Source organism: Collinsella aerofaciens (genome assembly GCF_040915545.1).
GTDB lineage: Bacteria > Actinomycetota > Coriobacteriia > Coriobacteriales > Coriobacteriaceae > Collinsella > Collinsella aerofaciens_BE.
Genome location: NZ_JBCPDH010000012.1, coordinates 1 through 57,671 on the forward strand (window position 1 = coordinate 1; position 57,671 = coordinate 57,671).

The 57,671-nt window shown below is 61.0% G+C and carries 56 protein-coding genes (1 of these 56 running past the window's edge); 52 read left to right on the top strand and 4 right to left on the bottom strand.

The window, feature by feature from the left end; genetic code table 11:
- Positions 1-130: 130 nt before the first annotated feature.
- Positions 131-1,384, bottom strand: a complete 1,254-nt coding sequence (gene dinB / locus AB5202_RS05310) for a DNA polymerase IV (protein ID WP_368149859.1) — start codon at positions 1,382-1,384, stop codon at positions 131-133.
- Positions 1,385-1,585: 201 nt separating this feature from the next.
- Between dinB and rpsP the strand changes: the two genes are divergently transcribed.
- The 26 genes from rpsP to AB5202_RS05440 all read left to right on the top strand — a co-directional run bounded on the left by rpsP (position 1,586) and on the right by AB5202_RS05440 (position 28,314).
- The gene (gene rpsP / locus AB5202_RS05315) at positions 1,586-1,927 is read left to right on the top strand and encodes a 30S ribosomal protein S16 (RefSeq protein WP_022094749.1); all 342 of its coding nucleotides are present in this window, start codon (positions 1,586-1,588) and stop codon (positions 1,925-1,927) included.
- 42 nt (positions 1,928-1,969) lie between these two features.
- Positions 1,970-2,215 carry a KH domain-containing protein gene (locus AB5202_RS05320; RefSeq protein ID WP_438265663.1) on the top strand — a complete coding sequence of 82 codons (246 nt, stop codon included), beginning with the start codon at positions 1,970-1,972 and terminating at the stop codon, positions 2,213-2,215.
- A gap of 4 nt (positions 2,216-2,219) precedes the next feature.
- Positions 2,220-2,741: a ribosome maturation factor RimM gene (gene rimM / locus AB5202_RS05325; RefSeq protein ID WP_055309865.1), complete on the top strand. Its 522-nt coding sequence runs from the start codon at positions 2,220-2,222 to the stop codon at positions 2,739-2,741.
- Positions 2,742-2,751: 10 nt separating this feature from the next.
- A complete protein-coding gene (trmD, locus tag AB5202_RS05330; RefSeq protein ID WP_271738779.1) occupies positions 2,752-3,510 on the top strand; it encodes a tRNA (guanosine(37)-N1)-methyltransferase TrmD in 759 nt (252 codons plus the stop codon).
- A 2-nt stretch (positions 3,511-3,512) separates the two neighbouring features.
- Positions 3,513-4,076: a signal peptidase I gene (gene lepB / locus AB5202_RS05335; protein WP_368143736.1), complete on the top strand. Its 564-nt coding sequence runs from the start codon at positions 3,513-3,515 to the stop codon at positions 4,074-4,076.
- 59 nt (positions 4,077-4,135) lie between these two features.
- Positions 4,136-5,047, top strand: coding sequence for a glycine--tRNA ligase subunit alpha (locus tag AB5202_RS05340; protein WP_006236091.1), 912 nt, complete (start codon positions 4,136-4,138; stop codon positions 5,045-5,047).
- 3 nt (positions 5,048-5,050) lie between these two features.
- Entirely contained in the window at positions 5,051-7,147 is a 2,097-nt protein-coding gene (glyS, locus tag AB5202_RS05345; RefSeq protein ID WP_368131534.1) for a glycine--tRNA ligase subunit beta, read from the top strand.
- Between the two features lie 34 nt (positions 7,148-7,181).
- Complete coding sequence (locus AB5202_RS05350) at positions 7,182-8,057, top strand: pyruvate, water dikinase regulatory protein (protein WP_368143737.1); 876 nt, start codon at positions 7,182-7,184, stop codon at positions 8,055-8,057.
- Between the two features lie 342 nt (positions 8,058-8,399).
- Positions 8,400-11,150, top strand: coding sequence for a pyruvate, phosphate dikinase (gene ppdK / locus AB5202_RS05355; protein ID WP_368143738.1), 2,751 nt, complete (start codon positions 8,400-8,402; stop codon positions 11,148-11,150).
- A gap of 209 nt (positions 11,151-11,359) precedes the next feature.
- Positions 11,360-11,701, top strand: a complete 342-nt coding sequence (gene rplS / locus AB5202_RS05360) for a 50S ribosomal protein L19 (protein WP_006236098.1) — start codon at positions 11,360-11,362, stop codon at positions 11,699-11,701.
- A gap of 93 nt (positions 11,702-11,794) precedes the next feature.
- On the top strand, positions 11,795-12,583 hold the full coding sequence (gene rnhB, locus AB5202_RS05365) for a ribonuclease HII (RefSeq protein WP_368143739.1): 789 nt from the start codon (positions 11,795-11,797) through the stop codon (positions 12,581-12,583).
- Between the two features lie 189 nt (positions 12,584-12,772).
- On the top strand, positions 12,773-13,258 hold the full coding sequence (locus AB5202_RS05370; protein WP_368143740.1) for a YraN family protein: 486 nt from the start codon (positions 12,773-12,775) through the stop codon (positions 13,256-13,258).
- Complete coding sequence (locus AB5202_RS05375; protein WP_349127543.1) at positions 13,258-14,781, top strand: YifB family Mg chelatase-like AAA ATPase; 1,524 nt, start codon at positions 13,258-13,260, stop codon at positions 14,779-14,781. The genes AB5202_RS05370 and AB5202_RS05375 overlap by 1 nt, the downstream gene beginning before the upstream one ends.
- Positions 14,778-15,713: a DNA-processing protein DprA gene (locus AB5202_RS05380; RefSeq protein WP_368143741.1), complete on the top strand. Its 936-nt coding sequence runs from the start codon at positions 14,778-14,780 to the stop codon at positions 15,711-15,713. The genes AB5202_RS05375 and AB5202_RS05380 overlap by 4 nt, the downstream gene beginning before the upstream one ends.
- A 14-nt stretch (positions 15,714-15,727) precedes the next feature.
- Positions 15,728-17,065 (top strand): methylenetetrahydrofolate--tRNA-(uracil(54)-C(5))-methyltransferase (FADH(2)-oxidizing) TrmFO, encoded by a 1,338-nt coding sequence (gene trmFO, locus AB5202_RS05385; protein WP_368143742.1) that lies wholly within the window; start codon positions 15,728-15,730, stop codon positions 17,063-17,065.
- 8 nt (positions 17,066-17,073) lie between these two features.
- Positions 17,074-17,982, top strand: coding sequence for a tyrosine recombinase (locus AB5202_RS05390; protein ID WP_368143754.1), 909 nt, complete (start codon positions 17,074-17,076; stop codon positions 17,980-17,982).
- 219 nt (positions 17,983-18,201) lie between these two features.
- A complete protein-coding gene (gene rpsB, locus AB5202_RS05395; protein WP_006236109.1) occupies positions 18,202-18,930 on the top strand; it encodes a 30S ribosomal protein S2 in 729 nt (242 codons plus the stop codon).
- A gap of 45 nt (positions 18,931-18,975) precedes the next feature.
- Positions 18,976-19,845 carry a translation elongation factor Ts gene (gene tsf / locus AB5202_RS05400; protein WP_022094736.1) on the top strand — a complete coding sequence of 290 codons (870 nt, stop codon included), beginning with the start codon at positions 18,976-18,978 and terminating at the stop codon, positions 19,843-19,845.
- A 117-nt stretch (positions 19,846-19,962) separates the two neighbouring features.
- The gene (gene pyrH / locus AB5202_RS05405) at positions 19,963-20,685 is read left to right on the top strand and encodes a UMP kinase (RefSeq protein WP_035138557.1); all 723 of its coding nucleotides are present in this window, start codon (positions 19,963-19,965) and stop codon (positions 20,683-20,685) included.
- A gap of 2 nt (positions 20,686-20,687) precedes the next feature.
- Complete coding sequence (gene frr, locus AB5202_RS05410; RefSeq protein WP_006236112.1) at positions 20,688-21,224, top strand: ribosome recycling factor; 537 nt, start codon at positions 20,688-20,690, stop codon at positions 21,222-21,224.
- 1 nt (position 21,225) lies between these two features.
- Positions 21,226-22,020: an undecaprenyl pyrophosphate synthase gene (gene uppS, locus AB5202_RS05415; RefSeq protein WP_055309876.1), complete on the top strand. Its 795-nt coding sequence runs from the start codon at positions 21,226-21,228 to the stop codon at positions 22,018-22,020.
- A 2-nt stretch (positions 22,021-22,022) separates the two neighbouring features.
- Entirely contained in the window at positions 22,023-22,922 is a 900-nt protein-coding gene (locus AB5202_RS05420) for a phosphatidate cytidylyltransferase (protein WP_271736527.1), read from the top strand.
- Positions 22,922-24,109, top strand: a complete 1,188-nt coding sequence (gene dxr / locus AB5202_RS05425) for a 1-deoxy-D-xylulose-5-phosphate reductoisomerase (protein ID WP_368143744.1) — start codon at positions 22,922-22,924, stop codon at positions 24,107-24,109. Before AB5202_RS05420 ends, dxr begins: the two co-directional genes overlap by 1 nt.
- A gap of 25 nt (positions 24,110-24,134) precedes the next feature.
- Positions 24,135-25,496, top strand: coding sequence for a M50 family metallopeptidase (locus AB5202_RS05430; RefSeq protein ID WP_368143745.1), 1,362 nt, complete (start codon positions 24,135-24,137; stop codon positions 25,494-25,496).
- Between the two features lie 13 nt (positions 25,497-25,509).
- Complete coding sequence (ispG, locus tag AB5202_RS05435) at positions 25,510-26,592, top strand: flavodoxin-dependent (E)-4-hydroxy-3-methylbut-2-enyl-diphosphate synthase (protein WP_195621726.1); 1,083 nt, start codon at positions 25,510-25,512, stop codon at positions 26,590-26,592.
- Entirely contained in the window at positions 26,593-28,314 is a 1,722-nt protein-coding gene (locus tag AB5202_RS05440) for a proline--tRNA ligase (protein ID WP_229089788.1), read from the top strand.
- 178 nt (positions 28,315-28,492) lie between these two features.
- Here the strand turns inward: AB5202_RS05440 and AB5202_RS05445 are convergent, their stop codons facing one another.
- The 3 genes from AB5202_RS05445 to rpmB all read right to left on the bottom strand — a co-directional run bounded on the left by AB5202_RS05445 (position 28,493) and on the right by rpmB (position 32,684).
- Positions 28,493-29,257 carry a phosphotransferase gene (locus AB5202_RS05445; protein WP_368143747.1) on the bottom strand — a complete coding sequence of 255 codons (765 nt, stop codon included), beginning with the start codon at positions 29,255-29,257 and terminating at the stop codon, positions 28,493-28,495.
- Positions 29,258-29,344: 87 nt separating this feature from the next.
- Positions 29,345-31,993 carry a bifunctional acetaldehyde-CoA/alcohol dehydrogenase gene (adhE, locus tag AB5202_RS05450; protein ID WP_161160261.1) on the bottom strand — a complete coding sequence of 883 codons (2,649 nt, stop codon included), beginning with the start codon at positions 31,991-31,993 and terminating at the stop codon, positions 29,345-29,347.
- A gap of 502 nt (positions 31,994-32,495) precedes the next feature.
- A complete protein-coding gene (rpmB, locus tag AB5202_RS05455) occupies positions 32,496-32,684 on the bottom strand; it encodes a 50S ribosomal protein L28 (RefSeq protein WP_022094725.1) in 189 nt (62 codons plus the stop codon).
- A gap of 451 nt (positions 32,685-33,135) precedes the next feature.
- Here rpmB and pyrR point away from each other — a divergent pair, with 451 nt between their 5' ends.
- The 26 genes from pyrR to rpsO form a co-directional block, all read left to right on the top strand.
- The gene (gene pyrR, locus AB5202_RS05460; RefSeq protein WP_006236123.1) at positions 33,136-33,720 is read left to right on the top strand and encodes a bifunctional pyr operon transcriptional regulator/uracil phosphoribosyltransferase PyrR; all 585 of its coding nucleotides are present in this window, start codon (positions 33,136-33,138) and stop codon (positions 33,718-33,720) included.
- A 4-nt stretch (positions 33,721-33,724) separates the two neighbouring features.
- Positions 33,725-34,669 carry an aspartate carbamoyltransferase catalytic subunit gene (locus AB5202_RS05465; protein WP_035138537.1) on the top strand — a complete coding sequence of 315 codons (945 nt, stop codon included), beginning with the start codon at positions 33,725-33,727 and terminating at the stop codon, positions 34,667-34,669.
- Positions 34,653-35,942, top strand: a complete 1,290-nt coding sequence (locus tag AB5202_RS05470) for a dihydroorotase (protein WP_161161343.1) — start codon at positions 34,653-34,655, stop codon at positions 35,940-35,942. The genes AB5202_RS05465 and AB5202_RS05470 overlap by 17 nt, the downstream gene beginning before the upstream one ends.
- Before the next feature lie 116 nt (positions 35,943-36,058).
- Complete coding sequence (locus AB5202_RS05475; RefSeq protein ID WP_368143755.1) at positions 36,059-36,826, top strand: dihydroorotate dehydrogenase electron transfer subunit; 768 nt, start codon at positions 36,059-36,061, stop codon at positions 36,824-36,826.
- A gap of 14 nt (positions 36,827-36,840) precedes the next feature.
- Positions 36,841-37,749, top strand: coding sequence for a dihydroorotate dehydrogenase (locus tag AB5202_RS05480; protein WP_006236128.1), 909 nt, complete (start codon positions 36,841-36,843; stop codon positions 37,747-37,749).
- The gene (gene pyrF, locus AB5202_RS05485) at positions 37,743-38,459 is read left to right on the top strand and encodes an orotidine-5'-phosphate decarboxylase (RefSeq protein ID WP_022094720.1); all 717 of its coding nucleotides are present in this window, start codon (positions 37,743-37,745) and stop codon (positions 38,457-38,459) included. The genes AB5202_RS05480 and pyrF overlap by 7 nt, the downstream gene beginning before the upstream one ends.
- Before the next feature lie 239 nt (positions 38,460-38,698).
- The gene (mihF, locus tag AB5202_RS05490) at positions 38,699-39,007 is read left to right on the top strand and encodes an integration host factor, actinobacterial type (RefSeq protein WP_006236130.1); all 309 of its coding nucleotides are present in this window, start codon (positions 38,699-38,701) and stop codon (positions 39,005-39,007) included.
- A complete protein-coding gene (gmk, locus tag AB5202_RS05495; protein WP_006236131.1) occupies positions 39,008-39,577 on the top strand; it encodes a guanylate kinase in 570 nt (189 codons plus the stop codon).
- 5 nt (positions 39,578-39,582) lie between these two features.
- Complete coding sequence (locus AB5202_RS05500; RefSeq protein ID WP_035138532.1) at positions 39,583-39,864, top strand: DNA-directed RNA polymerase subunit omega; 282 nt, start codon at positions 39,583-39,585, stop codon at positions 39,862-39,864.
- On the top strand, positions 39,865-41,109 hold the full coding sequence (thiI, locus tag AB5202_RS05505; protein ID WP_195621731.1) for a tRNA uracil 4-sulfurtransferase ThiI: 1,245 nt from the start codon (positions 39,865-39,867) through the stop codon (positions 41,107-41,109). It abuts the gene before it with no gap.
- 249 nt (positions 41,110-41,358) lie between these two features.
- Positions 41,359-42,036: a helix-hairpin-helix domain-containing protein gene (locus AB5202_RS05510; protein ID WP_229089789.1), complete on the top strand. Its 678-nt coding sequence runs from the start codon at positions 41,359-41,361 to the stop codon at positions 42,034-42,036.
- Positions 42,033-44,336, top strand: a complete 2,304-nt coding sequence (locus AB5202_RS05515; RefSeq protein WP_368143748.1) for a DNA internalization-related competence protein ComEC/Rec2 — start codon at positions 42,033-42,035, stop codon at positions 44,334-44,336. Before AB5202_RS05510 ends, AB5202_RS05515 begins: the two co-directional genes overlap by 4 nt.
- A 78-nt stretch (positions 44,337-44,414) precedes the next feature.
- Entirely contained in the window at positions 44,415-45,377 is a 963-nt protein-coding gene (holA, locus tag AB5202_RS05520) for a DNA polymerase III subunit delta (protein ID WP_195621738.1), read from the top strand.
- Between the two features lie 133 nt (positions 45,378-45,510).
- Entirely contained in the window at positions 45,511-45,777 is a 267-nt protein-coding gene (gene rpsT, locus AB5202_RS05525) for a 30S ribosomal protein S20 (RefSeq protein ID WP_022094714.1), read from the top strand.
- A 96-nt stretch (positions 45,778-45,873) separates the two neighbouring features.
- Positions 45,874-47,685 (top strand): translation elongation factor 4, encoded by a 1,812-nt coding sequence (gene lepA, locus AB5202_RS05530; RefSeq protein ID WP_156600831.1) that lies wholly within the window; start codon positions 45,874-45,876, stop codon positions 47,683-47,685.
- Between the two features lie 4 nt (positions 47,686-47,689).
- Positions 47,690-48,733 carry a tRNA dihydrouridine synthase DusB gene (gene dusB, locus AB5202_RS05535; protein WP_368143749.1) on the top strand — a complete coding sequence of 348 codons (1,044 nt, stop codon included), beginning with the start codon at positions 47,690-47,692 and terminating at the stop codon, positions 48,731-48,733.
- A 2-nt stretch (positions 48,734-48,735) separates the two neighbouring features.
- Complete coding sequence (gene hemW, locus AB5202_RS05540; protein WP_368143750.1) at positions 48,736-49,968, top strand: radical SAM family heme chaperone HemW; 1,233 nt, start codon at positions 48,736-48,738, stop codon at positions 49,966-49,968.
- A 58-nt stretch (positions 49,969-50,026) separates the two neighbouring features.
- On the top strand, positions 50,027-51,130 hold the full coding sequence (locus tag AB5202_RS05545; RefSeq protein ID WP_368143751.1) for a DnaJ domain-containing protein: 1,104 nt from the start codon (positions 50,027-50,029) through the stop codon (positions 51,128-51,130).
- An 81-nt stretch (positions 51,131-51,211) separates the two neighbouring features.
- Positions 51,212-52,360 (top strand): molecular chaperone DnaJ, encoded by a 1,149-nt coding sequence (dnaJ, locus tag AB5202_RS05550; protein WP_099431798.1) that lies wholly within the window; start codon positions 51,212-51,214, stop codon positions 52,358-52,360.
- 9 nt (positions 52,361-52,369) lie between these two features.
- The gene (locus AB5202_RS05555) at positions 52,370-53,662 is read left to right on the top strand and encodes a MiaB/RimO family radical SAM methylthiotransferase (protein WP_238023188.1); all 1,293 of its coding nucleotides are present in this window, start codon (positions 52,370-52,372) and stop codon (positions 53,660-53,662) included.
- A complete protein-coding gene (locus AB5202_RS05560; protein WP_238023187.1) occupies positions 53,643-54,629 on the top strand; it encodes a PhoH family protein in 987 nt (328 codons plus the stop codon). Before AB5202_RS05555 ends, AB5202_RS05560 begins: the two co-directional genes overlap by 20 nt.
- Complete coding sequence (ybeY, locus tag AB5202_RS05565; protein WP_238023186.1) at positions 54,626-55,135, top strand: rRNA maturation RNase YbeY; 510 nt, start codon at positions 54,626-54,628, stop codon at positions 55,133-55,135. The genes AB5202_RS05560 and ybeY overlap by 4 nt, the downstream gene beginning before the upstream one ends.
- Positions 55,136-55,144: 9 nt before the next feature.
- The gene (locus AB5202_RS05570) at positions 55,145-55,522 is read left to right on the top strand and encodes a diacylglycerol kinase family protein (RefSeq protein WP_238023185.1); all 378 of its coding nucleotides are present in this window, start codon (positions 55,145-55,147) and stop codon (positions 55,520-55,522) included.
- A 12-nt stretch (positions 55,523-55,534) separates the two neighbouring features.
- The gene (era, locus tag AB5202_RS05575; protein WP_368143752.1) at positions 55,535-56,602 is read left to right on the top strand and encodes a GTPase Era; all 1,068 of its coding nucleotides are present in this window, start codon (positions 55,535-55,537) and stop codon (positions 56,600-56,602) included.
- A 15-nt stretch (positions 56,603-56,617) separates the two neighbouring features.
- The gene (gene recO, locus AB5202_RS05580) at positions 56,618-57,367 is read left to right on the top strand and encodes a DNA repair protein RecO (protein ID WP_368143753.1); all 750 of its coding nucleotides are present in this window, start codon (positions 56,618-56,620) and stop codon (positions 57,365-57,367) included.
- Positions 57,368-57,505: 138 nt separating this feature from the next.
- Positions 57,506-57,671, top strand: partial view of a 30S ribosomal protein S15 gene (rpsO, locus tag AB5202_RS05585; protein ID WP_035138510.1) — the 5' portion only. The gene runs 113 nt beyond the window's last position; the window shows 166 of its 279 coding nt (coding positions 1-166); it begins with the start codon at positions 57,506-57,508; its stop codon lies off the right edge, out of view.

Consider the following 57,671-nt stretch of genomic DNA (forward strand, 5'->3'; position numbering starts at 1 on the left):
GAGGGCGACCATTGTGCAATCGCAAGAAGATGACGGGGCGGAATGTCAATCCTGGTCTAACAGAGCCTTAAAAAATCCCCGTCCTAGAATAATCATTCGCACCTGCCCGGCTTTCTTTTTGCCTAAGGGACTAATCGTTGAAGCGGGATTGGCGGCCGAAGGATAGGGCGGTGTCGCCGAATTTGTCTCGGACGGCGTCGATGGCGACGGAGAGGTCGCGTCGGTCGCTGGATTGGGCCCCGCGGTCATCGACTTCGCAGAACAGGTCAGTCTGGATGCCGCCCTGATGGTCAAAGTCGCTCATGCCGATGCCTGCTAAGCGCACGTGCATTCCTTCCTGCCAGATGTTGTCGAGCAGTTCGAGTGCAACCGCCACGAAGATGTTCTCATCGTCGGTCGGATGAGGCAGCCGGCGCTGTGCCGTACGCCCGCTGCCATACGAATACTTGAGCTTGAGCGTCACCGTGGCGCCCGTTAGTCCCTGACGGCGCAGGCGGCGTCCCACTGACTCGCCCAGCAGCGCAATCGCCGCCTCAATATCCCCACGCTCAGTCAAATCTTTCGCAAAGGTGCGTTCATTGCTGACCGACTTGACCTCGCGCTCTTCATCGAGACTCGTGACTTCAGAGATTTCGAGTCCCAGCGCACGCTGGCGCATGCGTTCGCCGTTGACGCCAAAAATAGAGGACAAGGTGGATTCCGGTGCACGTGATAGCTCGCCGAGGGTGTAGATGCGCATGCGGCGCAGTCGCTCCTCGGCCGAGCGCCCGATGCCGCTCATGGCAGATACCGGCAGCGCGGCCAAAAAGCGCTGCTCGGTTCCGGGGCGCACGATGGTCAGCCCAAACGGCTTATCCCGCTCGCTTGCGATCTTTGCGACCGTCTTGTTGCAGCCCACGCCAATGGAGCAGGTCACTCCCAGCCCTGCCACGCGGTCGCTTATACGCCGCGCAACCAGCAGCGGGTCTTCGGGCGCAAAGCGACCCGGTGTGATATCGATAAAGGCTTCGTCGATGGATACGCGCTCAACGCGCGGGGTCTCGTCGGCGAGAATCGCCATGACCTGCGCGCTGACCTCGCGGTAGCGATTAAAATGCCCATGCGTCCAAATGGCTTGCGGGCACAAGCGCCGCGCCTCGGCCGAGGCCATGGCAGAGTGCACGCCAAAGCGACGTGCCTCATACGAACACGTGGACACGACGCCACGCGAATCGGCGTCTCCGCCCACGATGAGCGGCTTTCCGCGCCATTCGGGATGATCGAGCATCTCCACGCTCGCAAAAAACGCATCAAGGTCCATCAGGCCCACCGCCGGACCCGTCCAGGGCGGCGGCGTGACGCCCATGGCATCCTCATAACCGTATGTATGTTCGCGTCTTTCCATGTCATGAGTATACCGCGCAGCTCATGTGGGGTGCGTGTATGTGCTTGCAAATCCTGAATTCTTGTCTAAGATATGGATTTGCCCTCGACTACACCGAAGAAGTTGGTCTCACGGACTTCACCTGCCCGCGTCGATGGCGTATTATGTTCAGCTGTTTGTTTGTAGTTGCAGCCTAAAGCTGCTTGGTTGGAGGAGTTTCCTTTGGCAGTCAAGATTCGCCTTGCTCGTCACGGCGCTAAGAAGCGTCCGTACTACCGTGTCGTCGTCGCCGATTCCCGCGCCCCGCGTGACGGTCGTATCATCGAGGAGGTTGGCCGCTACAACCCGATGACCGCCCCCAAGACCATCAACCTCGACCTCGAGAAGATCGCCGACTGGCAGTCCAAGGGCGCTCAGCTCACCGACGCCGTCGCCGCTCTGGTCAAGGCCGCCAACGAGGGCGAGAAGACCGAGACCGTCGTCAAGAAGTCCAAGAAGCAGCTTGCCAAAGAGGCCGAGGCCGCTAAGGCTGCCGCTGAGGCCGCTGAGGGCGCCGAGGAGTAAATCGTGCCTGAGGTTGACGCTGCACAGCTCGAGGGTGAGGCAATGCTCTCAGATCGCATCGCCGATCTCGTCGAATATCTCGTTGTTCAGATCGTCGACGACCCGGATTCCGTGAGCCTTGAGGTCATCGATGGTGACGACGCCTCTACGATTGAGGTTTCGGTCGCCGAGGATGACGTCGCTAAGGTCATCGGCCGTCGTGGCCGTACCATCAAGGCCATTCGCGCGCTCGCCCGTGCACTGGCCGCTCGCCTCGACACTGCTGTCGAGGTAGAGGTTCTGGGCTAGGACCTTGAGGTCCCAGTACAAAAACATCGCCCGTGTTGTCAAGCCGCACGGAAGGAAGGGGGAGGTCCTCGCGCAGCCGCTGCGGGGGCTTCCTTCTGTATTAGAGCCTGGTATGCGCGTCGCCCTGACGCCGCCGGCGCTCAAGCGCGACCGCTTTTGCACGGTCGTGTCCGTCACCGATACGGGCGATGGCGATCTGGTCTCGTTTGAGGGCATTGACGACTTGACGGCCGCCGAGGGCATCACGGGATGCTACGTGCTGGCAAATCGTGACGATTTTGAGCTCGATTCGCTCGACGCTGCCTATACCGACCTGATGGGTCGCGAGGTGGTCGACGAGCGCTTCGGTTCGCTCGGTACGATCGTCGAGATCATGTCGACGCCCGCCAACGATGTTTGGGTTGTCGAGGGTGATCGGTACGGCGAGGTACTGATTCCCGTGATCGAGCAGGTCGTGCTCGATCTTCCCGACACAGGAACAATTTCCGTCCACGTTATGGACGGCCTGATCGATATGGACAAGTAGGGAGGACAACATGCTGATCGAGACCCTTTCGGTCTTTCCCGAGATGTTTGAGCCCGTCATGTCCACATCGATCTTGGGCCGCGCCCGCAAGGCCGGCCTTTTTGATTTTAAGGCGTATAACCTGCGCGACTGGACGCACGACCGCCATCGTACTGTCGATGACGAGCCGTACGGCGGCGGGCAGGGCATGCTCATGAAGGTCGAGCCTATCGCAGAGGCCATCGAGGCCATTAGCGCAGAGGGTCCCAAGCCCACTGTGGTGTTCTTTACCCCCTGTGGCGAGCCTTTTACGCAGCGTGTGGCCGAGCGCCTGCTCAAAAGTGAGCGCCTGCTGTTTGTGTGCAGTCGCTACGAGGGCGTCGACGAGCGCGCGTATGCGTATGCCGATGAGCGTCTGTCGATCGGCGACTACGTGCTCACGGGCGGCGAGCTTCCCGCTATGGTCGTTGCCGATGCCGTCGTACGCCTGATTCCCGGCGCCCTGGGCGACGAGATGAGCAACGTGGACGAGTCGTTCTCGACCGCCGAGGATGGAGGCCTGCTCGAGTACGCGCAGTACACCCGTCCTGCCGAGTTCAACGGCGAGGGCGTGCCTCCGGTGCTCGTGAGCGGCGATCACGCCAAGGTCGATGCCTGGCGTCGCAAGAACGCCATCGAGCGCACCTGCCGCTGGCGTCCCGATCTGATCGAGACGGCGCGGCTCACGCCCGAGGAGCGCGCTTACGCGCAGGAGATCCTTGACGCTTCGTATTCGCAGAGCGAGGAGTGAGTATGGTTCCTACGCAACATTCCGCGTTGAGGGGCGCTTTTGAGTGGATCGCGGTCATCGCGATCGCGCTCGTGGCCACCTTCCTGATCCGCACCTTTGTGGTCGAGCCCTTTGTGGTGCCCACCGGCTCTATGGAGGACACGATCGAGATTGGCGACCAGATCCTGGCACAAAAGGTGAGCATCGAGCTCGGTCAGCCCGTCAAGCAGGGCGATATCGTGGTGTTTCACAACCCCGATGGCACCTCCGAGCATGATGTTCTTGTCAAGCGTGTTATTGCCACGGCCGGCCAGACGGTCGACCTGCAGGATGGCAAGGTGGTCGTTGACGGCCAAGCGCTCGACGAGGACTATACGACGGGCATGAGCTGGCCACTTTCGGTCCAAGCACCCGGCACTCAGGTAAGCTATCCCTACACCGTTCCCGACGGGTGCGTGTGGGTGATGGGCGACAACCGCGAAAACTCTGCCGACTCACGCTACTTTGGTCCCGTCGATCGCTCTGATTTGATCGCTGTGGCACTCGTTCGCTACTGGCCGCTCAACCGCATCGGCGCTATCGACTAAAAACCGCTATAGTACAGTACCTAACCGTGTAATCGTTTCGACGAGGGGATATTAGAGGCATGAACGCTTCATCGCTTTCCTTCCAAGACATCATCCTGCGCCTCCAGCAGTACTGGGGCGAGCAGGGCTGCGTCATTATGCAGCCCTATGACTCCGAGGTCGGTGCCGGTACCTTCCATACCGCGACCACGCTGCGCTCGCTCGGTCCCGCCGAGTGGCGCACCTGCTATGCGCAGCCTTGCCGCCGTCCCGCCGACGGCCGCTACGGCGAGAACCCCAACCGCATGCAGCACTACTATCAGTTCCAGGTGCTCATCAAGCCCTCACCGGTCAACGCCCAGGAGCTTTACCTGGGGTCTCTTGCCGCTATCGGTCTGGACCCCAACGACCATGACGTCCGCTTTGTCGAGGACGACTGGGAGAGCCCGACGCTCGGCGCCTGGGGCCTTGGCTGGGAGGTCTGGCTCAACGGCATGGAGGTCACGCAGTTTACGTACTTCCAGCAGGTAGGCGGCATCGAGGTCGACCCCGTGCCCGTCGAGATCACCTATGGCCTAGAGCGCATTGCCATGTATGCGCAGGGCGTTAACTCGGTCTACGACTTGGTGTGGAGCTACCTGCCCGACGGCACGCCCATGACCTATGGCGACGTGTTCCTCGAGAACGAGCGCGAGTTCAGTGCCTATAACTTTGAGGTCGCAAACGTCGAGATGATGCGTCAGAAGTTTGACGACTACGAGGCCGAGTGCCATTCCTGCCTGGAGCGCAAGCTGCCGCTGCCGGCATATGACTGCGTCATGAAGTGCAGCCACGCTTTCAACCTGCTCGATGCTCGCGGCGCCCTGTCCGCGGTCGAGCGTGCCAACTACATCCTGCGCGTCCGCGCCGTCGCCAAGGCGTGCTGCGAGGCCTACATGGCCGAGGTCGCCGGAGTCAACGAGAATGCCGATCAGGAAGGCGAGGTGGCGTAAGCCATGGCAGACGCTAAGGATTTCCTGTTTGAGATCGGTACGGAAGAAATGCCCTCCGCACCGCTGAACAATGCCGTCAAGCAGCTTGGCACCATGATCGCCAAGGGTCTCGACGAGGCCGGTCTGGCTCACGGCGAGGTCCGTGTGATCTCGAGCCCGCGCCGCCTGGCTGCGCTCGTTGCCGACGTCGCCACCGCGACCGACGAGGTTCACGAGGTCAAGCGCGGCCCCGCGGCCAACATCGCCTTCGATGCCGATGGTAACGCCACCAAGGCCGCCCAGGGCTTCGCCCGCAAGTGCGGTGTGGCTGCCGAGGATCTGGTTCGTCGCGAGGACACCGACGGCCGTGAGTACGTCTTTGCCGAGAAGAACATCCCTTCCGCCCCGGCCACCCCGATCCTGACGGCCCTGTGCGAGAAGACTATCGCTGGCCTGCAGTGGCCCAACTACCGCTCTCAGCGCTGGGGTCACGAGCATGCGACCTTTGTTCGTCCGGTCCGCTGGATCTGCTGCCTTCTGGGCGAGGACGTTGTGCCCGTGTCGTTTGCCGACGTGACGAGTGGCAACACCACGCGTGGTCATCGCGTGCTTGGCCCCGGTGACCATGTGGTCGCCAGCCCCGCCGTCTACGAGCAGGTGCTCGAGGACGCCGGCGTGCTTTCTGCCGAGCGCCGTCGCGAGGCCATCCTTGCCGGTATCGCCGAGGTCGAGGCTGCCCGTCCCGGCTGCCATGTCGATACGCCCAAGAAGGTCTTTGAGGAGGTCATCAACCTCTGCGAGTGGCCGACGGTGCTCGTCGGGACCTTCGATGAGGAGTTCCTCAAGGTCCCGCACGAGATCATCTGCGAGTCCATGCTCACCAACCAGCGCTACTTCCCGATCTATGACGGCGAGGGCAAGCTCACACGTGAGTTCGTGGTCGTCTCCAACAGCAAGCCCGAGAACGCCGAGCGCGTGATCGACGGCAACGAGCGCGTTGTGCGTGCCCGTCTGGACGATGCCAAGTTCTTCTACGAGGAGGACCTGAAGATCTCCCTCGACGAGTTCCGCGAGCGTCTGGCCAAGGTCGCCTTCCAGGAGAAGCTCGGTAGCGTGCTCGCCAAGTCCGAGCGCATCGAGCAGCTCGCGCTCGCTATTGCCCGTGAGGCACACCTGGGTGCTCACCTGGCAGCCGATGCCGCTCGCGCCGCGCACCTGTGCAAGGCCGACTTGGTATCCAACGCCGTCGTCGAGTTCACGAGCCAGCAGGGCGTGATGGGCGGTTACTACGCCACCGCGATGGGGGAGAACGACGAGGTCGCCCACGCCATTCGCGATCATTATCGTCCCCGCTTTGCCGGTGACGAGCTGCCCGAGGGCACCGCTGGCTGCATCGTGGCCTGCGCCGACAAGCTCGATACCATCGCCGGTATCTTTGCCATTGGCGAGCCCCCGACCGGCTCCTCCGATCCCTACGCGCTGCGTCGTGCCGCTATCGGCATCATCAACATCCTGCGCGACCGTCTGCCGATCGACCCCACATCGCTCATCGACTTCGCCCTCGAGCTCTATAGCGAGCAGGGCATTGAGTTCGACGCCGCCGAGGTCGCCCAGCAGGTTCGCGACTTCTTCCATGGCCGCCTGGTGAGCATGGCCCGCGACGAAAAGATCCCGGCCGATACCGTTGCCGCCGTCTCTGCGGTGCACATCATCGCCCCGTCCGTCTTCTTCGCCCGCTGCGCCGCCCTCGACGAGGCCCGCAAGAACGATGTCGAGACCTTTGACAACCTGGCTACGGCCTATGCCCGTGCCGCGCATATCTCCAAGCCCGAGCTGGGCGCGGAGTACGACCGCAGCCTGATGGGCGAGGCCGAGCTCGCGCTTGCCGATGCTTCCGAGGCTGCTCAGACTGCTGTCGATGCTGCCCTTGCTGCCGAGGACTACCCGGCCGCATTTGCCGCCCTCGCCGCCATGCGCGCGCCCATCGACCGTTTCTTCGATGAGGTTATGGTCATGGACGAGGACGAGCAGCTCCGCGATAATCGCCTTAAGCTGCTCAACCGCTTCGAGGCCGTTTTCTCCGGCATTGCCAACATCGGTGAGCTTGCCCGCAAAAAGTAAGCCAGCCTGCGCGTAAGCGCAAAAGGAGCCCCGCATGGATTGCCCGGTCACCGCTCGTCCCACCGTTATCGTTATCTCCGACTCGCTCGGCGATACCGCTTGTGAGGTGGTGCTTGCGGCGTCCGGGCAATTTGATGAAGGGGCTTTTCGCGTTTTACGTCTGCCCAAGGTGACTTCCGTGGAGCAGGTCAAGTCATTTGTGGGGCCGCGCGTCGATGCCGACCATCGCGATATTGCCGTGTTTCACACCATTGTCGATCCGGCGCTTCGCGCCCGTGTGCTCGATTACCTGAGCATGCTGCATATTCGTTCAGTCGACCTGATTGGCCCGACGCTCGCCGTGCTGTCGTCGCTTATCGGTGTACCGCCCAAGGGCGTTGCGGGCGTGATTCACAGGACCGATGACCGCTATTTCCATCGTATCGAGGCCATGGAGTATTTCGTTGAGCACGATGACGGGCGCGGTTGCGACGATCTGTCGGGTGCCGATATCGTGCTGCTGGGCGTATCGCGCACGTCCAAGACGCCGCTGTCGATGTATCTGGCCTATCAAGGTTACAAGGTTGCCAATGTTCCGTTGGCCCATGGCACGGAGCCGCCGAAGTCGATTTACGAGGTCGACCCGATGCGCCTGTTCGGCCTGATTTCGACCGTCGACGTTATTTCCGAGATTCGCGATAGCCGTTTGGGCGACGATTACGCCCGTGCCGTCGCCGGCTCCTATGCCGAGCCCGAGAGCGTGCGCAGCGAGCTCGAGGAAGCTCGTGCCCTCATGAAGCGCCTAGGCTGCTTTGTGGTGCGTACCGACGGCAAGGCCATCGAGGAAAGCGCCTCCGAGATCATCAGCCACTTGGAGGAAATCCAAGAAGCCCGTGCCCGCCGCGCCGCCCGTCGAGTCCAACAAAAGTAGCTAATTTGGGACGGGGCTTTTTTAGCTACCCCGACTGAGGCCGCGAGCTTTTTGGCCGATTGCCGACGGGGGCAGCTAAAAAAGCCCCGTCCCAAATTAGCTACTTATGGTAAAGCGATTTAGCAAATACATTGCATCTGACCTGTATTTTCTTGTAGTGGTATCTTCATAAGGTGACCACCTTTACCTACCGTTTACCGCCATATTTACCACGTTTACCAACCCCCGCGTCCTCTGCGCAAGCCTGCCCAAAACGCGCCGTATAGTTCCCTCACGGCCCGCATCCGGTGGGTCGATTCGTTACCACGGTCGTGCGCGTAAGTGCATGGAAGGGGAAGTATCGTGAGCGATTGCAAGAGGGTTTACCGTTTTGGAACCGACGCCCAGGGCACCTGTGTCACCGAGGGCGACAAGTCCATGAACTTCGTGCTTGGCGGTAAGGGCGCTAACCTTGCCGAGATGAGCCGTATCGGCCTGCCGGTTCCCGGTGGCTTTACCATTACCTGCCAGACTTGTGTCGAGTACTCCGGCGCCGGTAACGTGTGGCCCGAGGGCGCACTCGATGAGATCGTTGCCGCCGAGGCGGACCTCGAGGCCCGCTGTGGCAAGAAGCTCGGCGACGCCTCCGATCCGCTGCTCGTGTCGGTTCGCTCGGGCGCTCCGTTTTCCATGCCCGGCATGATGGACACGGTCCTCAACTTGGGTCTCAACGACGACTCCGTTCAGGGTCTCATTGCCCAGACGCAAAACCCGCGCTTTGCTTGGGATAGCTACCGCCGCTTTATCCAGATGTTTTCCAACGTCGTCATGGGCGTTGATGCCGACCTGTTCGAGAACGCCCTGACCCAGGCCCGCCTGGTCGCCGGCGTCCGCGTCGACTCCGAGCTTTCGGCTGAGGACCTGCAGGAACTCGTCGAGACTTTCAAGGGCATTTTCTCCGACAACGTCGAGGCTGCTCTGTATCCCGAGCTCGAGGTCGCTGACGGCAAGCCCGTCTTCCCGCACGATCCGGAGCTTCAGCTGCGCCTTGCTATCCAGGCCGTCTTTGGCAGCTGGATGAACGAGCGCGCCTGCATCTATCGCAAGCAGCACGGCATTTCCGATGACCTTGGCACCGCCGTCAACGTCCAGGCCATGGCCTTTGGCAATAAGGGCGAGACCTCGGCGACCGGCGTCGCCTTTACGCGTAACCCGGCCGACGGCACCAAGGAGTTCTACGGTGACTTTCTGGTCAACGCCCAGGGCGAGGACGTCGTCGCCGGCATCCGCAACACCGAGCCCATCGCCGACCTCAAGGCCACCCCGGGTCTTGAGTCCGCTGGCGAGGAACTCGAGCGCGTGTTCCTGACGCTCGAGGACCACTACCGCGATATGTGCGATATCGAGTTCACCATCGAGCAGGGCAAGCTCTGGATGCTCCAGACCCGTGTGGGCAAGCGTACCGCCACCGCCGCCCTGCGCATTGCCATCGAGATGGTTGAGGAGGGCCTCATCACCCGCGAGGAGGCCGTGAGCCGTATCGATCCCGCGCAGCTCGACCAACTCTTGCACCCGCAGTTCGATTCCTCCAAGAAGTACGAGGCTCTGGCTTGTGGCCTCAACGCCAGCCCCGGCGCCGCCGTGGGCGAGGTCGTGTTCTCGAGCGATGACGCCGTCGCGCGCGCAAACGAGGGTCATAAGGTTATCTTGGTCCGTTGGGAGACCAACCCCGACGACTTGAAGGGCATGGTCGCCGCCGAGGGCATCCTGACCAGCCACGGTGGCAAGACGAGCCATGCCGCTGTTATCGCCCGCGGTATGGGTACGCCCTGCGTCTGCGGCGTTGAGCGCTTCCACATCGATGCCGCCGAGAAGGTCGTGTGCATCGAGGGCAGCGACCGCGTGCTGCACGAGGGCGACATCATCTCCATCGACGGCACCCAGGGCATCGTCGTCGACGGTCCCGTCGACCTGGTCTCCGCCGAGCTCACCGGCGATCTGGATACCATCCTGTCCTGGGCCGACGAGATTCGCCTGGACGAGACCTGTGGCCATGCCAACCATGTGCGCGTCAACGCCGACAATCCCGAGGATGCCGAGCTTGCGCTCGAGTTTGGCGCCGAGGCCATCGGCCTGTGCCGCACCGAGCACATGTTCCTGGGCGACCGCAAGAACATCATCCAGAGCTTTATCCTGTCTGACGATGAGGCCGTGAAGCAGCAGGCCCTGGCCGACCTGCTCAAGGTTCAGACCGAGGACTTCCTGGCGATGTTCAAGACCATGTCCGGTCGCGATGTGGTCGTCCGCCTGCTCGATCCGCCGCTTCATGAGTTCCTGGATAATCCTCGCGAGCTCGAGGTCGCCATCACCAAGAAGGAAGCCGCCGGCGCCAGCGAGGAAGAGCTTGCAGCCCTGCGCGCCCGCCTGCGTCGTATCGACGGCATGGTCGAGTCGAACCCCATGCTCGGCTTGCGCGGCGTTCGCCTGTCCGTCGTCTTTAGCGATTTGCCGCTCATGCAGGTTCGCGCCGTCGCCACGGCCGCTGCCCGCCTTATCAAGGAGGGCGTCGACCCGCATCCCGAGATCATGGTTCCGCTCGTTTCCATCACGGCTGAGCATGTCCAGACTCGCGAGGTCATCGAGCGCGTCATCGACGAGGTTTCCGCCGAGGAGGGCGTCGAGCTCAACATTCCCGTGGGCACGATGCTCGAGCTGCCGCGCGCCTGTATGGTCGCCGACGAGATCGCCCATCATGCCGACTTCTTCTGCTTTGGCACCAACGACCTTACGCAGACGACCTTTGGCTTCTCTCGCGACGACGCCGAGGCAAAGTTCATCCCGCTGTACATGCATAAGAAGATTCTGAAGGACAACCCCTTCGAGACCATCGATACGGCAGTACTCGAGCTGGTACGCATGGCAGTCGAGAAGGGCCGTGCCACCAACCCCGACATGCACTTTGGCGTGTGCGGCGAGCACGGCGGCGACCCCAAATCCATTAAGGACCTGTTCAACGTGGCCGATGTGGACTACGTGTCCTGCTCGCCCTATCGCGTGCCCCTCGCGCGCCTGGCTGCCGCTCAGGCCAAGCTCGAGGCGAAGCGCTCCGCGTAACGTTTTGGGTTTAGACGCCTAGCGTAGCCCCCTTCATGCCGCCCGTCTCATTCGTGAGGCGGGCGGTTATCATGTGCGGGTTTTGTCTTTTTGTCTGCGTAAAAAATTGTTCTTGCAGCAGAAACCCGCGCGTGTATACTCGAATACGTTTGTTCAACTACGTGCCGGCCAAGGTGGTACGGCACCTCTAGAAGAGTAAGGAATTGCACATGGATTACATCCGCGCAATCGAGCGTCAGCAGATCCGCGAGGACATTCCTCAGGTTCGCGTCGCCGACAACGTCAAGGTTCACTACCGCATTAAGGAAGGCGACCGCGAGCGCATCCAGGTCTTCCAGGGCGACGTCATCCGCATGGCCGGCGCCGGTGCCCGCGAGACCTTCACCGTCCGCAAGATGTCCTTCGGTGTCGGTGTTGAGCGTACCTTCCCGCTTCACAGCCCCAAGATCGCCAAGCTCGAGGTCGTTCGTCACGGTCGCGTCCGTCGCGCCAAGCTGTACTACCTCCGCGACAAGGTGGGCAAGGCTGCTCGCATCCCCGAGAAGCGCTAAGAAGATCGCAGCGTCTGTCCACTCGTTTGGACACAAGGGCCACCTTCGGGTGGCCCTTCTTTTTATCTGATTTGCATGCAAGGAGGGCCTGGTATGGCCAATATGACGAGCTCGGTTTCGGCATCGCAGGTTGCCGGAGAGCTGGCGAGCGCAACGTTTGAGGAGATCCCCGCCCTCGTGGAGCATTATCGCGAGGACCCGCGCCAGCAGGTGATCAAGGCTTGTGAACGCGCCCTCAAACGCCATGCCAAAGAGCTTGCCGAGCGCGAGCGCGTCAATGACATGTATGAGCTTATGCATGAGCTTGGCGGCGATGGGGTGGTCGTTGGTGTCGACGAGGTGGGTCGCGGATCGGTGGCCGGTCCTTTGACGGTATGCGCCGTCTGTCTTCCTATGGAGCCGCGCGTCTGGGGTATCAACGATTCCAAAAAGCTCACGCCCGCGCGCCGCGAGTTGCTCTCGGTGAAGATTGCCGAGGTGGCGACGGCGATCGGTTTTTGCCATATCGCGCCTGCGGATATCGACGATATGGGCATGGCCCGCGCCATCCGCGCTGCCGTTGCGGGCGCCGTGGCCGATACGGGGCTCGAGCCCGATTGCGTGCTTATGGACGGTAACCCCTTGGGCGCCGTTCCCAACGAGCGCGACGTGGTGAAGGGCGATGCCAAAATCGCCTGTATCGCCGCGGCGTCCATCATGGCCAAGGTCACGCGTGACGAGATGATGGTCGAGTACGACGCCGAGTATCCCGAGTACCATCTGGCCGAGTCGAAGGGCTATGCGAGCCCCGAGCACATCGAGGCCATTCGCAAACATGGACTTTGTCCGCTGCACCGCGTGAGCTTTTGCGGAAACTTTCTGCAGACTGAGCGCCTTTTCTAGGCCAATTGTGGAGACATGGACCTCTGGGGTTTTATAAACCTGCTGGTAGCGGGCCGTATGCAACACCATTGTTGCGTACGGCCCGTTTTTTGACGGCATTTGGTCAGCTTTTGGTTTGCTTCCGGTACTTACCCGCATGAAAGGTGCCCTCATCATCGGGGCAATGCAGTGTGCGGGAAAGGAGACCCCATGAGTGCCGCAAGCAAAAAGAGCAAGACGCAGCAGCTCAAGGAGCGTTGGGAAAACGGCGAGCTCGACTGTGGGGCGATGACGCCCGAGTTTATCAAGGGACTCAGTCCCCGCGAGCTGGGCATGCTAGGCGAGCTGATCACCATCGACTACTTTAACGAGCGCGGCTACACCTTGCTGGAGCAGGGTTATCGTTGCACCGAGGGCGAGGCCGATCTGGTGCTGCTCGATGAGCTCGACGATGTCGTGGTGATGTCCGAGGTCAAGACCAGACGCGTTGCGCTGGATTGCAACACGCGGGTCTTTCCCGAGGAGGCCGTGGACGCCCAAAAGCAACGCCGCTACCGCCGCATCGCAAGTTGCTATCTCATGGAGCATTATCCGCTCAAGGCGATTCGCTTCGATGCCGTGGGCGTCACCATCCGCGACGGGCATATCGCCGAGATCGAGCACCAGTACAACGCGTTCGATTGGCAGGTGTCGTGATGGCGTTCGAGACGTTTGCCGTTCACGCGGCCTGCATCCGCGGCGTCGAGGCGATTCACGTCACGGTCGAGGTCTCGCTTGCCGGCGGCGTTCCGGGCATTCAGATGCTCGGCATCCCGAGTATGGAGGTGATGGAGTCACGTGGTCGTATTCGCTGTGCGATGCGCTCGGCCGGCTTTGAGATCCCGCGCTCGGGCATTACGGTCAATCTGGCGCCCGGCGATATTCGCAAGACCGGTAGCGGCTTTGATCTGCCCATCGCCATCGCGGTTCTAGCGGCCGATGGTCAGATTCCCCGCGACAACCTCGATCGTTGTCTTATCGCCGGCGAGCTCGGCTTGGACGGCACGGTGCTTCCTGTCAAAGGCGAGGTGGCGTTTCAGCTATTGGCTCGCGACATGGGGCTGTCTTTTATCGCCGGCAGGTCCGACCAGCATGTGCCACTCGCGGGCGTGGATTGCGGCTTTATCGACCATCTGTCTCAGCTTGCTCACGGCATGGGCGATGCCGCACGGCACTACTTGGATTCCGAGGGTGTCGAGGCGACCTTTGAGCCCGAGCTCGACTATGCCGACGTACTGGGACAGGAGGTCGCCAAGCGCGGCATGGCGCTTGCGGCCGCCGGCGAGCTCGGACTGCTCATGATCGGCTCGCCTGGTTCGGGCAAGACCATGCTTGCGCGGCGCATGACAGGCATTTTGCCCGAGCTTTCTCTCGAGGATCAGCAAGAGGCGCTGTGCATCCATTCGGTCTTGGGCGAGAACATCGATGGACTGCTTGCGGGGCATCGCCCCTTCCGCAGCCCGCATCACAGCATTTCGACCGCGGGCCTCATCGGCGGCGGACGTCCAGTGCATCCGGGCGAAATTAGCCTAGCTCATGGCGGCGTGCTCTTTTTGGACGAGCTAGCCGAGTTTCCCACTGGCGTGCTGCAGACGCTGCGTCAGCCCATCGAGCGCGGCTATGTGAGGATCGTACGCGTCGACGGGGCTTTTACCTTCCCGTCGCGCTTTCAGCTGCTGGCTGCGAGCAATCCCTGCCCCTGCGGCTTTTTGGGCGATCGCGAGGTACCGTGTCGCTGCTCGGCGGCGATGGTCGAGCGCTATCGGTCTAAACTGCGCGGTCCCTTGGCCGACCGTATCGACATGATGATCGATGTGACCCGTCCCGACCCTCAAGTGATTATCGAGGGTGCGGAGGGTATGTCGTCGGCCGAGTTACGTGACTACGTTGTGCGCGGTCGTGCCTTTCGCGCCTGGCGCGAGTCCCGTATGGACGATGCGGATGCCGAGGCCGAGGATGACGAGACGCGGTCCATTGACGGCGTCGTTTCGACCTTCGAGCTCGATGATGCTGCCGAGAAATGCGTACTCGGCCTATCCAAACGCACACATCTCACGGGCCGCGGCATCGTACGCCTGGTGCGTATCGCGCGTACAATCGCTGACGTCGCCGAGAGCGAGCAAGTGACGCAGGACCACGTGCTCGAGGCGGCGATGTACCAGGGAAGGAGGGACCAATGATAGCTGAGGGGACCTTCGAGCTGCATCCAGGTGATGCGTTGTATCCCGAGACCGTTTTGGAGCTTTCTGATATACCCCAGACGCTTTATGTGCGCGGCAACCCCGAGGTGCTTTCGACGCCCGCGCTCTCCATCATCGGCGCGCGCAAGGCCTCGCCGTATGGTCTTGCCGTGGCAGAGCTTGCGGCAAAGGTGGCGATCGAGGCGGGAGTGACGGTTGTTTCGGGCGGCGCGGTCGGTTGTGACCAGGCCTCGGGTTGGGCTGCGGTCAACGCCGGCGGCAAACACGTCGTGGTGCTGGGGACGGGCGCCGACGTGGTCTATCCGCGTTCGAGCGCGGGGCTTATTACTCGCACGCTCGATACGGGTGGCGCGGTCGTGTCGATCTCTCCGTGGGGCATGGGTCCGCGCAAGTTCGCCTTTCCGCGCCGCAATCGCGTGATCGCGGCCCTGTCGCAAGCCCTCTTTGTATCCGAGGCGGGTATGCCTTCTGGGACGTTTTCTACAGCCGAGGCTGCTATGGATTTGGGGCGCGAACTTCTTGCCGTGCCGGGGTCGATCCTATCGCCCGAGTCGCGTGGCACGAATTACCTCATTGCGAACGGTGCCTGCTGCATCGTCGACGAGGAATCTATCGAGATGGCTATCTCACGCATCTACGGAACCCTGCGCTACTCGCGCCCCGATGCTCCCGGCATTGCCGACTTGGATCCAACGCAGCAGACCGTGATGCATGCGCTCATCGCCTCTCCGCTCAAGGTCGACGACATCGCGGCGCTCGTCTCGCTCGATGCTGTCGGCGTACTCAAACTCTTGGGTTCGCTTGAACTCGAGGGCCTTATCGAGCGCATGATGGATGGAAGGTATGCGCCCTCCAAGTTTGCCCTTCACGCCCAGACACCCTTCGGTCACAATGGAAAACGTGTCAATTAGAAAGGTGTTTGCAGATGCAGTTCGATCAGGTGACAGTTATCGGTGGCGGTCTGGCGGGTTCGGAGTGCGCGATCCAGCTGGCAGATCGCGGGTTTGCCGTAAAGCTGTGCGAGATGCGCCCCCAGGTGAGCTCCCCGGCCCACCATACCGATCACCTGGCAGAGCTCGTCTGCTCCAATTCGTTTAAGTCGACCCGTCCGGATTCCGCGGCTGGTTTGCTGAAGGCCGAGCTTGAGCGCATGGGTTCAGTCCTGCTCGATTGCGCCCATCGCGCGGCTGTTCCCGCCGGTGGCGCCTTGGCGGTCGACCGCGTCAAGTTTTCCGAGCTTGTCGAGGCCGAGGTTGCCGCTCGTCCCAATATCGAGGTCGTGCACGGCGAGGTCACGCAGATTCCCGAGGGCCACGTGGTCATTGCCGCGGGCCCGCTGTGTTCACCGGCGCTGAGCGAAGAGGTCATGAAGCTCGTCGGCGGCGATGCCCTTGCGTTTTTCGATGCCGCGGCGCCGATCGTCGATGCCTCCACGCTCGATATGGACGTGCTGTTCTCGCAGTCGCGCTACGAGGAGCAGGGGAGCGGCGACTATCTCAACGCTCCGCTCAATAAGGAGGAGTACGAGGCCTTTATCGAGGCGCTTACCACGGCCGACCGCGTGGTGCTCAAAGACTTTGAGGGCGGCGATCTGTTCCAGGCCTGCCAGCCTGCCGAGGAAGTTGCGCGCACCGGCAAGGACGCCATTCGCTTTGGCGCCATGAAGCCCGTCGGCCTCACCGACCCGCGTACCGGACGTCGCCCCTGGGCGGCGATTCAGCTGCGTGCCGAGAACAAGGAGAAGACCGCCTATAACCTGGTGGGCTTCCAGACCAACTTGACCTTTGGCGAGCAGAAGCGCGTCTTCCATATGGTGCCGGGCCTGGAGAACGCTGAGTTCTTCCGCTACGGTGTCATGCACCGCAATACCTTTGTCGACGCCCCGCATGTGCTCGATGGCACCTTTGCCGTGCCCGGTACCGGTGTGCGCCTGGCCGGTCAGATCACCGGCACCGAGGGGTACATGGAAGCCGTGGCGACAGGTCTGCTCGCGGCGCTCAACACCTATGCAGAGGCTATCGGCGCCGATTCCGTCGAGTTGCCCCGCGTGGGCGCCCTGGGTGCGCTCGTGGGCTATGCGACCGATCCTGCCACCGTGGGCTATCAGCCCATGCATGTTAATTTTGGCCTGGTGCCGCCGCTCGAGGACGGTAAGCGCCGCAGCAAGCGCGACCGCTATCAGGCCTATGCGGACCGTGCGCTCGAGGCCCTCGATGCCTACTTGGCCACGCGTTCCGACTTGTTTGGAGGCGACCGGTCATAGCCTTTGACCTGTACGACACCGTCGACTCTTTTATCGCCTATATCGCACGCGTTGAGGGGCTTTCTCCCAACACGGTGACGGCCTATGGCTCGAGACTGGAGCGCTTTGCTGCCTGGTGCGAGCGCGAGGATATTGATGCTTTCGCTGCCGACGTGCGCACCATTCGTCGCTATCTTGCTGAGCTTTCGCGTGAGCAGGTGGCTCCCCGAACGCTTGCGGCGCACCTGTCGGCTATCCGATCTCTCTATCGCTGGATGGCTGCCGAGGGGATTGTCGAGGGCGATGCGGTCTCGGCGATCGCGTCGCCCAAGCTGCCGCGTGACCTGCCGGGCGTCCTTACGACCCAGCAGGTCGAGGCGCTGCTCAAGACGTCTGATACCTCAACACCCGCGGGACTGCGCGATGCGGCGATGCTCGAGTTGCTTTATGCCTCGGGTGCCCGCATCTCAGAGCTTGCGGCGCTCAATGTGGAATCCATCTCATGGTCCGAGCGCACGCTGCGCCTGTGGGGCAAGGGAAGCAAGGAGCGCATCGTTCCTCTGTATCGTCGTGCGCTCGATGTGACGCGTCTCTATATTGAAGAGGGGAGGCCGGAGTTGCTCGCTCGGGCAAAGCGCCGCGACCTCGCTACCGGGCCGCATCCGCTGCTTATATCGGCGCGCGGCAATCGCATGAGCGCCGCGATGCTCCGGCGGCGGTTCCATACGCTGGCGACGCTCGCCGGCATTCCGGCTGACATCGCCCCGCATGCGATGCGCCATACCTTTGCGACCGACTTGCTCGAGGGCGGTGCGGACCTGCGCTCGGTTCAAGAGCTGCTAGGTCATGCGAGCCTGTCCACGACGCAGATCTACACGCATCTCACACCCGATCGGCTTAAGCGGGCTGTGGCTCAAGCCCATCCCCGCGGCGAATAGTGGCTGGGACGTCCCGCGCCGCACTCAGGTGTGTGGTTTTGATTGCGGGTTGGCAGGAAGAGGCATTCCTGCTATCATTCATCGGGTTGCTTCACGGCAACATGTTTTTATCACGCACGCGCGGCTACTTCATACCGTGGTGCCCGGGCTTTGGTAGCACATGTCCGGGTTGGTTTTGGAGGATGACCCCGCGCGGAGGCAAACCACAGGAGGTTTAACATGGCTACCAAGATTAATATCCGCACCCTGCTCGAGGCCGGCTGCCACTTCGGTCACCAGACCCGTCGCTGGAACCCCAAGATGAAGCCGTTCATCTTCGGTGAGCGCAACGGCATCTACATCCTCGACCTCAAGCAGACCATCCTCGACGCCGACCAGGCCTACACCTTCGTCAAGAACGTCGCCAAGGGTGGCAACGTGCTGTTCGTCGGCACCAAGAAGCAGGCTCAGGAGGCCGTCAAGAACGCTGCTGAGCGCGCCAACATGCCTTACATCAACCAGCGTTGGCTCGGCGGTATGCTGACCAACTTCGTCACCATCCGCTCCCGCATCAACCGCATGGAGGAGCTCGAGGCCATGGTCGAGGACGGCCGCATGGCTGTTCTGCCCAAGAAGGAGCAGGCTGTTCTCGGCAAGGAGCTCACCAAGCTCCAGACCAACCTCGGTGGCGCCCGCGACATGAAGGGTCTGCCCCAGGCTCTCTTCGTCATCGACACCAAGCGCGAGGAGAACGCCATCAAGGAGGCTCAGCGCCTGAACATCCCCGTCGTCGCTCTGATCGACACCAACTCCGATCCCGACGAGGTCGAGTACGGCATCCCCTGCAACGATGACGCTATCTCCGCTGTCACCCTTATGTGCGAGCTCATGGCTGACGCCTGCCTCGCTGGCTCCGGCAAGGAGCAGGTCTCCGAGGCCGAGATGGCCGCTGAGCCCAAGGCCGAGTAAATCAGTCTTAGTTAATTCTTTTTCATCTCTTTGAAAGGAACCACAATGGCCCAGATTACCGCCGCTATGGTCAAGCAGCTCCGCGAGATGACCGACTCCCCGATGATGGAGTGCAAGAAGGCTCTCGTCGAGGCTGACGGCGACATGGACGCCGCTGTCGACGTTCTGCGTAAGAACGGCCTTGCCAAGGCTGCCAAGAAGGCTGGCCGTGAGACCAACGAGGGCGCTGTCGCCGCGTTCGTCTCCGAGGATGGCAAGACCGGCGCTCTGCTCGAGCTCTCCTGCGAGACCGACTTCGTTGGCTCCAACGCCAAGTTCACTGGCTTTGCTTCCAAGGTCGCTGAGGTTGTCGCTACCACCGAGCCTGCTGACGTCGACGCTCTGCTCGAGAAGCCGATGGGCGAGGAGACCGTTTCCTCCGAGCTCACCGAGATGATTCACATCATGGGCGAGAACATGAAGATCTCCCGCTTCGCTGCCCGCAAGGCCGAGAACGGCGCGCTCGCTTCTTACATCCACATGGGTGGTAAGATCGGCGTTCTCGTCGAGTTCGCCTTCGAGAAGGCCGAGACCGCTCAGGCTGAGTCCTTCAAGACCTTCGCTCACGACGTTGCCCTTCAGGTTGCTGCCGTCGCCCCGATCTGCGCTACCCGCGATCAGGTTCCTGCCGAGACCGTCGAGCACGAGAAGCAGATCTACATGGCCCAGGCTGCCGAGTCCGGCAAGCCCGAGGCTATCCAGGAGAAGATGGCTGTCGGCCGTCTGGAGAAGTTCTACAAGCAGTCCGTGCTCACCGAGCAGGAGTTCATCAAGGACAGCTCCCTCACTATCAAGAAGTACGCTGAGCAGGTCTCCAAGGAGCTCGGCGACACCATTACCGTCGTTGCCTTTGACCGTCTGGTCCGTGGCGAGTAAATAAGCTCTTGTAGCTGGTAATGAGCAGGCTGTGGGTTTTACTCACAGCCTGCTTTTTCATGGCTCTTATCAGAGCCTTTGATATCATATTGAAAGTCTAATTAAAGGAGGATCGCTTTGTCCGACATCCGATATAAACGCGTGCTTCTTAAGCTTTCCGGCGAAGCACTGATGGGCGACGGCCAATATGGCATCGACCCCAAGGTTACCGACCATCTTGCCAAGCAGGTCAAGGAGCTGCTCGCCGTTGGCCATGAGGTCGGCGTCGTTGTCGGCGGCGGCAATATTTTCCGCGGCATGGCCGGCGCTGCCGGTGGCATGGAGCGTGCTCAGGCCGACTACATGGGCATGCTGGCAACCGTTATGAACGCGCTCGCCCTGCAGGATGCCTTCGAGCATAACGATGTTCCCTGCCGCGTGATGAGCGCTATCCAGATGAACGAGATCTGCGAGCCCTATATTCGCCGTCGCGCCATCAACCACCTTTCCAAGGGCAACGTCGTTATTTTTGCCGCCGGTTCGGGCAATCCGTACTTTACGACCGACACCGCCGCGGCTCTTCGTGCGTGCGAGATCGGCGCCGAGATTCTGATTAAAGCCACCAAGGTTGACGGCATCTACGACAAGGATCCCGTCAAGTGCGCCGATGCCGTCCGTTTTGACAAGATTACCTATCACGAGGTGCTCGTCCGCGGTCTGCAGGTTATGGATTCCACGGCTACGGCACTGTGCCAGGATAACCGTATGCCGATTTTGGTCCTCAACATCGATGGCGAGGACACCGTCAAGCGCGCGCTTTCGGGTGAGCCCGTCGGCACGCTCGTCTATCAGGAGGATTAAGCATGGCAGAGAACATCACCGCCCATATGGACAAGTCGCTCGAGTCCCTCAAGCATAACTTCTCCAAGGTCCGTACCGGCCGCGCCAATGCCAACATTCTGTCCGACATCACCGTCGATTATTACGGTGTTCCCACGCCGGTCACGCAGGTTGCCGCCGTCAAGACCCCCGAGGCCCACATGCTGCTCATCGAGCCGTGGGACAAGGCACTCATCAATGCTATCGTCAAGGCCATCGGCGCTTCCGATCTGGGTATTACCCCCAACTCCGATGGCACCGTCGTTCGTCTTCCGTTCCCGGCTCCCACTGAGGAGCGCCGTCGCGAGCTCGTCAAGGAGTGCCGCGAGTACGCCGAGCAGGCCAAGGTGTCTATCCGTAACATCCGTCGCGACTTCAACAACAAGCTCGAGCGCGATGAGGAGCTCACCGAGGACGATGTCCGTCGCGAGCAGGCCAAGGTCCAGAAGCACACTGATGAGTATGTCGCCAAGGTCGAGGAGCTTCTGAAGGAAAAAGAAGCCGAGGTCATGGAGATCTAAGGTGCAATACGACGAGCATAAACTGGTCGAGTACTTTGCCGACGCCCCTGCGGGCGTCGGTTTTTCCGACCTTGACCTCAATAACATTCCGCACCATATCTCGTGCATCATGGACGGCAACGGTCGTTGGGCCACGTCGCGCGGTCTTGCGCGCACCGAGGGCCACAAGGCGGGTATCGTCTCCCTTCGCGAGATTATTACCGCCTGCGTGCGTCTGGGCGTCGACGTGCTTTCGGCCTATGCGTTTTCTACCGAAAACTGGAACCGTCCGCAGCATGAGGTCAACGTCTTGATGCATCTGTTTGCCAAGACGTTCATCGACGAGCTGCCGCTTCTGAAGCGCGAAAACGTGCGCGTTGTCTTTTTGGGTGACATTTCCGCGCTGCCCAAGAAGACCCGCGACGTTTTTGAACGCGGTCTTGCCGAGTGCGCCAATCACACCGGCATGACGCTGGCGCTTGCCGTCAACTACGGCGCGCGTGCCGAGATTACCCGCGCTGTCCGTCAGATCGCACTCGACGCTGCCGCCGGTAAGATCGATCCTGGCGCAATTGATGACGACATGGTGGCTTCCCACCTCTATACCGCCGGCCTTCCCGATCCTGAGCTTGTGATTCGCACTTCTGGTGAGCTGCGCCTTTCGAACTATCTGCTGTGGCAGGTGGCTTATTCCGAATTCTACGTCACCGATACCTATTGGCCCGACTTTGATCGTTGGGGCCTTGTCGACGCCATTTTGGCCTATCAGGGCCGTGACCGTAGGTTTGGTGGACTGAGCAAGACCGAGGAGGCTTAATCGTGTCCGATCGTCCCAAGGCATCTGCTCCCAAGACGCCTGCGCGCAAAGCTGCCACTGCGGGAACGCCTGCAGTGAAGAGCGGCACCGGTTCTTGGCTGGCGGGCTTTATTACCCGTGCCGCCGCCGGTATCGTCTACGCCGTTGTCTTTATCCTGTGCCTGGTTTTGGGTATCGTGCCCACGGCCATCTTTGTTTCCGTCATGAGCGGTCTGTGCTGCTATGAGTTTTTCCGTATGACAAGGCTCGATGGCAAGATGGCTAACGAGCGCATGGGTATCGCTGCCGCCGTGCTCTTTCCGCTGTCGGCGTTGGGCGATTCGATGCTGCTGAATGCCCTGCTTTTTGCCCTGATGCTCGCTGTGGGCATTTGGTATGTCTGGTCGCCGCGTACCCGCATATCCGATGTTGCCGTGACACTCATGGGTCCCATCTACACCGGTTTTATGCTGTCGGCTATCGTGCTGCTGCGCGATGCCGTGCCCGGTTTTGCCGGCGCCCTGCTTTCGGTGGGTGTTTGCGCGTCTCTCTGGGTCTCCGATTCGTTTGCCTATATCGTGGGTAGCCGTATCGGCAAACACAAGATGGTTCCCAAGATCTCTCCCAAAAAGAGCTGGGAGGGGTTTGTTGGCGGCATCCTGGGCTCGGTTTTGATTTGGCTCATCCTGTGGGCGACGCATTTCTTCAAGCTCAGCCTGCCCTATGCGCTGCTGTGCGGCGTGGTCGTGTCCATTCTGGGCGTTATCGGCGACCTTATCGAGTCGCGCATCAAGCGCGGTGTGGGCGTCAAAGATTCCGGCAACCTTATCCCGGGCCACGGCGGCATGCTCGATCGTAGCGATTCGCTTATCTTCGGCTGCATCACCGCGCAGCTGATGCTGATGATCGGAGGCGTGCTGTAATGTCATTCCAGATGACGTATGGCCCCGATGGACGCCTCCGTGTTGCCATCCTGGGTTGTACGGGCTCCATCGGCACCCAGGCGCTCGATGTGTGCCGCCAGCATGCCGATCGCCTGCAGGTGACGGCGCTGTCCGTTAACTCCAGTACCTCCGAGCTTGTTGCCGCTGCCCGCGAGTTCTCGGTTTCGGCGGTTGCCGTGGCCGATGTCGCTCATGGCGATGACGCCGTGCTGCAGGAGTTGCCCGAGGGAACGAAGCTCGGCGTTGGCGCGCAGGCGGTTTGCGAGCTCGCGCGTCGCGACGATGTCGACTGCGTACTCGTCGCTATTGTGGGTGCCGCCGGTCTCGAGGCGAGCCATGCGGCCTTGACCTCAAATAAGCGCCTTGCCCTTGCCAACAAGGAGTCCCTCGTCGTCGGTGGCGACTTGCTTATGCCGTTGGCGCAACCGGGCCAGCTTATTCCAGTCGACTCTGAGCACTCCGCCATCTTCCAGTGCTATCTGGGGGAGAACCCACGCGAGGCTCATTGTATTTGGCTCACCTGCTCGGGCGGTCCGTTTTTTGGCCGCACGCGCGACGAGCTCGACCGCGTGACGCGTGCCGATGCCCTCGCACATCCCACGTGGGCCATGGGCGCCAAGATCACCATCGACTCCGCCACCCTCATGAACAAGGGCCTGGAGCGCATTGAGGCCATGCATCTGTTTAACTGCGACCTCGATTTCATTAACGTGGTCGTGCAGCGTCAGTCCAAGATTCACTCTATGGTCGAGTTCTCCGACGGCTCCGTGATGGCGCATCTCGGTGCTTCCGACATGCGTATTCCCATCCAGTTCGCGTTCTCGTATCCCGAGCGTTGGGATACTCCGGCGCCTCGTATCGATTTTCGCGAGTTGGGGCAGCTCACGTTTGATGCTGCCGACATGGATACCTTCCGCTGTCTGGCACTGGCCGAGCGTGCCGGCAAGACGGGTGGCACCATGCCGTGCGTGCTCAATGCCGCCAACGAGGTCGCCGTCGATGCCTTCCTGCGCGATGGCTGCAGCTTTACCGATATCGATCGCATTGTGGAATCCTGCATGGATGCCCACGATGTGCAGGCGGTCGATTCGTTTGAGCAACTTCACGATATCGATGCGTGGGCGCGTGAAAAGGCTGCGCAGGTACTCGTCGCAACCCGTTCCTAACCCATAAGGATTGCTTTTTCGTTTTATGGATACTGTTCTGAGCGTTCTTTCATCGGTCTTTTGGGGCCTGCTGATGCTTTCCGTCCTCGTGTTTTTGCACGAGGGTGGCCACTTTTTGGCGGCGCGTGCCTGCGGCGTCCGTGTGACCGAGTTCTTTTTGGGCCTGCCGTGCCGCTTTGACATCCATTACACGTCGCGTCGCATTGGAACCAAGTTTGGCGTGACCCCGCTGCTGCTGGGTGGCTACGCTGCCATCTGCGGTATGGATCCGACCGATGTCTCGTGCGCCGATCGCGTGCTCGCGGCTATCTACCGTCATGGTCGCGTGACCGTGGCCGACCTTGCTGTCGAGCTCGAGCTTTCCGAGGAGGATGTGCTCGAGGCTTGTGCTCTGTTGCTGGGCTGGGGCTCCATCGCACCTTGGTATGAGGAAGGGGAGAAGCCCTCACCGAGCTACTATCCCACTAAGTATCAGACACTGCCTCGAGACGCTGCGGGTTACACCACCTTTGACGGCCGCCGGTTCGATCGAGAGCATGCGACTGCCGAGGGCGATGTGTGGGAGCTGCCGTGCGGCGAGGCTGATTTCTTGGCGCAAGAGCGCTCGCACACTTATCTTGGCCAGGGCTTTCTCAAGCGCGCCTTTATGCTGCTCGCGGGCATTCTCGTCAATATCCTGACGGGTTTTTTGCTCCTTATGAGCATCTATTCCATTACGGGTGTCACCGTGCCGATGGATACCAACGTGATCGGTCAGGTTGACGAGGGGTCTATTGCCGCCAAGGCGGGTATCGAGGGCGGCGGCGCGATCCTTTCGGTTGACGGAGTATCGTGCTCTACCTGGATGGACGTTTACGATGCCATCGGCAAGGCTGCCGGTAAGGACGATATCGCCATCGAGTACGAGCGTGACGGCAAGCAGCATTCGACCACGGTTGCGCTCAAAGAGGATGAGCGCCTAGGTGTGTATGCCTCTACGCAGGTGGTCCGTTTAGACCTCATCACGTCGGCTCGCCTGTCTTTCTCCTATGTCGTGCAGACAGCGGAGGGCGTGATGCGCCTACTCCAGCCGCAGCATACGATGGAGATTCTCGACCAGTCCTCGTCGATCGTGGGTATTAGCGTTATGTCCTCACAGGCTGCTGCTGCCGGCCCTGCCACGTTCCTTTCGTTTGCCGCCCTCATTTCGTTCTCGCTTGGCTTTATGAACCTGCTGCCCATCCCACCACTCGATGGCGGCAAGCTGGTCATCGAGATCATTCAAAAGATTGCGGGCCGCGAGCTACCTCTCAAGGTCCAGACGATTGTGAGCTATGTGGGCATCGCGCTCTTTGCGCTGCTGTTTGTCTATATGCTTCGTTCCGACATCCTTCGATTTATTCTGTAGGGGAGTGTTTGGATTGTCTTTATCCCATCCTTTGCCTCGCGAGTTGACGCGCCCCGTGCATGTGGGCGGTGTGCAGATCGGTGGCGGCGCGCCGGTGGTGGTCCAATCCATGACCTGCACCGATACCGCTGATGCCCAGGCAACGCTTGCGCAAGTGTGCGCGTTGGCGCAGGCTGGCTGCGATATCGTGCGTGTGAGCGTGCCCACCGAGGCCGCGCTTGAGGGTTTCCGCACCATCTGTGCCGAGTCTCCGGTGCCAATCGTTGCCGATATCCACTTTAACCACAAGCTGGCCATCGGCGCCGTCGAGGCCGGTGCCGCCAAGCTCCGCATCAATCCCGGTAATATCGGCGATTGGGCCAAGGTCGATGCTGTCATCGATGCCGCGGGTGCTGCGGGCTGCGCAATTCGCATCGGTGTCAACGCTGGTTCGCTTGAGCAGGATATCGCCGAGCGCGACGACCTCACGCAGCCCGAAAAGCTCGTGATGTCGAGCGAGCGCTTCGTCAAGCACTTTGAGGACCACGGCTTTACGAACATTGTGCTTTCGGCCAAGGCCCATAGCGTGCAAACGACGCTCGATACCTATCGAGCCCTGTCGCGTGAGATTCCCCACGTTCCGCTTCACCTGGGCGTGACGGAGGCGGGGACCAAGCTCCAGGGCACCATCAAGAGCTCTGTAGGCTTGGGTATCTTGCTTTCCGAAGGCATTGGCGACACCATGCGTGTGTCGCTCACAGCCGATCCGGTTGAGGAGCCGCCGGTTGCCTGGGGTATTCTGCAGTCGTTGGGCCTGCGTCGCCGTGGCCCCGAGATTGTCTCGTGCCCCACGTGCGCCCGCTGCCAGGTTAACCTTATTCCCATTGCCGAGGAAGTAACCGAGCGGCTTAAGAACTATACCGCGCCGCTTTCGATTGCCGTTATGGGATGTGCCGTTAATGGCCCCGGCGAGGCTTCTGATGCCGACCTGGGCGTTGCTTGCGGACGTGGTCAGGCCTTGCTCTTTTCGCATGGCCAGATCATTGGTAAAGTAGCTGAGGACCAAATTGTCGACGCGCTTATGGCAGAGGTCGACAAGCTTATTGAGGAGAAATAAATGACCCGAGCAATGTATATGTCTAAGCTCTATGCGCCGACGCTTAAAGAGGATCCGGCGGACGCTGAGCTCGCCAGTCACCGCCTGCTGCTCCGTGCCGGCATGATCCGCAAGGAGGCCGCCGGCCTGTATTCCTACCTGCCGCTTGCCTGGCGCTCGATCCGTAAGATCGAGAACATCGTGCGCGACGAGATGGACGCTGCCGGCGCCCAGGAGCTTATGATGCCTATCATGGTCGACGCCGAGTTGTGGCGCGAGTCCGGCCGCATCGACGCCTATGGCAAGGAGCTTGTGCGCTTTGACGACCGTCATGGTCGCGAGTTCGTCCTGGGCCCCACGCACGAGGAGACCGTTACGGCCCTGGTTCGCAATGAGCTGCGCTCCTACAAGCAGCTGCCCGTTAACCTCTACCACATCCAGGACAAGTTCCGCGACGAGTTCCGTCCCCGCTTTGGCCTGATGCGCGGCCGCGAGTTCATCATGAAGGACGCCTACAGCTTCTCCGCCACGCAGGAGAGCCTGCAGGAGGAGTACGACAAGATGAAGCAGGCGTACGCCAATATCTGCGAGCGCTGCTACATCAAGGCTCTGCCCGTCGTCGCCGATTCTGGCGAGATCGGTGGCGATACCTCCGTCGAGTACATGGCTTTGGCTGACGCCGGCGAGGCTTCGCTCGTCTACTGCGACGATTGCGGCTTCGCTGCCGATGACGAGGCTGCAAGCACCAAGGTCGTCGTGACCGAGGGTCCTGGTGACGGTACGCTCACCAAGGTTGAGACTCCGGGCATGGGCACCATTGAGGCTGTTGCTAAGTTCTTTGGGTTCCCCGAGAACGGCACGCGCAAGTCGCTGGCACTCATCGACGCCGAGGGCAAGCCGGTCGTGGCCATTGTTCCGGGCGATCACGAGCTCAACGATTGCAAGGCCGAGCACGTCTTTGGCAAGGGCTATCGCATGATGACCGACGAGGAGCTTCAGGCGAACGGTCTGCACAAGGGCTTTATCGGACCGGTTAACCTGCCCGATGGCATTCGTCTGGTCTGCGACGAGAGCCTGCGCGAGTCCAAACAGTGGGCCTGCGGTGCCAACGAGGTCGATTATCACTTTACCGGTGCCTGCCCCGAGCGCGACTTTACCGTCGATGAGTGGGCCGATCTGGTCACCGTTGTCGCCGGCGACCCCTGCCCGCACTGCGGCAAGCCGCTCTCCGCTGCCCGCGGCATCGAGGTCTCTCAGGTCTTCCAGCTGGGCACCAAGTACTCCGAGGCCATGGGTGCCACCTTTATGGATGAGGACGGCAAGGAGAAGCCGCTCATCATGGGTTGCTACGGCGTGGGCGTGTCCCGCTCGCTTGCTGCCGTCGTGGAGCAGCACAACGACGAGCACGGTATCGTCTGGCCGGTCTCCGTTGCCCCGTACGAGGTCGCGGTGATTCCGCTTGATCCCAAGAAGGAAGAGTGCGCTACCGTCTGCGAGCAGATTGTTGATGGCCTGTGTGCCGAGGGTATCGAGGTCGTCGTCGACGATCGCGATGAGCGTCCGGGCTTTAAGTTTGTCGATAACGACCTCATGGGCTTCCCGTATCAGGTGGTTCTGGGCAAGCGCGGCCTTAAGAATGGCACCGTTGAGCTCAAGGACCGTGCTACGGGCGAGCGCGAGGACGTGGCGATCGACGAGGTCGTTGCCAAGGTTGCCGAGCTTGTTAAGGCAGCCCGCCGTTAATCGACGATTTCGCTTGTAGTTCGATATGTGGGACGGCCCCGCATTTCTCCAATCGGGGAGATGCGGGGCCGTCCTATTATCTTGTAGCATCCTCGATATCTAAAAGGAAAACCCCACAGCCCATGCGAGCTGCGGGGTTTTCCATTGTGCCTCCGATGCGAAATAAATCGCTCAGATATTACTGATAATCGACGACGTCGATCCAGTTCTTCAGGAACTCATCGTTCACGTTGCGCTTACGAGCGAGCTCGGAAGCGGCGACGATGCTCGTCCACTGACGCACGACCTGCATGGGCATGTCGGCGCGGTTGCAGTAGAGCTCCAGGTAGGCCTCGGCCTGGTCCTTGCTGTTGAGGGCGAAGAGCAGGTAGGTGGTGGCAACGTCGGCAGCAGGGGAGCCCTGGGTGGCGTGTGCCCAGTCGCACACATAGAGCTGGCCGTCGTCGCCGACGATGACGTTGGAGGGGTTGAAGTCGCCGTGGCAGACCTTGAACTCCTTGGTCATGCCGTCCAGACGCTCCTGAAGGTTGTAGCGCGTGGTGGCATTGAGCTGATCAAGGCTGTCGATCATGCGGGCGAACTTGTCGCGCTGACGGTTGAGCAGCGGGGAGGTGTAGCCGTGGATCTCAATCTGGAGATCGACGAACATCTCGAGGTACTCACCAAAGCGCTGGGGCTCGGCAGTCATCTTCTCGGCAAGGGTGGTGCCCGGAACCTTCTCGGTCACGAGCGCCCAGCCGTTGGCGTTCTCGAGCTGGGAAACCTCGAGAGCCTTGGGGCTGCGGATGCCGCACTCATTGATGCGGGCAAGATTCAAAGCCTCGTTGAACACGTCGGAGACGGGCTTGGTCTCGTTAAAGACCTTGACGATCTTGTCGCCCAGGTCGTAAACGACCTTGTTGCCGCGACGGACGAGCTCGGTCTTGGAATCGGGGAGCAGCATGATTGCATCCTTTCAACGATGCGATAGAAGCAACGGCGGGGGCGTGCGTACACCCGTGCACCCCCGCCGCAAATAACCGTGCTAAAACTAGCAGACGGCGTAGTCCTGGGGCTCGCGGCCGTAGTAGGCGTCCAGGTAGAGCTCCTTGATCTCGCTCATGAGCGGGTAGCGCGGGTTAGCGCCGGTGCACTGGTCGTTGAATGCCTGCTCGGTCATCTCGTCGAGGGTGTCGAGGAAGTACTGCTCGTCAACACCGTAGTCGGCGATGGTCTTCTTGACGCCGATGAAGTCCTTGAGCTCCTCGAGCTTCGTGATGAAGTTCTCGAAGACCTCCTTGTCGTCCTTGCCCTCGATGCCGCAGTACTTGGCCATCTCGGCGTAGTTGTGCAGTGCGTTGGGGTAAGGATACTGGGAGAAGGTACCCATCTTGACGGGAGCCTCGGCGGCGTTGTAGCGCATGACGCGAGTCAGGATGACGGCGTTAGCGATGCCGTGGGGCAGGTGATGGAAAGCGCCGAGCTTGTGAGCCATGGAGTGGTTGAGGCCCAGGAAGGCGTTGGCGAAGGCCATACCGGCCATGCAGGAGGCGTTGTGCATCTCCTCGCGGGCGTGCGGGTCCTTGGCGCCGTTCGTGAAGCTGGAGGGCAGGTTCTCAAAGACGAGCTTGGCAGCGCGCTCGGAGAGGCCCTTGGTGTAGTCGGAAGCCATGATGGAGACGTAGGACTCGATGGCGTGGGTCATGACGTCGATGCCGGAGGCAGCGGTCAGGCCGCGCGGGGCGGTCATGCAGTTGTCGGCGTCGACGATAGCCATGTTGGGGAGCAGCGCGTAGTCGGCGAGCGGCCACTTGATGCCGGTCTCCTTGTCGGTGATGATGGCGAACGGCGTGCACTCGGAGCCGGTACCCGAGGAGGTCGGGACGGCGACGAAGTAGGCCTTCTTGCCCATCTCGGGGAAGGTGAAGATACGCTTGCGGATGTCCATGAAGTCCATGGCCATGTCCTCAAACTTGCACTCGGGGTGCTCGTACATCATCCACATGATCTTGCCGGCGTCCATAGCGGAGCCACCGCCGACGGCGATGATGACGTCCGGCTCAAAGAGAGCCATCTGCTTGGCGCCGCGACGTGCGCACTGCAGCGACGGATCGGGCTCGACGTCGTAGAAGCAGTCGTGGGCGATGCCCATCTCGTCGAGCTTGGCCTCGATGGCGCGGGTGTTGCCATTCTTGAAGAGGAACTGGTCGGTAACGATGAAGGCGCGCTTCTTGCCCATGACGTTGCCCAGCTCGTCGAGGGCGACGGGCGTGGAACCCTTCTTGAAGTAGACCTTCTCGGGAGCGCGGAACCACAGCATGTTCTCACGGCGCTCGGCCACAGTCTTAACGTTGATCAAGTGCTTCACCCCAACGTTCTCGGAGACGGAGTTGCCGCCCCAGGAGCCGCAGCCCAGGGTCAGAGACGGCTTCATGCCAAAGTTGTACAGGTCACCGATGCCACCGTGCGAGGACGGGGTGTTGATGACGATGCGGCAGGCCTTCATGACGTGCTCGAACAGGCTGATCTTCTCGGCCTGGGCGGGGTGCACGTACAGAGAGGCGGTGTGGCCCGGGCCACCGGCGAGCACCAGGTGCTCGGCCTTGTCGACGGCCTCCTGGAAGTCCTTGGCGTGGTACATGGCCAGGACCGGGGAGAGCTTCTCGTGGGAGAACTCCTCCTTGGCGGGGTCGGTGGAGGTGACCTCGGCGATCAGGATCTTAGTCTTGGCGGGAACCTCGATGCCGGCGAGCTCGGCGATCTTGGCGGCAGCCATGCCGGGGATGCGGTGATCGAGGGCGCCGTTCTTGAACATGGCGGCACGCAGGGCCTCCATCTCGGCACCCTGCTTGACGAAGTAGCAGCCGCGCTTCTGGAACTCGGCCTTGACCTGGTCGTAGATGGTGTCGATGACGGTCACGGACTGCTCGGAAGCGCAGATCATGCCGTTGTCGAAGGTCTTGGAGTGGATGATGGAGTTGACTGCGAGCAGAACGTCGGCGGTGTCGTCGATGACGACCGGGGTGTTACCGGCGCCAACGCCCAGGGCGGGCTTGCCCGAGGAGTAGGCGGCCTTGACCATGCCCGGGCCACCGGTGGCGAGGATGATGTCGACGTCGCGCATGACCATGTTGGTCAGCTCGATGGAGGGGACATCGACCCAGCCGATGATGCCCTCGGGGGCGCCGGCCTTGACGGCGGCGTCAAGCACGAGCTTGGCGGCGGCGATGGTGCACTTGGCGGCAGCCGGGTGCGGGGAGATGATGATGGCGTTGCGGGTCTTCAGGCAGATCAGCGTCTTGAAGATCGCGGTGGAGGTGGGGTTGGTCGTCGGGATGACGGCGCCCACGATGCCGATGGGCTCGGCGATCTTGGTGATGCCGTAAGCCTCGTCGCGCTCCAGGACACCACAGGTCTTGGTGTTCTTGTAAGCGTTGTAGATGTACTCTGCGGCGTAGTGGTTCTTGATGACCTTGTCCTCAAGAACGCCGCGGCCGGTCTCCTCGATGGCCATCTTCGCCAACGGGATACGAGCCTTGTTGGCGGCCATGGCGGCCTCATAGAAGATCTTGTCGACCTGCTCCTGCGTGTACGTAGCAAAAAGCGCCTGGGCCTCTCGCATCTGAGCGAGCTTAGCCTCAAGCGCCTCTACGTTGTCCACAATTGCGGGAGTAGTGTTTTCCGGTGACTTTTTCACCATTTGTGTCTCCTTGCGATCGGAGATTTACCCTACGCCTTGCATGATAGCAAGAAATTATTCGGCGAACGGTAAGATTCCTCTAAAAGGCACACTAAAACGCTTCAATAAAATGAATCGTTTTAACCTAAATTATCTGCCTGCTGCATCGCCCCGCTCATTGGGTACAGACTCTCATGAGTATTTCAATGGGAAAACGGGACATCTGTTTGATAATCGCTATTCGCGGGTCGCGGTTGAGTTGGACACACAGGCGGTGCAGCTACTCGATTACATCCATTTCAATCCCGTGTAAGGTGCGTCCGACTCGCTCGAGGCGTACCGTTAGTTACAAGGCATACCAGCTGCGCTATGATCCCTTTGACATCTGCAAACCCTCATATAAGTCTGTCCCAAATGAGTGCAAAAAGGCGCCCTCCGTAAGGGAGGGCGCCTTTGGTAAGTTCTATGTGAACGCGAGGTCTTTGACCCGGAGAGTCCGAGGTACTTGTTGGTAAGACCTTATTTAGGAGCGCGCAACCTTGCCAGACTTGAGGCAGGTGGAGCAAACGTTCATCTTGCGACGGTGACCATCGACGACAACGTAGACGCGCTGGATGTTGGGGCGGAACTTACGGTTGGTGACGCGGTGAGAGTGGCTGATGGAGCGACCGGCAACGGGGTGCTTACCGCAAACTTCGCAAACTTTGGACATAACTGACCCTCCTTGGGCGACAAACGAACATGTCGCGTTAACAAACAAGCCTGAACTATAGCACAGAAGCAGCTCTCTGTGCGTAATCTACACAGAGATATTCCTCTTTTGGCGATAGTGCTCACGCCACGGCCCTGGACGTAGATCCGATTTGCGTGCAGCAGAGGGGATTATGCCAGCTCGTGCGTGCGTTTTCAAGCTTGTCCCACAAATATATATAGGTTTATGGAGCATTGGGCTCCGTTTACGGATTGCTCTGTATTTATGCTCGCAATTAAGCCCGAGGTTGGCTACACTATCCCTTGACCATTAAAGGGGTACGAGATACCCACATGGAATTACATAGCTGCCAAAGAGCAGCCTTTCCCGTGGGTGTCTGGTCCGCTTTAAGCGGTCGGGCATCTATTTTTTTGACTGTGTCAGCAGTCAAGACATGTGAGGAAGGAGATCGATGGGCACGACTTCCCCCAAGGCGGTCATCATGGACGAGACCGCCGTCAATCGAGCGATGACCCGCATCGCGCACGAGATTCTCGAGCGCAACGAGGGCTGTGAAGACCTCGCTCTGGTCGGCATCGTCACGCGCGGCGACCTTCTGGCAAAGAAGCTCGCCGAGGAGATCAAGGAGATCGAGGGCGTTGACGTTCCGCTCGGCAGCCTCGACATCAGCTTCTACCGCGATGACTACGCTACCAATTTCGCTCCCGCGATCCACGCCACCAACATTCCCTTCAGCGTCGATGGCAAACGCGTCGTTTTGGTGGACGACATCCTGTATACGGGCCGTACCATCCGCGCCGCTCTAGACGCCGTCATGGACCTGGGCCGTCCGAGCCGCATTGAGCTGGCAGTCCTCGTTGACCGCGGCCACCGCGAGCTCCCCATCTCGCCGGACTTTGTCGGCAAGAACGTTCCCTCGTCGCATGAGGAGAACGTGCACCTATATATGAAGGAAGTCGACGGCCACACCGCTGTCGAGATTAACGACGTCGCGCCGGGTTCCCACGTGGGCTCCGCGCCGCTGGGAGGTGAGTAGTACCGTGGCGTTCAACCATAAGCACCTGATCGACATTACCGAGTACTCCGAAGAGGACATCAAGCTCATCCTCGAGACCGCCAAGGCGTTCTCCGAGGTCAACGAGCGTGCCATCAAGAAGGTCCCCACGCTCAAGGGCAAGACCATCGTCAACATGTTCAACGAGCCCTCGACGCGCACCCGCAGCTCCTTCGAGCTCGCCGAGAAGCGTCTTTCGGCCGACAGCCTCAACTTTGGCGGCTCCTCGACCTCCACGGTCAAGGGCGAGAGCCTCGTCGACACCGTCGAGACCCTCAACGCCTACAAGATCGACTGCATCGTCGTGCGCGATAAGCACGCCGGTGCTCCCTACATCGTCACGCAGAACTCGCCCGCGAGCGTCATCTGCGCCGGTGACGGCAAGCACAACCATCCCACGCAGGCCCTGCTCGACCTGTACACCATCTGGGAGCACAAGGGTGACTTCCACGGTCTGAAGGTCGCCGTCGTCGGCGATATCGCGCACTCCCGCGTCTGCGGCTCGCTGATCCCCGCCCTTAAGATCATGGGCTGCGAGACCTACGCCGTCGCCCCCGGCACGCTGCTGCCGCCGGCGCCCGAGGTCCTGGGCTGCGACCACGTGACGAGCGACCTCGATTCCGTCCTGCCCGAGCTGGACGTCGTCTACATGCTGCGCGTGCAGCAGGAGCGTCTCGAGGGTGCCCCGTTCCCGACCATTCGTGAGTACCACAAGCTCTTCGGTCTGACCAAGGACCGCGAGAAGCTCATGAAGCCCGACGCGATCATCTGCCACCCGGGCCCCATCAACCGCGGCGTCGAGTTCGATTCCTATATGGCCGACCACCCGCAACGCTCCGTCATCCTGGAGCAGGTCTACGCCGGTATCTGCGTGCGTATGGCTATCCTGTATCTGCTGCTTGGAGGTGCCGATAATGGCCTTGCTTCTTAAGAATGCCCACGTCGTCGACCCGTCCGTCGAGCTTGACGGTGTCGTTGACGTCCTGATTGACGGCGACAAGATCGCCGAGGTCGGCGAGAATCTCGCCGTCGAGGGAGCCGAGGTCCGCGACCTTTCCGGCAAGTACCTCGTCCCTGGCCTGGTGGATATGCACGTTCACCTTCGCGAGCCCGGCTACGAGGTCAAAGAGGACATCGAGAGCGGCACCCGCGCAGCTGCCAAGGGCGGCTTTACCGGCGTGTGCGCCATGCCCAACACCGATCCCGTCACCGATAACGGCACCGTCGTGGAGTTCGTCAAGTCCCGCGCTGCCGAGGTCGGTCACTGCCGCGTCTATCCGTCGGGTGCCATGACCCGCGGTCTTAAGGGCGAGGCCATGTCCGAGATGGGCGATATGGTCGCCCACGGCGCCGTCGCCTTCACCGACGACGGTCGCGGCGTGCAGGGCGCGGGTATGCTCCGTCGTTGCATGGACTACGGCAAGATGTTCGGCAAGGTCTTTATGAGCCACTGCCAGGACGAGGACCTGGTCGGCCATGGCCAGATCAACGAGGGCAAGGTCTCGACCCGTCTGGCTCTCGAGGGCTGGCCGGCTGCCGGCGAGGAGCTCCAGATCGCTCGCGACATCGAGATCGCCAAGCTGACCGGTGCCAAGCTGCACATCCAGCACATCTCCACCGCCCATGGCCTGGAGATCGTGCGTGCCGGTAAGGCCGCTGGCGTTCAGGTCACCTGCGAGGCCACCCCGCACCACATGTTCCTGACCGAGAACGACCTGGACGAGACCTACAACACCTCGCTCAAGGTCAATCCGCCGCTGCGTACCGAGGAGGATGCCGAGGCCATCCGTCAGGGCGTCATCGACGGCACCGTCGACGTTATCGTCACCGATCACGCTCCTCACACCCCGTGGGAGAAGGCCCGTGAGTTCGAGCTTGCGCCCTTTGGTATGATCGGCCTCGAGACCTCGCTGTCGCTCGTACTCACCGAGCTGGTCAACACGGGCAAGATGAGCATGGGCCGCATGGTCGAGCTCATGGCCATCAAGCCGCGTGAGATCCTGGGTCTCGACCAGGTTCAGGTCAAGGCGGGCTCCGTTGCCGACCTGACCGTGTTCGACGCGTCCGCCACCTGGACGGTTGGCGAGGACGGTTACGAGTCGCGCGCCGAGAACTCCGGTTTTGCCGGCCGCACGCTCACCGGTCGTGCCACCGATGTGTTTGTCGGCGGTAAGCAGACGCTTGCCGACGGCTGCATCTGCTAGCATAGCCTTATCGCTTTTGTGCGCGGCGCCCTTGCGGTGCCGCGCTTTCTATTCGTTTGGACCATGCAACCGCATGGGGGATTGGAGCGTCTATGCCCACACCTTCCACTGCACGCATGCACGACTTCGAGGTCGTCTCGAACCGGGAGATCGCCGACGGCATCTTCTCGCTCGTCATCTCGGCCCCCAAGCTTGCAAGTGCGCTCAAGCCCGGCCAGTTTGTGAACATTGCCGTGCCCGGCGATGCTTCCTCGCTGCTTCGCGTGCCCCTGAGCTTCTATCGCGCCGACGCCGAGGCCGGCACTGTCGAGCTGTGGTACGCCGTCGTGGGCGACGACACCCGTCGCCTGTCGCAGATGGCCCCCGGCTCCAAGTCCAACCTGTTGGGCCCTGGCGGCCGCGGCTGGCTTGTTCCCGAGGGCACCAGGAAGGCGCTGCTCGTGGCGGGCGGCATCGGTGTTCCGCCCGTGCTGTGCCTTGCCGGCAAGCTTGCCGAGCAGGGTGTGGCCGTCGACGTGTGCCTGGGTTTTGGCACCGCTTCCAAGGCCGTGGGCATCGATGAGTTCCGCGCGCTGGGCGCCACGGTCAACGTTTGCACCGACGACGGCTCGCTCGGCACGCACGGTTTTTGCACCGACCCGGCAGCCGAGCTGCTCGGCGAGGGCGGCTACGACTACGTTGCCAGCTGCGGCCCCGCCGTCATGATGAAGAAGGTCGCCGCTGCTGCCGCCGAGGCCGGTGCGTACTGTGAGGTGTCGCTCGAGCGCATGATGAGCTGCGGCTTTGGCGCCTGCAACACCTGCAACGTCGAGACGGTCGACGGTATGAAGGGCGCCTGCATGTGCGGCCCCGTGTTCGATGCTTCCAAGGTGGTGGTCTTCTAGTGGGTACCGTGAACATGGCCGTCGATTTCGGCGGCGTCAAGATGCAGAACCCCATCAACACCGCAGCCGGCACCTTCGGCTACGGTTGGCAGTTCCAGAACTTCTTCGATGTTTCCCAGCTGGGCGCCATTACCACCAAGGGTTGCGCAGCCGAGCCCTGGCCCGGCAATCCCGCGCCCCGCATGGCTGAGATTCCCGGCGGCATGATCAACTCCGTGGGCCTTCAGAACCCCGGCGTGGCCGCCTTTGCTCGCGAGTCCGGTCCGTGGCTCGAGCAGCTCTCCAAGGACGGCTGCCAGGTCATCTGTCAGGTTGCCGGCCACTCCGTTGACGAGTTTGTCCGCGCACTCGAGATGTATGTCGAGCTGTGCCCCTGGGCTGCCGGCTACGAGATCAACGTTAGCTGCCCCAATATCGCCGCCGGCGGTGCCGCCATGGGCTCCACGCCCGAGGGCGCCTCTTCCGTTATGGCTGCCTGCCGTAAGGTGACCGATAAGCCGCTGTTCGTGAAGATGGCGCCGGTCAACGTCGCCGAGATCGCCAAGGCCCTCGAGGCTGCCGGCGCCGACGGCCTTTCGGTCATCAACTCCATCCAGGGTATGGCCATCGACGTCCATACCCGCAAGTCCCGCGTGGCAAAGCCCAAGGGCGGCCTTTCGGGCCCGCTGTGTCATCACATCGCCGTGCGCATGGTCTGGGAGGTTGCCCAGGCCGTCGATATCCCCATCAACGGTGTCGGCGGTGTCATGACCGGTGAGGATGCGGCTGAGTTTATCCTGGCCGGTGCCACCTGCGTGTCGGTCGGTATGGCCAACTTCGTCGATCCGTGCGCTTCGCTCAAGATCGCGCATGAGCTCGAGGCCTGGGCCGAGTCCCAGGGCGTGAAGGACATCAACGAACTGGTAGGTGCTTTCGAATGCTAGAGACCGATGCCCGCGACCGCGTTATCGTCGCCCTCGACTGCGACCGTGAGCGTGCGCTCGAGCTCGCCCACGAGCTTTCTGGTCATGCCGCTTGGCTCAAGGTGGGCATGACGCTCTATTACGCTGAGGGTCCCCAGATCGTCAAGACCTTTAAGGACCTGGGCTTTAAGGTCTTCCTCGACCTCAAGTTCCATGACATTCCGCATCAGGTTCGCGGTGCCGCCCGTTCGGCCTCGCTTGCCGGAGCCGACCTGCTTTCGGTCCACGGCTTGGGTTCGGGCGCCATGCTCGCTGCCTGCCGCGAGGGTGCCGAGGAGGCGCGCGAGGACCGCGCCAAGCTCGTCGCCATCACCGTTCTCACGAGCATGAATCAGGATGCCTTGAGCGAGATCGGCGTCGAGTCGCCCGTGGCCGAGGAGGCCGCCCGCCTGGCAAAGCTCGCTCAGGCCAACGGCATCGATGGCATCGTGTGCTCGCCGATGGAGGCTCACGACATGCGTGAGCTGCTGGGTCCTGATGCCCTGATCGTGACTCCGGGTGTACGTCCGGTGGGTGCCGCCTTAGGCGACCAGTCTCGCGTGGCGACGCCTTCCCAGGCTATCGAGCGAGGCGCAAGCCACATTGTGGTGGGCCGTCCCATCACTGGTGCCGACGATCCGGTTGCCGCCTTTGACGCCATCGTCGCCGAGCTGGTCGAAAACGTCGCGTAAAAGATTCCCCTAAGTCACCACTTTTGGGTCTCATTAGCACAAAATAGCCCCTGTGCCTGCGTAAACTTTCCCATCCTTTGTGTGGAATCGCAGGTCAGGGGCTTAACTTTGGGCGCAGTATATTGCACTTTTTGCGGGTATCGTCTAACCTATGGAGCCGCGATTGGGCATTTTGTACGTTCTACGTGCTAAAATGCCAATTATTGAATCAGATATAACCCAACTATTTGGAGGTACGAATGGCACTCCCTCAGCTTACCGATGAGCAGCGCAAGCAGGCTCTTGAGAAGGCTGCTGCCGCACGTCACGCCCGCGCTGAGCTTCGCGAGCAGATCAAGAAGGGCGAGAAGTCCCTCGAGTCCGTGCTCAACTCCGATGACCCCATCGCTTCCCGCATGAAGGTTTCCACCCTCATCGAGTCTCTCCCTGGTTATGGCAAGGCCAAGGCCGCCAAGATCATGGAGGAGCTCGGTATCTCCGCTACCCGTCGCGTCCAGGGCCTCGGCGTCCGTCAGCGCGAGCAGCTCCTCGAGCAGCTGACCAAATAAGTGAGCGCTCAGGATTCCAAGCTCTTTGTGATTTCTGGACCGTCAGGCGCAGGCAAGGGTACGCTCGTCACTCGTGTGCGCGAGCGCCGCTCGAACCTGGGCCTGACGGTTTCGGCTACCACGCGAGCACCACGCAAAGGTGAGGTCGACGGCGTCAACTACTTTTTTCTGACGCGCGAGGAGTTCGACCGCCGCGTGGCAAACGGTGAGTTTGTTGAGTGGGCCGAGGTCCACGGTAACTGCTACGGCACGTTGGTGAGCGAGGTCACATCCAAGCTCGCCTCGGGCGCGTCTCTGATTTTGGAGATTGATGTCCAGGGCGCCCTGCAGGTGAAGGAACGTTTCCCCGAGGCCGTGTTGATCTTTATCAAGCCGCCTTCGCTTGAGGTTCTTCGCGAGCGTCTAGTCGGTCGCGGTACCGAGACGCCCGAGACGATTGAGCTGCGTATGGCAAACGCCGCCGATGAGCTTGCCCTTGCCGACCGCTACGACGACGTCGTGGTTAATGACGATCTCGACCGCGCGACCGATGAGCTCGTTCGCGTTCTCGATATGCATGAAAGGATCTGAGGTCCGTGTCCGTTGTAAAGCCTTGCATTGACGATCTTCTGGAGAAGACCGATCACAACCGCTTCCTGCTCGCTTCGCTTGCCTCCAAGCGCGCCTGCGACATTAACAGCATGCTGCGTGGCCAGCACAACCGCGTGCTTGCCGTCCAGGATGTCGATGACATCACCATCGGGCTTTCCGGTGCCGATACCATCTCGATGGCTATGGACGAGATTGTCGACGGCGACATCTCTTACGACGAGGCCCGTTACGAGAAGGCGCTCGGCCACAAGGTTGCTGAAGCCTAAATGGCGGCTCGCGTCTGCCTGGTCCACTATCACGAGGTTGGACTGAAGGGTAAGAACCGCGCACATTTTGAGCATATCCTCATGGATAACATCAAGGCGGCCTTGGCCGCCTTTTCCGTGAATGCCGTGTCTCGAATTTCCGGTTATATCCTCGTGACCTTTAACGAGCATCAGGCCGACGAGGCGGCGCGTGTCATTCGCACCGTTCCCGGCGTTGCTCGCGTGTCTTTGGCGTATCACACCAATCGCGACCCTCAGGAGTACTGTGCCGCCGCCGTCAAGGCGCTGCGCGAGTTTGGTTCCTTCGATTCGTTTAAGGTGCATGCCAAGCGCTCCAATACCGACTATGAGCTCACCTCGATTGACATCAATCGTCAGGTGGGCGAGGTGTTGTGTGAGGCCTTCCCCGATAAAAAGGTTCAAATGCACGACCCCGATGCCATGGTGCACGTACTGGTGGTTCAGGGTAGCGTTTATGTGTACGCGCGCTCCGAGCGCGGCGTGGGCGGTCTGCCGGTGGGTTCTGCCGGCAAGGTCGTGACGCTGCTGTCGTCGGGTATCGATTCTCCGGTGGCGACTTGGATGCTCGCGCGTCGCGGTGCGGTGTGCGTGCCGGTACATTTCTCCGGTCGTCCGCAGACGCCCGATACGAGCGAGTATTTGGTACAGGACATCATCCGTGCGCTTGAGCCGGGTGTCCAGATCGGTCGCCTGTACGTGGTGCCGTTTGGCGACTGCCAGCGTGAGATTTCGGTCACCTGTCCCAGCAACCTGCGCGTGATCATGTATCGCCGCATTATGTATTCGGTTGCCGAGCGCATTGCACACATCGAGGGCGCCAAGGCCATCGTTACGGGTGAATCGCTTGGGCAGGTTGCCTCCCAAACGCTTGAGAACATCATGGCCGTCAACGAGGCCGTGAAGATCCCCGTGTTCCGTCCTCTCATCGGTTCGGACAAGCAGGAGATCATCGCTCGCGCCGAGGAGATCGGTACGTTCGATATCTCGACTGAGGCCGCTCCCGACTGCTGCACGCTGTTTATGCCGCGCCGTCCCGAGACGCACGCTAAACTCGATGCCGTGCATGAGGCTTGGGAGTTGTTCGATCACGAGGAGATGATCGAGCGCCTGCTCAAGCAGACCGAGTACATCGACTTCGAGAGCAACACGTATAAGGCCCCTAAGACCTTAAAACGCAACCATTCGGAGCTTGCTCCGCGTGAGATTTACCAAGATCACGAGTAAATTTGTGCATAGACCGACGATGCGCCTGCATCGTCGGTCTTTTGCTATCTGGGCATTTTGCGGCTAAGTGTTCATTTGCTGACGTGTGCCTGAATAAATGGACAGATTTGTGCAAGGTTTTGATCGGCTTTTGGTTTGACCGCGAAAACCGGTTTTGGAGAATGACTGTTGCAGGACTCTTTTCCTGACACGATGGTGTTGGGAGGTTTTGCTATGGCGCAGCGCGAACAACACGAACGGGTCAAACGGATGGACCGCTTGGCGGACAAGCTGCTCGGTCATAAGGCGGTGGTGATGGCGATACTGGTCGTCATTGCGATGGCGAGTGGACTGGCGATGGCGAACCTTGGCGGCGGTGCCGGCAGTGTGTCGTTTGAGCGCACTGATGGTTCGGGTTCGTTAGTGGAGCCGGGATCCGGCGATGCTTCGAGCGGAAAGACATCCGAAGGCTCTTCGTCTAAGGCTTCTGCCGCGGCAGAGGTCTATGTCGATGTCGATGGCGCCGTTGTGTCGCCCGGTGTATATCGTCTCAAGGACGGCGCGCGGGTGGCTCAGGCGATTGATGCCGCCGGCGGGCTGGCGCTCGAGGCAGACGTTACGGGGCTCAATCGGGCATCTAAGGTCGTCGATGGACAGAAGATTCACGTTCCAACGGTAGGGGAGCAGCAGGCGTCCATTGCGGAAGCCGGTGTTGATGGTGGGGCTTCCGCATCATCGGGCGTGAGTGGCGCAACAGGCCTAGTAAATATCAATACGGCAAGCGCGGCAGAGCTGCAGACGCTTTCGGGCATCGGCCCCTCCATGGCCCAGTCGATTATCGATGAGCGGACAAAGAACGGTGCTTTTTCTTCGGTTGACGATCTGATGCGTGTGTCGGGAATCGGCGAGAAGAAGCTTGCCAAAATCAAAGATTGCATCTGCGTATGAGTGCGACCGAGCGCGAGCACGTGATGCCTCCGCGGCCCCTGATGCCGTGGACGATGGCCCTGTGTGCCGGCATGTGCATGAGCTGCGTCTTGGTGCTCAACATGGTCGCTGATGCGCTGCTGAGGGAGCGGGCTCCGGCGGTCGGGCCGCTATGGGCCATTCCCGTTGCGGCGGCGGTATTCGTTGTGCTGGCTCAATCTTGTGCGCGGCTTGCCCCTTTGAAGCGGTGGCTGTATGCCGCGTCCGTCGGTCTCGTGGCGGGAGCGGTCGTCTCGGTGTGGTGGGCTTTGGGCACGCTGAGTGCCTCGAAGGCGTTCGATGGTCGAGCGGCAAGTAGCCTCGAGTTTGTCGTGCAGGGTGATCCATCCATAAACGACGACGTGTATTCCTATACCTGCGAGGCATGCGCGGACGGTAAGAACCTGGCAACGGTTCGCCTATCGTTTGACCGCGAGCTCAAGGTCGGGGCGCACGTGCGTGTTATCGGTCGCGTTTCACGTTTTGAGAACGATGCGTATGGACGATCGCGCGTGCTCCGAGGTGAGGTGCGCAAGGTTAAAGTCGTTCGGATTTTGTCGGTCGATGAGGACTCTCCGGGGCCGCTTCATCGGATGCGAAATGGGCTGCTTGCGTCCATCGCGCCTGCGACCGACCCGGCGCGTGCACTCATAGCCGGTGTCGCCTGCGGTCGTTCGGCCGAGCTGCGCGCCCAGCCGGCGGGCGACTGGTTTTCGGTGACGGGAACGGCGCATCTTATCGCCGTCTCGGGCAGCCATTTGGCTATCGTGGGGTTTGTAATCGAGGGTGTATTGCAAAAGACTCGGTGCTCGCGTGGTCTTCAGCGGGCGATATTGGCGATAACGCTTGTGGGCTACGTTGCCTTTACGGGCGCGTCTCCCTCGGCCGTGCGCGCGTGCTGCATGTTGTTCGCGACGCTTGTCGTAAACGGCGCGGGGCGTCGCCGGCACGGACTTTCGGCACTCTTCGTAACCATGTCCATCTTTGTGCTGCTGCGGCCGACGGTTCTGTTAGAGATGGGCTTTCAGCTTTCATGTGCCAGCGTCTTAGCCATTCTGTGCTTTTGCCCCTATGCGACCTACGCTTTGGGTGAGCTTAGTGTTCCGTCGGGCGTTGCCGGCATGCTTTCCGTCACGCTGTGCTCGCAACTGGCGACACTTCCCATTACCATTCCTGCCTTTGGTACGTTCTCGCTCATTGCTCCGCTGGCAAATGCGGTCCTCGGTCCGGTGGTGAGTGTACTGCTCGTCGTGTCGATCGTGCTGGTTCCCTTTTCGCTCGTGGCGCCGTTGCGGACTTGGGCGCTCGTTGTGCCCATGATTGCCGCCCGTTGCGCGCTGTTCTTTGAGCAGCTGTTTGCCGCCGTGCCGGGTGCATCCGTGAGCGTGCCGCCCGATAGCATGTGGATTTACCTAGTGCCGTGTTTGCTGGCGGTTCTGCTTGTCTGGTGGCCGCGTCCCCGTGCACGTCCTATGTCGGTGGGGCTTGCATGCCTGGTGCTCTTGGCTGCGATTCCGTACGTCTACTGGGATCGATTCGCTCCGCCTTCGGTGACGGTGCTCGATGTGGGCCAGGCCGATGCGATTCTTATTCGCCAGGGCGGCGCAGTGGCGCTCGTCGACTGCGGGCTCGACGAGCGCGTGGTGGCGGCGTTGGTTCGCAATAACGTGCACCATATCGATGCCGTCTTTGTGACGCATTGGGATGAGGATCACTGGGGTGGTCTGCCTGCCGTGCTTGAACAGTTTTCGGTCGGAACGATTGCCGTGGCGGCGGATGCGCTGGAGGATGCTCCTGCCGAGGTATTGAACCGACCTGGCGTGGAGTATCGGCAGGTGCGCCGTGGGGATACGGTCGATATCGGCTCATTTTGCGCCCGCGTGATGTGGCCATTCGAGGCCGTGGATGGCGAGGGAAATGAGGACTCGCTTGTCCTGTTGCTCTCTTATGATCAGGAAGGCAAGGGCCTGCGCATACTACTCACCGGTGATGCCGAGCTCGACCAAGAACGGGAATTCGTGCAGGAGGTGGGGGATATCGATGTCCTTAAACTTGGGCATCACGGCTCTAAGGTTTCAGTCGATGGTCAGTTGCTGGACGTCCTGAAGCCCGAGCTTTCCCTCGCGAGCGCGGGCGAGGGGAATCGATACGGCCATCCGTCCGATGCCTGCATCGATGCCGTTAAGGAAGCGGGCGGCGTTTTCGCGTGCACTATCGAACACGGCGACATTACCGTCACGCCGACTGCGAATGGCTTTGCGATGCGATGCCAGCAACCGTGATGACATCGTTGGCGCGCGGTGGGCCCCTGGGCTAGAATGGCACGGAGCGAATACGAAGGCCTGCGGGAGGGGAGCGCGATGTCCGAAACCGGTCTGTTGCCTGCATATCTGATCGTCGGTACCGACGGAGTCAAGCGCGATCACGCCGTCTCGCGTATGAAAGCGCGTCTGGAAAAGACGGGCATGGTCGAGTTCAACCTCGACGAGCGCGATATGACCAAAGACCCCGATATCGAGTCGATTATCGGATCGCTCAACACCTTTCCGATGGGCAGTGAGTTTCGCCTGGTAATCCTTGATGGCTGTTCAAAGCTCGCCAAGGCGGTCTCGGAGCCGCTCGTCGAGTATCTGGCGAGTCCCAGCCCCACAACGGTTTGCCTCATAATCGCCGATTCGCTTGCCAAGAACACGCGCCTGTACAAGGCAATCGCCAAGATTGACAAGAAGGCCGTGATCGATTGCTCCGGCACCAAGCGCTGGGAGCTTCCGCGCCGCGTGCAGCAGATGGCGACGCAGCATGGCAAGTCGATCTCGACGGCGGCCGCCGAGGAACTTGTCTCGCGTTCGGGTGAAAACACTCGCATGCTCGATAACGACTTGGCTAAGCTTGCCCAAATGGTTGAGGCGCCTCAGATTGAGCTTGCCGATGTGGAACGCTGGATCGTGCGCACGGCCGAAGTCCAGCCCTGGGACTTTCTCAATGCGGTCTCGGCACGTGACATGCGCCGCTCACTCGAGCTTTTCAATCTACTGCCCTCCAAGAGCTACGTGTGGACCTACACATTGCTGTGCGGCCGCATTCGCGAGCTTATCGTTGCCAAGGCGCTCGATGCGCGCGGACAGGGTCGTGAGCTGGCCGCAACGCTCAAGCTCCAGTCCTGGCAGGTCAAGAATCACCTGACCTGGGCACGTCGCTTTTCGATGGCAGAGCTCGTCGCAGCGCTCGAGGGTGCGGTCGATGTGGAGCTCGCGCTCAAGGGTTCGGCCGATTCTCGGACCGCGCTTTTGCTCTGGATTACGAACATCTTGAGAAAATCGTGATGATACCTGCCTATTTGACAAATTCGTTCTATCCCTTTGAGGGGGAGCGTGCTATAGTAAGCGCTTGCATGACCTCACCGTGTCTCAGAGGTGTCATACATTTTTTGCAAGGAACTCGAAAGGAACTCCAGAAGTGGCAAACATCAAGTCTCAGAAGAAGCGTATCCGCACCAATGAGGCAGCTCGCATGCGTAACAAGGCTGTCAAGTCCGAGCTCAAGACGCTGACCAAGCACGTCCAGTCCGCCGTCGCCGAGGGCGACGCCGAGAAGGCCCAGGCTGCACTCAAGACCGTCACCAAGCGTCTCGACATGGCTGCCGCCAAGCATGTTATCCACAAGAACCAGGCTTCCAACCGCAAGTCCGGTCTTGCCAAGCTCGTGAACAGCATCAACGCCTAAGTTGTAAATTTCACATCACACAGATTACGCGCATAAATGGAGCCTGTTTTATGGAACAGGCTCCATTTTTTGTATCGCTCGGGTAAGATAGTCCGCATGAATACTTCAATTGACATTTCCCACATCCGCAACTTCTCGATTGTTGCGCACATCGACCATGGCAAGTCCACGATCAGTGACCGCATTCTCGAGCTCACCCATACCGTTGACGAGCGCGATATGGAGTCGCAGCTGCTCGACACTATGGATATCGAGCGCGAGCGCGGCATCACGATCAAGTCCAATGCCGTTCGCGTGTCCTATGACGCCGACGATGGCGAGACGTATCAGTTCAATCTGATCGATACGCCGGGCCACGTGGACTTTACCTACGAGGTCTCGCGCTCGCTGGCAGCCTGTGAGGGCGCGGTGCTCGTTGTCGACGCCACGCAGGGCGTCGAGGCGCAGACCGTCTCCAACGCGACGCTCGCCATGAACGCCAATCTGGACATTGTGCCGGCCATCAACAAGATTGACCTGCCCTCGGCCCATCCCGATGAGGTTAAGACCGAGATCGAGGATGACCTGGCGATTCCTGCCGATGATGCCGTGTGTGTCTCGGGCAAGACCGGCGAGGGCATCCACGATCTGCTAGAGTCCATTGTCTTTTTGATCTCTCCGCCCAAGGGCGATGCGAACGCGCCGCTCAAGGCACTCATTCTGGATTCGTACTTCGACGAGTATCGTGGCGTCGTCGCCACGGTGCGCGTCTTTGACGGATCCATCAAAAAAGGCGATACCCTGCGCATGATGCAGGCAAAGGGCGACTTTTTGGTCGATGGCGTGGGCGTCAAGCGTCCCGCCGAGACCCCGGTCGATGCGCTGACGGTTGGCGAGGTGGGCTACGTGGTCACGGGCCTGAAGGACCCCGAGGCCGTGCGCGTGGGCGATACCCTTACGTGGGCGTCGAATCCCTGCCCCGAGCCGCTTCCCGGCTACCGCGAGGCCAAGCCCATGGTCTATACGGGCCTGTTCCCGATCGATAACAAGGACTACGAGAACCTGCGTGACGCACTCGATAAGCTCCACGTCAACGACCCGTCGTTGGTGTGGGAGCCCGAGACCTCGGTGGCACTCGGCTTTGGCTTCCGCGTGGGCTTCTTGGGCCTACTGCACATGGAGGTCGTTAAGGAGCGCCTCGAGCGTGAGTTCAACTTGGACCTCATTGCCACGAGCCCTTCGGTCGACTATCACGTGTACAAGACCGATGGCGAGATGGTCGATGTCCGCAGCCCGCAGGACCTTCCCGAGGCCACGCGCATTGAGCGTATCGAGGAACCCTACCTCAAGGCAAAGATCATCTGCCCGCCTGAGTACACGGGTGCCGTTATGCAGCTCGCCATCGAGCACCGCGGCGTTACGACCGACATGATCCACCTGACGAGCAAATCGGTCGAGATGCGCTTCGATATGCCGCTCGCCGAGCTCATCTTGGACTTCTTTGACCAGCTCAAGAGTCGTACCAAGGGCTATGCCTCGCTCGACTACGAGTTCAACGAGTACCGTCCCTCCGAGCTCGTTAAGCTCGATATCTTGCTTTCGGGCGACGAGGTGGACGCGCTGTCGTTTATCGTCCATAAGGACAAGGCCTATGGCCTGGCCCGTGGTCTGTGCGACAAACTTAAGGAGATCATCCCGCGTCAGCTGTTCGAGGTTCCCATCCAGGGTGCTATCGGCAACAAGATCATCGCCCGTTCTACCGTCAAAGCGCGTCGCAAGGACGTTCTTGCTAAGTGCTACGGCGGCGATATCTCGCGTAAGCGCAAGCTGCTCGAGAAGCAGAAAGAGGGCAAGAAGCGCATGAAGGCCATCGGCTCGGTCGAGGTCCCGCAGGAGGCCTTTATGGCGATCCTCAAGGTGGACGAGTAGGTCTATGGCGCTTTCCGAATACAGCAAGCGGCTGCTGGGCGCCTATGCCGAGCAGCCGTTCCTTATGGCTCCCATGGCGGGCGTAACCGATCCCGCTTATCGCATCATGTGCCGCCGCCGCGGTGCCAATCTCGCCTATAGCGAGATGGTGAGCGTGGCGGGCCTTGCCTATGCCAGCAACAAGACCTGGCGCCTGGTGCTACCGGCCGACGAGGAGCAGCAGATTTGCGTGCAGCTCTTTGGCTCCAAGCCCGAGCAGTTTGCGAATGCCGTCGCCGCCGTCGAGGAGCGTGTGGGCGATCGCCTGTCATTGATCGATATCAACATGGCCTGTCCGGCTCGCAAGGTCGTTACCAAGGGCGAAGGCTCGGCGCTTATGCGCACGCCCAACCTGGCCGAGAAGATTGTCGAGGCAGCGGTGGGCGCGGCGCATGTTCCCGTGACCGTGAAGATCCGCAAGGGTTTTTATGCCGAGGACCGCAACGCCGCAACGTTTGCCCAGATGCTTGAAGGGGCGGGCGCCTCTGCAGTTGCCGTGCACGGTCGTTGTGCCACGCAGCTCTATACGGGCCAGGCCGATTGGTCTGTCGTCGATGAGGTGGCCGACGCCGTCGAGATTCCCGTTATCGGTTCGGGCGATGTGTTCTGCGCCGAGGATGCCGCAGAGCATCTGCGCAGCTCGGGTGCCAGCGCGGTGTTTATCGCGCGCGGCATCTACGGAAACCCCTGGGTTTTTTGTGATGCTCGCGCTCTTGCGCTCGATGGCATACCGGTGCCGGCACGCAGCTCCGTCGAGCGCCTGGACGCCCTGCGTGAGCACCTAACGCTGACGCATGAGCTCCTGCCGCTCATGTCGCGTGCCCGCACGTACGCAAGCTGGTACTTAAAAGGCATGCCTCATGCCGCCGCTTGGCGTGCCCATGTGGTGCGCTGTTCCACGTATGAGGAGTTCATGGCTCTGGTCGATGAGATCGAGCGCGATGTGGTGGCCTGCGAGGCCGCCCTTGCCGCCGGCGAATCGGTGCCCCCTCATCCGCTGGAGGCTTAAGGGTGGCCGTTACCGCGCTGTACGTGCACGTGCCGTTTTGTGCCCAAAAGTGCCGGTACTGCGACTTTGACTCGCGCAGTTTTGCTCCGTGCGACCTGAGCGCTGCGCTCGATGTCTATTTTGAGCAGTTGTTCGCGCGCCTCGATGCTTTTGGCAAGGCTGGGGCCCTTGAACAGATCCGCACCGTCTATGTTGGCGGTGGTACGCCGTCGCTGGCGGGGGAGCGCCTGGTGGAGCTGGCGCGGCGTATTCGTGCGTGGTGCGCCCCCGTTGAGTTTACCTGCGAGGCCAATCCCGAGTCGCTGACCGCCGAGCTTGCCGCTGCGCTTGCCAAGGTTGGTGTCACACGCGTCTCTCTGGGCGTGCAAACGCTCGATAACATCGAACTTACCGCTATCGGCCGTATTCACGATGCCGATCGGGCGCTTGCCGCCATCGCGACAGTCAAGAACGCTGGGCTTGACGTGTCGTGCGACCTTATGTGCGGACTTCCTGGGCAGACCGCAGCGAGTTGGAGGCGCACGCTCGATGGCGTGCTGGCGGCGGCTCCGCATCATGTGTCGGTCTACCCGCTCACGCTTGAGGAGGGGACTCCCCTTTATCGCATGGCGTGCCGCGACGAGTCGGTCGAGCCCGACGAGGATTTTCAAGCTTCGTGCATGGATGTGACGCGTGAGCGTCTGGGTGCGGCCGGCTATCACCCGTATGAGGTGGCAAGCTATGCGCTCGACGGACATGAGTGCGCCCATAACATTGCCTACTGGACCGGCCAGGGCTATTTGGGCCTGGGTCGCTCTGCCGCGGGCATGCTCGATACCGAGGATTTCGATCGTCTTGCAGGTTTGTTCCCCGGCGTGTCTTCTCGAGGCGATTCGTACCGCGTGCGTCTGGTGCAACGTGACGATGACGCGACGGCGTTCGAGGCCGAATATCTCTCGCAGCGCGAGGCTGCGGCCGAAGACCTGATGCTTGCTTGTCGCATGACGCGCGGTGTCGCGTCCGACCTTTTGGTTCGCGCGGCTCGTGCCGTCCCGGCCGATGAGCTGGCAGCTGCCTGCGATCGCGCGCTCGAATTGGGTCTTGCCACTTGGGTGCCCGAGACGCTCGGAGTCCATGAGGGACCCTTCACTTCGGCAGATGTCATCGCGGGCCATGTTCGAGCTCGTTTAGCGCCGACACACCTGGGCTGGCTCGATGGAAATGTTCTGTTCGAGCTGTTTTGGGATCTAGCTTAGGTCGCTCGGGTAGAATTACCGGAATATATACGCTGCTGTGAGCAGGAGGTTGCCGCGCATGGCGACGATGAACGAAAAAGATTACTACGAGATTCTGGGTGTCTCCAAGGACGCCACCTCGCGTGATATTCAAAAGGCCTTCCAGCAAAAGGCCCGCAAGCTCCATCCGGACGTCAACAAAGAGCCGGATGCCGAGGAAAAGTTTAAAGAGGTTTCCGAGGCCTACGCCGTGCTTTCGGATGAGCAAAAACGTGCGCGCTACGACGCCATGCGTTCCGGCAATCCCTTTTCCGGTGCTCCTACGGCTTCCCCCTATGGTGGCGGCTACGCCGGCAGCACGGGCTATGGCAATCCCTTTGAGGGCGGCTTTCCTTTTGGCGGCGCCTGGGGCCAACAGCGTCGTGGGCAGGCTGCCTATAATCCCGAGAACGGTGCCAACGTGGTCGTCGATATCAAACTCGACGCCAAGGAGGCCAAGGGCGGTGCCCGCAAGACCGTCCGCTATACGCGTTTCGATACGTGCGGACATTGCGGCGGCTCGGGCTCCGTTTCGTCTGAGCATGCCCATACCTGCCCGAGCTGCGGTGGCCGCGGCCACATCGACGTCGACCTGTCCTTCCTGTTTGGTGCGGGTACGTTCCAGTCGGTCTGCCCCGAGTGCGGCGGTTCCGGTAAAGTCGTGGCCGATCCCTGCCCTGATTGCGGCGGCAGCGGTCGTACTCGCGTAACCTCCGAGCAGACGATTGAGTTTCCTGCCGGCACGCACGATGGCGACGAGGTCCGCATTGGCGGCATGGGTCATGCTGGCACCAACGGTGCCGCGGGCGGCGACCTGGTCGGCCGCGCCCATGTTGAAGCCGAGCGCTTGGAAGGCAAAGCTCGTACCGGTTTTTACCTGATGGGCATCGTAGCGCCGTTTTTGGTACTCTCGGCCATCTCGGGTGTGTTCTCGGCCTTTGCCGTGATGTGCTTTATTCCGTTTGCCATGGGCCTGTTCATGGTGCTTTCGGACGGTGTGCTTCATCGCAGCCTGCTGTGGTGGAAGCGCGGTGCGATGCAGTTTGCCAACGGTTTTGCCAATGGCTTCATGTTCGCGCTCGTGTCGGTTTGGTTCGCAAGCTGCTCGCAACGGGCCATGCTTTCGCCGTACCAAATGCAATAACATCAAACCCTCTGTTTGCGGTCGGCCCTGCTTGGGTATAGGACGCACTGTGACAATAATGAAAGTCGGAAGGATTCGGTCGTGTCGGAAAATAGGGATTACTACGAGGTGCTTGGCGTCGACAGGGATGCCGACGCGCGGACGATTAAGCGTGCGTTTCTAAAGAAGGCCCGTACCGTACATCCGGATGTTTCGGACGACCCCGAGGCCGAGGCCAAGTTCAAGGAGCTCAACGAGGCCTATTCCGTTCTTTCCGATGAGCAGAAGCGTGCTAACTACGACCGTTACGGCACTGCCGACGGCCCTGGTGGTTCGGGCTACGTCGATATCAACGATATCTTTGGTGGCATGGGCATGGACGACTTGTTCTCGTCGTTCTTTGGCGGCGGTGCCGGCGGTGGCGCCCGCAGCCGTCGTGAGCGTCGTCGCGGACGAGACATGGCCATCTCGCTTTCGGTGACGCTCGAGGAGGCGGCGCTCGGCTGCAAAAAGACAATCAGCTATGACCGCCTTGCTCCTTGCGAGGACTGCAATGGCACCGGTAGGGCAGAGGGCGCACAGGAAAAGCAGTGCGGCCGCTGCCACGGTACGGGCTACGTCACGACGGTTCAGCGTTCGTTCCTGGGCCAGGTTCAGTCTTCCTCGCCTTGCCCCGACTGCCATGGCGAGGGCACGGTTATCGATCATCCCTGCGAGACCTGCGACGGTCAAGGCCGCACGCCTTCGCACGAAAAGATCGACATCGATATTCCCGCCGGCGTTTCGACCGGTCGCCAGCTGCGCGTGAGCGGCTTTGGCGAGGCCGGCCTTCGCGGCGAGCCTTCGGGCGACCTGATTGTCAACGTGCGCGTTGCCGACCATGAGCGCTTTAAGCGCAACGGGGACGACCTGTACCTGGTGAGCGATATCTCGATTGCGCAGGCTGCGCTCGGCTGCGAGATCGAGGTCGAGGGCATTATGCCCGACGAGGTCGTTAAGGTGACGGTTCCCGCCGGCGCCCAGTACGGCGACACCGTGAGCGTCAATAATTACGGCATGCCGCGCATTGGCGGTGGCGGTTCGCGTGGCCGCCTGATCGTGCAACTGCGCGTGGTCGTTCCCACCAATCTTTCCAATAAGCAGCGCGAGCTGCTCCGTGCTTTTGCCGATGAGATGGGCGATGACGTCGCTTCCGGTAAGAAGTCGGTGACCGACCGTATCAAGAGTGCCCTCGACGATATCCTCGATTAAGGAGCCCGCGTGCTCGCACCCCATATTTCCGTCGTCAACCTCGGCTGCCGTGTCAACCGGGTTGAGTCTGACCGTATCACTGCCGATCTTATGCGCTTGGGCTTTGCTATTGTTGAGCCCCAGGATGCCGATCTGATCGTCATTAACACTTGTGCCGTTACGGGCGAGGCTGAGGCCAAGACCCGTAAGGCCGTCCGTCATGCGCTGGCCCATCCAAACGAGCCCTATGTGGTCGTGACCGGATGCGTGGTCAATTTGCATCCCGAGGAGCTATCGGAGCTTTCGGATCGCGTGATTGCCGAGCCGTCCAAGATCGATGTCGCCGAACGTGTTTGCGAGGTGCTGGGTGTTGAGTCCGATAGCGTTCCCGCCTGCAGCGATGGCGAGGTGGTCGACGTTCTCGGTCGCTCTCGCCTGGGCGTGAAGATTCAGGACGGCTGCAACCATCGCTGCACCTATTGCATTGTGTGGAAGGCGCGCGGCCCCGAGCGCTCCGTGCCGGTCGAGTCCGTGCTTGAGCAAGTTCGCGAGGCCCAGGAGGCCGGCGTGCCCGAGGTGGTACTGACCGGTGTGAACCTGGGTGCCTACGATGGCAAGAGCGCGACCGACGAGCATGTCGAGATCGATGAGCTGCTCGAGGCCATCATGGAGCGCACGTCTATTCCGCATGTGCGCATTTCATCGGTCGAGCCCATGGATATCTCTGAGCGCCTGCTTAAGGTTATGGCGCGCTATCCGCAGCGTATCGCCCCGTTTTTGCACCTGCCCGTGCAGTCCGGCTGCACGGCGACCCTGCATCGCATGGGCCGTCCCTATAGCGCCGAGGCCTTTGAGGACACGGTGCGCATGATTCGCGCCAACTTGCCCCAGGTGTCTCTTTCGTGCGATGTCATCGTCGGTTTTCCTGGTGAGACGGACGAGGAATTCGAGGAGTCGCTGGCGCTGTGCCGTCGTGTGGGTTTCTCGCGTATGCACGTGTTCCGCTATAGCAAGCGTCCCGGTACCCTTGCTGCCGACATGCCCGACCAAGTGCCGCCCGAGGTTATGGCCGAGCGCAGCCGCCGTATGCGGGCCGCCGCGCAGGAGCTCGCTATTGCTGACGCTCGTCGTCGCGTGGGCACCGTCGAGCGTGCCGTCCTCGAGTACGGCGACAACCTGACGCTCGGCTCGTTCCATCATGCCCGTCTTGACGATACCTGTGGACTCACAGCCCCGTGCCTGCTCGATGTTGCTATCATCGGAGTCGATGATTCCGGCTTGGTCCATGCGCGCAGGGAGGTTCATGGAAGCCTCGAAGATTAGACTTACCGTTCCCGAGGGTATCGACCCCTCGCGCGTTTTGGGCGCCGGCGACGGCGTCCTTCGTGCACTCGAGAACTTGGTTCGCGCCCATGTGGTCGCCCGTGGCGATAGCATCGCCGTGAGCGGTGACCCGGATGAGGTCGAACTCGTGGCGCGTTTTTTCGAACATGCCTTTCGTGAGGCTGCTGCCGGGCGCACGCTTTCTGCCGACGATGTCTCGCGCTGTCTGGCCGTTCTGCGCGACGGTGAGCACGAGGCTACGTCGCTTCGCGATGACGTGCTGCTTTCGTATCGCGGTCGTGCCATTCGCCCCAAAACGCTCGGCCAAAAGCGCTATGTGGATGCCATTCGCTCGCATACCATCACGTTTGGCCTGGGTCCTGCCGGCACCGGTAAGACTTATCTGGCCATGGCGCTCGCCGTTGCCGCGCTCAAGCGCCACGAGGTGGGCCGTCTGATCTTGACGCGTCCGGTTGTCGAGGCGGGGGAGAACCTGGGCTTTTTGCCCGGTACCCTCGAGGAAAAGATCGATCCCTACATGCGTCCGCTCTACGACGCCCTTTTTGACATGATGGATCGCGAACGCACCGATGAGCTTATGGAGCGCGGCGTGATCGAGATCGCCCCGCTTGCCTACATGCGCGGCCGCACGCTGAGTGATGCCTTCGTGGTGCTCGACGAGGCGCAAAATACCACGCCCGAGCAGATGAAGATGTTCCTGACGCGCCTGGGCTTCAACTCCAAGTTCGTGATTACCGGCGACCTGAGCCAGCGTGACCTGGTGGGTCGTCGTGGTGGCTTGGCGGATGTCGAGAAGATTTTGGGCCGTGTCGATGATGTCGCATTTTCGCACCTCGAGCGTCCCGACGTGGTGCGCCATGCCTTGGTGGGACGTATCGTCGAGGCATACGATACTTATGATGATGTGCGCGAGAAGCGCGTACGTGACCGAAAGGAGTCCCGTTGAGTGTATTGATCAGCAACGATGCCGAGCTCGATACGCTGCTCGACGCGCAGGAGGTGGAGCACATCTGCGAGGTTGTGCTTGCCGCCGAGGGCGTTGAGCGTGAAGTCGAGATTTCCCTTTCGTATGTCGACGAGGACGAGATGCACGAGCTCAACCACGAGTGGCGCGGTATCGACCGCACCACCGATGTGCTCTCGTTTGAGTGCGATTCGGCCTTTGACGATGACATTCCCGCCGATGAGACGCTCGAGCTCGGCGATATTATCTTGGCCCCGCAGGTTATTGCCCGTCAGGCCCCCGGTTTTGGCAATAGCCCCGCTGACGAGTGCCGTCTGATGCTCGTACACGGAATGCTGCACCTGCTGGGCTATGACCACATCGAGGACGACGAGGCCGAGGTCATGGAGGCCCGCGAGGACGCCATCCTGCGCGATCTGTCGCTCGAGCGCGGCGAGGACCCTAAGCTAGTCCACGTCGGCCCCATCACCAACCACGCCCACGACTAGGAGTCGTCTATGATTCCCGGATCGAACAAGGACCATCCGTCCTTCTTTAAGTCGTTTTCCTACGCCATGGAGGGCTTCGTCACCGCCGTCAAGACCGAGCGCAACATTAAGGTCATGCTCGTTGCGGGCGTGTGCACCGTCATTGCCGGCTGTATCGTGGGCCTCGACATTGCCGAGTGGGCCACGATTATCATCTGTTGTGGCTTGGTGATTCACGGCGAGCTGTGCAACACCGCTATGGAGGCCATCGTCGACCTGGCGACCCAGGAGCTCCATCCGCTGGCCAAGCGTGCGAAGGACATCGCCGCCGCCTCTGTATACGTTCTTTCCATCACTGCCGCGATTGTGGGCGTGCTGGTATTTGCCCACGCGCTCGGCTTTATTTAGAAAGGGATTCCCATGTCCGACAATATGCAGCCTACCGATGAGATTTTGGACGACGAGTCCCTGGACGCGGTGGATACCGAGGAGCTCGAGGAAGTCGTGGAGTTCGACCCGTTTGAGGGCATGAGCGATGAGGAGCTCGACGCCCTGTGCGACGAGGACGACGGTTCTATGGGCTTTGGTGACGTGGAGCCCGGTTTTCGCAGCGGCTTCGTGGCCCTGGTCGGACGCCCCAACGCCGGCAAGTCCACGCTGCTCAACGCCTGCTATGGCAAAAAGGTCGCCATCACCTCGCCGGTGGCACAGACGACCCGCCGTCGCATGCGCGCCGTCGTCAACCGTCCCGGCTACCAGCTGGTCTTTGTCGATACCCCGGGTATTCATAAGCCCAAGGACGGCCTGGGGTCCGAGCTCAACAAGAGCGCACTGTTCGAGTTGAACGATGTCGACGTCGTCGCGTTTTTGATTGATGCCACCAAGCCGATCGGCAGGGGAGACGCCTGGGTTGCCGAGCGCGTCAGATGCGCCCGTTGCAAGAAGGTCCTGGTGCTCACCAAGGCCGATGAGGCCGATCCCGCCCAGGTTATGGAACAGCTCAAGGCCGCCCACGAGCTCATGGAGTATGACGACGAGATCGTGACGTCGTCGGTCAAGAACTTCAACGTCGATGCCTTTATCGAGACCGTTGCGCACTTTTTGCCCGAGGGTCCGCGTTGGTTCCCCGAGGACATGGGTACCGACGCTTCCGATGAGACGCTCGTTGCCGAGTTTGTGCGCGAGAAGGTCTTGCGCCGCACCCGTGATGAGATCCCGCACTCCGTGGGCGTGATCTGCGATGCGCTCGAGCAGACCAAGAAGGTGCTGCGCGTGCACGCCACCATTTACGTCGAGCGTGAGGGCCAAAAGGGCATTATCATCGGCAAGGGCGGCGAGATGATCAAGCATATCGGTATCGACGCCCGTCGCGACCTTGAGCGCATCTTTGGCACCCAGGTCTTTTTGGAGCTGGACGTGAAGGTTAAGGCCGGCTGGCGTGACGACGAAGCTCAGATTCGCCGCTTTGGCTACAACGCCGAAGATTAGGGACACGCGGCGCGAATGGCAGGTTCTCGCACATATCGCACGAAAGCGCTCGTCCTCGACAAGACGAAGCTCAAAGAGACCGACCTGATCCTGACGATGCTTGACGAGCGGGGTCGGCAGGTTCGTGCCGTGGCAAAGGGTGCCCGCAAACCCGGCGGGCGGTTGGCGGCGCGCTGCGAGCTGTTCTGTACCGTCGATATGCTGCTCGCACATGGACGCTCGCTCGACGTGGTTTCTCAGGCCGAGCTTATGGAAGCGCCGCTCGGCGCCGCGCCCGATTACGAGACGACTTGCGCCGCAAGCGCGATTGCCGAGGTCGCGCGCGTGTGCTCGTTCGAGGACGCCGAGGACCCGTTTACCTTTGCCATCACGCAGCGGGCGCTCACGCTTGTCGGCAGCGGGCTCGACTCGGCGCATATGGACCTGCTCGTGGCGGCCTTTGTCTTTAAACTGCTGTCGCACGTTGGCTATCGACCTGATTTTTCGGCATGCGTGCTGTGCGGAGACCCCATGCTGTCGTATTTTTCACCCCAGGCGGGCGGTCTCATGTGCGGGTCGTGCGCGTCGAGCGTTCCGGGTGCCGAACTGGTGTCGACCGGTGAGGTTGCGTGGCTGCGCGCCCTCATGTCCATGACTTTCGATGCGCTCATGGTCGAGAGGATCGATCCCCATACCGCTGCATTTTTGTTGGGGCTTTCGCATGTTTGGGCTGCGACGCACACCGATCAGCGCCTCCGCGCGATGGAATTCATGTTGGGTCGGTGATGATGCGCAGGCGCGGGCTGCTTGTGGTAACATACCGACCTGTTGGTACCTCGACCTTGGTTGTTCGCTCCACCGGCGGCTTCCCAGTCCGAGGCGAATCGAGTCGCCCGTGGGCGACGCAAAACGAAAGGTGAAACAATGACTGTTTCCAAAGAGCGCAAGGCGGAGCTGACTGCCCAGTTCGGTAACACCCCGGTCGACACCGGCAACCCCAAGGTTCAGGTCGCCATCCTGTCCGAGCGCATCAAGGAGCTGACCGAGCACATGAAGTCCCACCAGAAGGACTTCCACACCCGTCGTGGCC

Coding starts and splice junctions, on each gene's coding strand:
- dinB (WP_368149859.1), bottom strand. CDS start 1,384: ATGGAAAGACGCGAACATACATACGGTTATGAGGATGCCATGGGCGTC.
- AB5202_RS05320 (WP_438265663.1), top strand. CDS start 1,970: ATGCTCTCAGATCGCATCGCCGATCTCGTCGAATATCTCGTTGTTCAG.
- trmD (WP_271738779.1), top strand. CDS start 2,752: ATGCTGATCGAGACCCTTTCGGTCTTTCCCGAGATGTTTGAGCCCGTC.
- lepB (WP_368143736.1), top strand. CDS start 3,513: ATGGTTCCTACGCAACATTCCGCGTTGAGGGGCGCTTTTGAGTGGATC.
- AB5202_RS05340 (WP_006236091.1), top strand. CDS start 4,136: ATGAACGCTTCATCGCTTTCCTTCCAAGACATCATCCTGCGCCTCCAG.
- glyS (WP_368131534.1), top strand. CDS start 5,051: ATGGCAGACGCTAAGGATTTCCTGTTTGAGATCGGTACGGAAGAAATG.
- AB5202_RS05350 (WP_368143737.1), top strand. CDS start 7,182: ATGGATTGCCCGGTCACCGCTCGTCCCACCGTTATCGTTATCTCCGAC.
- rplS (WP_006236098.1), top strand. CDS start 11,360: ATGGATTACATCCGCGCAATCGAGCGTCAGCAGATCCGCGAGGACATT.
- rnhB (WP_368143739.1), top strand. CDS start 11,795: ATGGCCAATATGACGAGCTCGGTTTCGGCATCGCAGGTTGCCGGAGAG.
- AB5202_RS05370 (WP_368143740.1), top strand. CDS start 12,773: ATGAGTGCCGCAAGCAAAAAGAGCAAGACGCAGCAGCTCAAGGAGCGT.
- AB5202_RS05375 (WP_349127543.1), top strand. CDS start 13,258: ATGGCGTTCGAGACGTTTGCCGTTCACGCGGCCTGCATCCGCGGCGTC.
- AB5202_RS05380 (WP_368143741.1), top strand. CDS start 14,778: ATGATAGCTGAGGGGACCTTCGAGCTGCATCCAGGTGATGCGTTGTAT.
- trmFO (WP_368143742.1), top strand. CDS start 15,728: ATGCAGTTCGATCAGGTGACAGTTATCGGTGGCGGTCTGGCGGGTTCG.
- rpsB (WP_006236109.1), top strand. CDS start 18,202: ATGGCTACCAAGATTAATATCCGCACCCTGCTCGAGGCCGGCTGCCAC.
- tsf (WP_022094736.1), top strand. CDS start 18,976: ATGGCCCAGATTACCGCCGCTATGGTCAAGCAGCTCCGCGAGATGACC.
- frr (WP_006236112.1), top strand. CDS start 20,688: ATGGCAGAGAACATCACCGCCCATATGGACAAGTCGCTCGAGTCCCTC.
- dxr (WP_368143744.1), top strand. CDS start 22,922: ATGTCATTCCAGATGACGTATGGCCCCGATGGACGCCTCCGTGTTGCC.
- AB5202_RS05430 (WP_368143745.1), top strand. CDS start 24,135: ATGGATACTGTTCTGAGCGTTCTTTCATCGGTCTTTTGGGGCCTGCTG.
- AB5202_RS05440 (WP_229089788.1), top strand. CDS start 26,593: ATGACCCGAGCAATGTATATGTCTAAGCTCTATGCGCCGACGCTTAAA.
- AB5202_RS05445 (WP_368143747.1), bottom strand. CDS start 29,257: ATGCTGCTCCCCGATTCCAAGACCGAGCTCGTCCGTCGCGGCAACAAG.
- adhE (WP_161160261.1), bottom strand. CDS start 31,993: ATGGTGAAAAAGTCACCGGAAAACACTACTCCCGCAATTGTGGACAAC.
- rpmB (WP_022094725.1), bottom strand. CDS start 32,684: ATGTCCAAAGTTTGCGAAGTTTGCGGTAAGCACCCCGTTGCCGGTCGC.
- pyrR (WP_006236123.1), top strand. CDS start 33,136: ATGGGCACGACTTCCCCCAAGGCGGTCATCATGGACGAGACCGCCGTC.
- AB5202_RS05470 (WP_161161343.1), top strand. CDS start 34,653: ATGGCCTTGCTTCTTAAGAATGCCCACGTCGTCGACCCGTCCGTCGAG.
- AB5202_RS05475 (WP_368143755.1), top strand. CDS start 36,059: ATGCACGACTTCGAGGTCGTCTCGAACCGGGAGATCGCCGACGGCATC.
- AB5202_RS05480 (WP_006236128.1), top strand. CDS start 36,841: ATGGCCGTCGATTTCGGCGGCGTCAAGATGCAGAACCCCATCAACACC.
- pyrF (WP_022094720.1), top strand. CDS start 37,743: ATGCTAGAGACCGATGCCCGCGACCGCGTTATCGTCGCCCTCGACTGC.
- mihF (WP_006236130.1), top strand. CDS start 38,699: ATGGCACTCCCTCAGCTTACCGATGAGCAGCGCAAGCAGGCTCTTGAG.
- thiI (WP_195621731.1), top strand. CDS start 39,865: ATGGCGGCTCGCGTCTGCCTGGTCCACTATCACGAGGTTGGACTGAAG.
- AB5202_RS05510 (WP_229089789.1), top strand. CDS start 41,359: ATGGACCGCTTGGCGGACAAGCTGCTCGGTCATAAGGCGGTGGTGATG.
- AB5202_RS05515 (WP_368143748.1), top strand. CDS start 42,033: ATGAGTGCGACCGAGCGCGAGCACGTGATGCCTCCGCGGCCCCTGATG.
- holA (WP_195621738.1), top strand. CDS start 44,415: ATGTCCGAAACCGGTCTGTTGCCTGCATATCTGATCGTCGGTACCGAC.
- lepA (WP_156600831.1), top strand. CDS start 45,874: ATGAATACTTCAATTGACATTTCCCACATCCGCAACTTCTCGATTGTT.
- dusB (WP_368143749.1), top strand. CDS start 47,690: ATGGCGCTTTCCGAATACAGCAAGCGGCTGCTGGGCGCCTATGCCGAG.
- AB5202_RS05545 (WP_368143751.1), top strand. CDS start 50,027: ATGGCGACGATGAACGAAAAAGATTACTACGAGATTCTGGGTGTCTCC.
- AB5202_RS05560 (WP_238023187.1), top strand. CDS start 53,643: ATGGAAGCCTCGAAGATTAGACTTACCGTTCCCGAGGGTATCGACCCC.
- AB5202_RS05570 (WP_238023185.1), top strand. CDS start 55,145: ATGATTCCCGGATCGAACAAGGACCATCCGTCCTTCTTTAAGTCGTTT.
- era (WP_368143752.1), top strand. CDS start 55,535: ATGTCCGACAATATGCAGCCTACCGATGAGATTTTGGACGACGAGTCC.
- recO (WP_368143753.1), top strand. CDS start 56,618: ATGGCAGGTTCTCGCACATATCGCACGAAAGCGCTCGTCCTCGACAAG.